The organism is Oceanicoccus sp., assembly GCF_029238675.1.
In the GTDB taxonomy this organism is placed as follows: domain Bacteria; phylum Pseudomonadota; class Gammaproteobacteria; order Pseudomonadales; family Dasaniaceae; genus Oceanicoccus.
In genome coordinates, this window is record NZ_JAQWFR010000028.1 from 1 (window position 1) to 57,671 (window position 57,671).

General features: G+C 46.7%; 54 protein-coding genes and 2 tRNA genes (1 of these 56 running past the window's edge). 37 read left to right on the forward strand and 19 right to left on the reverse strand.

Going from position 1 to position 57,671, the window contains the following annotated elements; all coding sequences use genetic code 11:
• The first annotated feature begins 284 nt into the window (after positions 1 to 284).
• Genes P8H32_RS09515 through P8H32_RS09530 form a run of 4 tightly spaced genes read left to right on the forward strand, consistent with a single transcriptional unit; the run spans position 285 to position 3,392 of the window.
• Positions 285 to 782: a gamma-glutamylcyclotransferase family protein gene (locus P8H32_RS09515; protein WP_301089272.1), complete on the forward strand. Its 498-nt coding sequence runs from the start codon at positions 285 to 287 to the stop codon at positions 780 to 782.
• Positions 775 to 1,341: an elongation factor P hydroxylase gene (locus P8H32_RS09520; protein WP_301089273.1), complete on the forward strand. Its 567-nt coding sequence runs from the start codon at positions 775 to 777 to the stop codon at positions 1,339 to 1,341. The genes P8H32_RS09515 and P8H32_RS09520 overlap by 8 nt, the downstream gene beginning before the upstream one ends.
• A gap of 3 nt (positions 1,342 to 1,344) precedes the next feature.
• Positions 1,345 to 2,241 carry a 5'-3' exonuclease H3TH domain-containing protein gene (locus P8H32_RS09525; protein WP_297290731.1) on the forward strand — a complete coding sequence of 299 codons (897 nt, stop codon included), beginning with the start codon at positions 1,345 to 1,347 and terminating at the stop codon, positions 2,239 to 2,241.
• A 2-nt stretch (positions 2,242 to 2,243) separates the two neighbouring features.
• Positions 2,244 to 3,392 carry a 4-phosphoerythronate dehydrogenase gene (locus tag P8H32_RS09530; RefSeq protein ID WP_301089274.1) on the forward strand — a complete coding sequence of 383 codons (1,149 nt, stop codon included), beginning with the start codon at positions 2,244 to 2,246 and terminating at the stop codon, positions 3,390 to 3,392.
• Here the strand turns inward: P8H32_RS09530 and P8H32_RS09535 are convergent.
• Positions 3,379 to 3,588 (reverse strand): PA1571 family protein, encoded by a 210-nt coding sequence (locus tag P8H32_RS09535; protein WP_297290729.1) that lies wholly within the window; start codon positions 3,586 to 3,588, stop codon positions 3,379 to 3,381. The two genes, P8H32_RS09530 and P8H32_RS09535, sit on opposite strands and share 14 nt — an antisense overlap.
• Before the next feature lie 250 nt (positions 3,589 to 3,838).
• On the opposite strand from P8H32_RS09535, the gene P8H32_RS09540 reads away from it, so the two are divergent.
• Both P8H32_RS09540 and P8H32_RS09545 read left to right on the forward strand, forming a co-directional pair.
• The gene (locus P8H32_RS09540) at positions 3,839 to 4,969 is read left to right on the forward strand and encodes an ATP-NAD kinase family protein (RefSeq protein WP_297290728.1); all 1,131 of its coding nucleotides are present in this window, start codon (positions 3,839 to 3,841) and stop codon (positions 4,967 to 4,969) included.
• A 371-nt stretch (positions 4,970 to 5,340) separates the two neighbouring features.
• Positions 5,341 to 6,021, forward strand: a complete 681-nt coding sequence (locus P8H32_RS09545) for a cistern family PEP-CTERM protein (protein WP_301089275.1) — start codon at positions 5,341 to 5,343, stop codon at positions 6,019 to 6,021.
• Between the two features lie 44 nt (positions 6,022 to 6,065).
• Here the strand turns inward: P8H32_RS09545 and P8H32_RS09550 are convergent, their stop codons facing one another.
• Positions 6,066 to 7,280 (reverse strand): pyridoxal phosphate-dependent aminotransferase, encoded by a 1,215-nt coding sequence (locus P8H32_RS09550; protein ID WP_297290726.1) that lies wholly within the window; start codon positions 7,278 to 7,280, stop codon positions 6,066 to 6,068.
• 174 nt (positions 7,281 to 7,454) lie between these two features.
• Here P8H32_RS09550 and msrB point away from each other — a divergent pair, with 174 nt between their 5' ends.
• Both msrB and P8H32_RS09560 read left to right on the forward strand, forming a co-directional pair.
• The gene (msrB, locus tag P8H32_RS09555; RefSeq protein WP_297290725.1) at positions 7,455 to 7,853 is read left to right on the forward strand and encodes a peptide-methionine (R)-S-oxide reductase MsrB; all 399 of its coding nucleotides are present in this window, start codon (positions 7,455 to 7,457) and stop codon (positions 7,851 to 7,853) included.
• A complete protein-coding gene (locus P8H32_RS09560) occupies positions 7,850 to 8,521 on the forward strand; it encodes a DNA-3-methyladenine glycosylase I (RefSeq protein WP_301089276.1) in 672 nt (223 codons plus the stop codon). Before msrB ends, P8H32_RS09560 begins: the two co-directional genes overlap by 4 nt.
• A 35-nt stretch (positions 8,522 to 8,556) precedes the next feature.
• On the opposite strand, the gene P8H32_RS09565 is transcribed toward P8H32_RS09560, so the two are convergent.
• Positions 8,557 to 8,631, reverse strand: a tRNA-Gly gene (locus P8H32_RS09565).
• Positions 8,632 to 8,733: 102 nt separating this feature from the next.
• Positions 8,734 to 8,809, reverse strand: a tRNA-Glu gene (locus P8H32_RS09570).
• Between the two features lie 224 nt (positions 8,810 to 9,033).
• On the opposite strand from P8H32_RS09570, the gene P8H32_RS09575 reads away from it, so the two are divergent.
• Complete coding sequence (locus P8H32_RS09575; protein ID WP_297290723.1) at positions 9,034 to 9,804, forward strand: hypothetical protein; 771 nt, start codon at positions 9,034 to 9,036, stop codon at positions 9,802 to 9,804.
• Between the two features lie 52 nt (positions 9,805 to 9,856).
• Here the strand turns inward: P8H32_RS09575 and P8H32_RS09580 are convergent, their stop codons facing one another.
• The 3 genes from P8H32_RS09580 to P8H32_RS09590 form a co-directional block, all read right to left on the reverse strand.
• Entirely contained in the window at positions 9,857 to 10,315 is a 459-nt protein-coding gene (locus P8H32_RS09580; RefSeq protein WP_301089277.1) for a type II toxin-antitoxin system YhaV family toxin, read from the reverse strand.
• Between the two features lie 2 nt (positions 10,316 to 10,317).
• Positions 10,318 to 10,647, reverse strand: coding sequence for a type II toxin-antitoxin system PrlF family antitoxin (locus P8H32_RS09585; RefSeq protein ID WP_297290721.1), 330 nt, complete (start codon positions 10,645 to 10,647; stop codon positions 10,318 to 10,320).
• Between the two features lie 174 nt (positions 10,648 to 10,821).
• Positions 10,822 to 11,214: a PA2817 family protein gene (locus tag P8H32_RS09590; RefSeq protein WP_297291866.1), complete on the reverse strand. Its 393-nt coding sequence runs from the start codon at positions 11,212 to 11,214 to the stop codon at positions 10,822 to 10,824.
• A gap of 133 nt (positions 11,215 to 11,347) precedes the next feature.
• Between P8H32_RS09590 and P8H32_RS09595 the strand changes: the two genes are divergently transcribed.
• The 14 genes from P8H32_RS09595 to P8H32_RS09660 all read left to right on the forward strand — a co-directional run bounded on the left by P8H32_RS09595 (position 11,348) and on the right by P8H32_RS09660 (position 24,846).
• A complete protein-coding gene (locus P8H32_RS09595; protein ID WP_297291865.1) occupies positions 11,348 to 12,268 on the forward strand; it encodes an ABC transporter ATP-binding protein in 921 nt (306 codons plus the stop codon).
• Between the two features lie 28 nt (positions 12,269 to 12,296).
• Positions 12,297 to 13,070 (forward strand): ABC transporter permease, encoded by a 774-nt coding sequence (locus P8H32_RS09600; protein ID WP_301089278.1) that lies wholly within the window; start codon positions 12,297 to 12,299, stop codon positions 13,068 to 13,070.
• A gap of 12 nt (positions 13,071 to 13,082) precedes the next feature.
• Positions 13,083 to 13,889 (forward strand): NADPH-dependent 7-cyano-7-deazaguanine reductase QueF, encoded by an 807-nt coding sequence (gene queF / locus P8H32_RS09605; RefSeq protein WP_301089279.1) that lies wholly within the window; start codon positions 13,083 to 13,085, stop codon positions 13,887 to 13,889.
• Between the two features lie 193 nt (positions 13,890 to 14,082).
• A complete protein-coding gene (locus P8H32_RS09610) occupies positions 14,083 to 15,417 on the forward strand; it encodes a hypothetical protein (protein ID WP_297291862.1) in 1,335 nt (444 codons plus the stop codon).
• An 88-nt stretch (positions 15,418 to 15,505) separates the two neighbouring features.
• Positions 15,506 to 17,173 (forward strand): DNA polymerase III subunit gamma/tau, encoded by a 1,668-nt coding sequence (gene dnaX / locus P8H32_RS09615; protein WP_297291861.1) that lies wholly within the window; start codon positions 15,506 to 15,508, stop codon positions 17,171 to 17,173.
• A complete protein-coding gene (locus P8H32_RS09620) occupies positions 17,170 to 17,484 on the forward strand; it encodes a YbaB/EbfC family nucleoid-associated protein (protein WP_297291860.1) in 315 nt (104 codons plus the stop codon). Before dnaX ends, P8H32_RS09620 begins: the two co-directional genes overlap by 4 nt.
• A 1-nt stretch (position 17,485) precedes the next feature.
• Positions 17,486 to 18,085: a recombination mediator RecR gene (recR, locus tag P8H32_RS09625; protein ID WP_297291859.1), complete on the forward strand. Its 600-nt coding sequence runs from the start codon at positions 17,486 to 17,488 to the stop codon at positions 18,083 to 18,085.
• 15 nt (positions 18,086 to 18,100) lie between these two features.
• Positions 18,101 to 19,243, forward strand: coding sequence for a ribonuclease D (gene rnd / locus P8H32_RS09630; protein WP_301089280.1), 1,143 nt, complete (start codon positions 18,101 to 18,103; stop codon positions 19,241 to 19,243).
• 11 nt (positions 19,244 to 19,254) lie between these two features.
• The gene (locus P8H32_RS09635) at positions 19,255 to 19,536 is read left to right on the forward strand and encodes a YcgL domain-containing protein (protein WP_297291857.1); all 282 of its coding nucleotides are present in this window, start codon (positions 19,255 to 19,257) and stop codon (positions 19,534 to 19,536) included.
• Between the two features lie 2 nt (positions 19,537 to 19,538).
• Entirely contained in the window at positions 19,539 to 19,985 is a 447-nt protein-coding gene (locus P8H32_RS09640) for a YcgN family cysteine cluster protein (RefSeq protein WP_297291856.1), read from the forward strand.
• 102 nt (positions 19,986 to 20,087) lie between these two features.
• A complete protein-coding gene (locus P8H32_RS09645; protein ID WP_297291855.1) occupies positions 20,088 to 20,459 on the forward strand; it encodes a hypothetical protein in 372 nt (123 codons plus the stop codon).
• A 105-nt stretch (positions 20,460 to 20,564) separates the two neighbouring features.
• The gene (locus tag P8H32_RS09650; protein ID WP_301089281.1) at positions 20,565 to 22,667 is read left to right on the forward strand and encodes a vWA domain-containing protein; all 2,103 of its coding nucleotides are present in this window, start codon (positions 20,565 to 20,567) and stop codon (positions 22,665 to 22,667) included.
• A 133-nt stretch (positions 22,668 to 22,800) separates the two neighbouring features.
• Entirely contained in the window at positions 22,801 to 23,652 is an 852-nt protein-coding gene (locus P8H32_RS09655) for a MoxR family ATPase (protein ID WP_297292145.1), read from the forward strand.
• Between the two features lie 18 nt (positions 23,653 to 23,670).
• Positions 23,671 to 24,846, forward strand: a complete 1,176-nt coding sequence (locus P8H32_RS09660; RefSeq protein ID WP_301089282.1) for a VWA domain-containing protein — start codon at positions 23,671 to 23,673, stop codon at positions 24,844 to 24,846.
• Positions 24,847 to 24,854: 8 nt separating this feature from the next.
• Here the strand turns inward: P8H32_RS09660 and P8H32_RS09665 are convergent, their stop codons facing one another.
• Positions 24,855 to 25,937 (reverse strand): 3-deoxy-7-phosphoheptulonate synthase, encoded by a 1,083-nt coding sequence (locus tag P8H32_RS09665; RefSeq protein ID WP_297292143.1) that lies wholly within the window; start codon positions 25,935 to 25,937, stop codon positions 24,855 to 24,857.
• A gap of 171 nt (positions 25,938 to 26,108) precedes the next feature.
• On the opposite strand from P8H32_RS09665, the gene P8H32_RS09670 reads away from it, so the two are divergent.
• The 4 genes from P8H32_RS09670 to P8H32_RS09685 all read left to right on the forward strand — a co-directional run bounded on the left by P8H32_RS09670 (position 26,109) and on the right by P8H32_RS09685 (position 33,480).
• Entirely contained in the window at positions 26,109 to 28,883 is a 2,775-nt protein-coding gene (locus P8H32_RS09670) for a PD-(D/E)XK nuclease family protein (RefSeq protein ID WP_301089283.1), read from the forward strand.
• Complete coding sequence (locus tag P8H32_RS09675) at positions 28,883 to 32,329, forward strand: exodeoxyribonuclease V subunit beta (protein WP_301089284.1); 3,447 nt, start codon at positions 28,883 to 28,885, stop codon at positions 32,327 to 32,329. The genes P8H32_RS09670 and P8H32_RS09675 overlap by 1 nt, the downstream gene beginning before the upstream one ends.
• Positions 32,330 to 32,407: 78 nt before the next feature.
• Complete coding sequence (locus P8H32_RS09680) at positions 32,408 to 32,965, forward strand: hypothetical protein (RefSeq protein ID WP_297292139.1); 558 nt, start codon at positions 32,408 to 32,410, stop codon at positions 32,963 to 32,965.
• Positions 32,965 to 33,480 carry a hypothetical protein gene (locus P8H32_RS09685; RefSeq protein ID WP_301089285.1) on the forward strand — a complete coding sequence of 172 codons (516 nt, stop codon included), beginning with the start codon at positions 32,965 to 32,967 and terminating at the stop codon, positions 33,478 to 33,480. Before P8H32_RS09680 ends, P8H32_RS09685 begins: the two co-directional genes overlap by 1 nt.
• A gap of 141 nt (positions 33,481 to 33,621) precedes the next feature.
• On the opposite strand, the gene P8H32_RS09690 is transcribed toward P8H32_RS09685, so the two are convergent.
• From P8H32_RS09690 to gloB, 7 genes are all read right to left on the reverse strand, one after another.
• Positions 33,622 to 34,782 (reverse strand): methyltransferase, encoded by a 1,161-nt coding sequence (locus P8H32_RS09690; RefSeq protein WP_297292877.1) that lies wholly within the window; start codon positions 34,780 to 34,782, stop codon positions 33,622 to 33,624.
• 33 nt (positions 34,783 to 34,815) lie between these two features.
• On the reverse strand, positions 34,816 to 36,423 hold the full coding sequence (locus P8H32_RS09695; RefSeq protein WP_301089286.1) for an ABC transporter ATP-binding protein: 1,608 nt from the start codon (positions 36,421 to 36,423) through the stop codon (positions 34,816 to 34,818).
• The gene (locus tag P8H32_RS09700; protein WP_297292879.1) at positions 36,420 to 37,457 is read right to left on the reverse strand and encodes an ABC transporter permease; all 1,038 of its coding nucleotides are present in this window, start codon (positions 37,455 to 37,457) and stop codon (positions 36,420 to 36,422) included. The genes P8H32_RS09695 and P8H32_RS09700 overlap by 4 nt, the downstream gene beginning before the upstream one ends.
• 2 nt (positions 37,458 to 37,459) lie before the next feature.
• Positions 37,460 to 38,539 (reverse strand): microcin C ABC transporter permease YejB, encoded by a 1,080-nt coding sequence (locus P8H32_RS09705; RefSeq protein ID WP_297292880.1) that lies wholly within the window; start codon positions 38,537 to 38,539, stop codon positions 37,460 to 37,462.
• 8 nt (positions 38,540 to 38,547) lie between these two features.
• The gene (locus P8H32_RS09710; RefSeq protein WP_301089287.1) at positions 38,548 to 40,395 is read right to left on the reverse strand and encodes an extracellular solute-binding protein; all 1,848 of its coding nucleotides are present in this window, start codon (positions 40,393 to 40,395) and stop codon (positions 38,548 to 38,550) included.
• 163 nt (positions 40,396 to 40,558) lie between these two features.
• A complete protein-coding gene (locus P8H32_RS09715; RefSeq protein WP_301089288.1) occupies positions 40,559 to 42,235 on the reverse strand; it encodes a LysM peptidoglycan-binding domain-containing protein in 1,677 nt (558 codons plus the stop codon).
• 84 nt (positions 42,236 to 42,319) lie between these two features.
• On the reverse strand, positions 42,320 to 43,228 hold the full coding sequence (gene gloB / locus P8H32_RS09720) for a hydroxyacylglutathione hydrolase (RefSeq protein WP_367279190.1): 909 nt from the start codon (positions 43,226 to 43,228) through the stop codon (positions 42,320 to 42,322).
• A 193-nt stretch (positions 43,229 to 43,421) separates the two neighbouring features.
• Here gloB and P8H32_RS09725 point away from each other — a divergent pair, with 193 nt between their 5' ends.
• From P8H32_RS09725 to dnaQ, 3 genes are all read left to right on the forward strand, one after another.
• Positions 43,422 to 44,225 (forward strand): methyltransferase domain-containing protein, encoded by an 804-nt coding sequence (locus P8H32_RS09725; protein WP_301089289.1) that lies wholly within the window; start codon positions 43,422 to 43,424, stop codon positions 44,223 to 44,225.
• Complete coding sequence (rnhA, locus tag P8H32_RS09730; protein ID WP_297293298.1) at positions 44,222 to 44,662, forward strand: ribonuclease HI; 441 nt, start codon at positions 44,222 to 44,224, stop codon at positions 44,660 to 44,662. Before P8H32_RS09725 ends, rnhA begins: the two co-directional genes overlap by 4 nt.
• A 100-nt stretch (positions 44,663 to 44,762) precedes the next feature.
• Entirely contained in the window at positions 44,763 to 45,470 is a 708-nt protein-coding gene (gene dnaQ / locus P8H32_RS09735; RefSeq protein WP_297293299.1) for a DNA polymerase III subunit epsilon, read from the forward strand.
• A gap of 176 nt (positions 45,471 to 45,646) precedes the next feature.
• Here the strand turns inward: dnaQ and nhaB are convergent, their stop codons facing one another.
• Positions 45,647 to 47,149: a sodium/proton antiporter NhaB gene (gene nhaB / locus P8H32_RS09740; protein ID WP_297293300.1), complete on the reverse strand. Its 1,503-nt coding sequence runs from the start codon at positions 47,147 to 47,149 to the stop codon at positions 45,647 to 45,649.
• 326 nt (positions 47,150 to 47,475) lie between these two features.
• Between nhaB and P8H32_RS09745 the strand changes: the two genes are divergently transcribed.
• From P8H32_RS09745 to sohB, 3 genes are all read left to right on the forward strand, one after another.
• Positions 47,476 to 49,200 (forward strand): hypothetical protein, encoded by a 1,725-nt coding sequence (locus tag P8H32_RS09745; protein WP_297293301.1) that lies wholly within the window; start codon positions 47,476 to 47,478, stop codon positions 49,198 to 49,200.
• 18 nt (positions 49,201 to 49,218) lie between these two features.
• Complete coding sequence (locus P8H32_RS09750) at positions 49,219 to 49,872, forward strand: cation/multidrug efflux pump (RefSeq protein ID WP_297293302.1); 654 nt, start codon at positions 49,219 to 49,221, stop codon at positions 49,870 to 49,872.
• Positions 49,873 to 49,964: 92 nt separating this feature from the next.
• Positions 49,965 to 51,005 carry a protease SohB gene (sohB, locus tag P8H32_RS09755; protein WP_297293303.1) on the forward strand — a complete coding sequence of 347 codons (1,041 nt, stop codon included), beginning with the start codon at positions 49,965 to 49,967 and terminating at the stop codon, positions 51,003 to 51,005.
• A 135-nt stretch (positions 51,006 to 51,140) separates the two neighbouring features.
• On the opposite strand, the gene P8H32_RS09760 is transcribed toward sohB, so the two are convergent.
• Both P8H32_RS09760 and P8H32_RS09765 read right to left on the reverse strand, forming a co-directional pair.
• Positions 51,141 to 52,190: a 3-deoxy-7-phosphoheptulonate synthase gene (locus P8H32_RS09760; protein WP_301089290.1), complete on the reverse strand. Its 1,050-nt coding sequence runs from the start codon at positions 52,188 to 52,190 to the stop codon at positions 51,141 to 51,143.
• Positions 52,180 to 52,773, reverse strand: coding sequence for a PilZ domain-containing protein (locus P8H32_RS09765; RefSeq protein WP_297293305.1), 594 nt, complete (start codon positions 52,771 to 52,773; stop codon positions 52,180 to 52,182). The genes P8H32_RS09760 and P8H32_RS09765 overlap by 11 nt, the downstream gene beginning before the upstream one ends.
• Before the next feature lie 133 nt (positions 52,774 to 52,906).
• On the opposite strand from P8H32_RS09765, the gene P8H32_RS09770 reads away from it, so the two are divergent.
• Genes P8H32_RS09770 through P8H32_RS09780 form a run of 3 tightly spaced genes read left to right on the forward strand, consistent with a single transcriptional unit; the run spans position 52,907 to position 56,124 of the window.
• Positions 52,907 to 54,151 carry a lipoprotein-releasing ABC transporter permease subunit gene (locus tag P8H32_RS09770; RefSeq protein ID WP_301089291.1) on the forward strand — a complete coding sequence of 415 codons (1,245 nt, stop codon included), beginning with the start codon at positions 52,907 to 52,909 and terminating at the stop codon, positions 54,149 to 54,151.
• Positions 54,144 to 54,860 (forward strand): lipoprotein-releasing ABC transporter ATP-binding protein LolD, encoded by a 717-nt coding sequence (gene lolD, locus P8H32_RS09775; protein ID WP_297293307.1) that lies wholly within the window; start codon positions 54,144 to 54,146, stop codon positions 54,858 to 54,860. The genes P8H32_RS09770 and lolD overlap by 8 nt, the downstream gene beginning before the upstream one ends.
• Positions 54,861 to 54,864: 4 nt before the next feature.
• On the forward strand, positions 54,865 to 56,124 hold the full coding sequence (locus tag P8H32_RS09780) for a lipoprotein-releasing ABC transporter permease subunit (protein ID WP_297293308.1): 1,260 nt from the start codon (positions 54,865 to 54,867) through the stop codon (positions 56,122 to 56,124).
• On the opposite strand, the gene P8H32_RS09785 is transcribed toward P8H32_RS09780, so the two are convergent.
• Positions 56,125 to 56,652 carry a DUF2062 domain-containing protein gene (locus P8H32_RS09785; protein WP_297293309.1) on the reverse strand — a complete coding sequence of 176 codons (528 nt, stop codon included), beginning with the start codon at positions 56,650 to 56,652 and terminating at the stop codon, positions 56,125 to 56,127.
• Between the two features lie 361 nt (positions 56,653 to 57,013).
• Here P8H32_RS09785 and P8H32_RS09790 point away from each other — a divergent pair, with 361 nt between their 5' ends.
• Positions 57,014 to 57,671, forward strand: partial view of a DNA internalization-related competence protein ComEC/Rec2 gene (locus P8H32_RS09790; RefSeq protein WP_301089292.1) — the start only. The gene runs 1,634 nt beyond the window's last position; only the first 658 of its 2,292 coding nucleotides appear in the window; the start codon lies at positions 57,014 to 57,016; its stop codon lies off the right edge, out of view.

Consider the following 57,671-nt stretch of genomic DNA (forward strand, 5'->3'; position numbering starts at 1 on the left):
TGCCGCCATCGAAGAAGCCTCCGCCTGAAAAGTAGCTATTAACTTCGATCACAGGCAGCCCTCCATTGAGTAATGAAGGGGGGGCGAGAGCAGGCAAAACCCCTTCCGTAAAAAAGCACGTAAGGCGTTGATAGTGGGTAATGAGGCAGGGTGCTCTAACGTCGATCTAACACTGGAAAAATGGCGCGCTAAGCCATTGATTTCTATAGTTTCAGAAGTTACCGAAAGTACTGTATACTTATCCGCTTCTTTTTCCCGAATAGCTAACAAAATCAGGTGCTTACGTGATAAGTCACTACTTTGCCTACGGTAGCAATATGAATCCCGCCCGAATGGGAGCTAGAGGCCTGTCTACCATTAATGCGCTAGCGGGAACCTTAGAGGGTTTTAGTTTGCGCTTTGATAAGCGTGCTACTGGAAAAACCGGCGTCGCCTATGCCAATGTGGGCTATCAGCGTGATGGCCGTGTAGAGGGCGTTTTATACCAATTAGAACGGCCTGAAGATATTGTTATTATGGATCCCTTTGAAGGCAACCCGGTACGCTACGGTCGTGAAGCCTTTTGTGTTAATACCGCTGAAGGTGTTGTTCATGCTTGGGTTTATGTGGCCAATAAAGCCATGTTGGCAAAGGGTTTGTTACCAGAGCGTGCTTACTTAAATCATTTATTAGCTGGCAAGCAGTGGCACTCTAACACTTATCATCAGTGGCTTAGTGAACATATTTGTATTGAATCCGATAATGCTGATTCAGAACTCGACGGACTGATTTATAATGTCTAGCCCTGCAATGCAGCCTGCTTTAATTACTCACAATGCCGAAGATTTAATAATCTTATTCGATGAGCTTTTTTCGGACGCTGAAAATACTCGCCTGATTAAAGGTGAGCAGGAGCCTATCTATATTCCCGCCAATGATAAGCAGGCTTTTCATCAAGTGATTTTTGCCCATGGTTTTTTCTCCAGCGCCTTGCATGAAATCGCTCACTGGTGTGTTGCCGGTGAATTGCGACGTCAGCAATTAGATTATGGTTATTGGTACGCACCTGATGGTCGTAACCAACAGCAACAAGCTGAGTTTGAAAAAGTTGAAGTTAAACCCCAGGCTCTGGAATGGATTTTTTCCAAGGCTTGTCAGAAACAATTTCGTATCAGTGTTGATAATTTGAGTGGTGAAGCGACAGATGCTGGCCCGTTCAAAGCGGCCGTTTATCGGCAGACTTTATTTTTTTGTGAGCAGGGCTTGCCCGCAAGAGCCAAACACCTGGTGGACGCCTTGGCTGACTTTTACCAAAGGCCCATTCCCACGGCCGCTCATTTTCAATTAGCAGAGCTGGGTTGAAGTATGCCATCACAACCGGTTTATCTGATTGACGCTTCGATCTATATTTTTCGCGCTTATTTTTCTATGCCCGATGAATGGTTTAGTCCAGAAGGTTATTCCGTTAATGCCCTAAATGGCTATACCCAATTTTTACTAAAATTTCTCCAGCAAGTTAAACCCCAACAAATCGCCATTGCCTACGATGAGAGCTTGGGCACTTGTTTTCGTAATGATATTTACCCAGGGTATAAAGCCAGTAGGATGCTGCCCGATGAGGAGCTGGCTTTTCAGTTAGAGGCTTGCAAGGCCCTAACAGAAATTATGGGCATACCGACCTTTGCCAGCGACCGTTACGAAGCCGATGATATTATTGCTACCCTTGCCCATTCAGCACAACAGCGCGGCGATGATGTAACCATCGTTTCACGGGATAAAGACCTTGGACAAATTCTAAAACAAACCAACGATATATTGTGGGATTATGCCGCTGACAAACGTATCGCTACGGGTGATTTTATTGATCATTATGCTGTGGAGTCACAGCAAATGACTGACTTTTTGGCTTTGGTGGGGGATACCATTGATGATATTCCCGGCGTACCCGGTATTGGTAAAAAAACCGCCGCTGCTTTATTGAGGCAGTTTGGTAGCCTGGATAATATGCATAAGGATTTAAGCGCTGTAGCGGCTTCAGGGCTGCGAGGTGCTAAAGCTATTGCAGATAAGTTGCTGGACTATCGCTCGCAAATAAAAATGGCTCAAGCTTTGGTCCGCTTGGAATATAATGTGCCGGCGCTGGCCGATGCCTCTTTAAATTGGCAGCCGGCCTCAAAAGATACCGTAGCCTTTTTTCTCGATGAATATGCTTTAGGGCAACGATTCCAGCGTCAGCTGGATAATGGCTACTGCTGGAAATAACCATGACACGTTTTACCATTATTGCCGATGAGAATATCCCCAATGTAGCGCAGCGTTTTGCAGGACTGGGTGATGTAACTACAGTTAATGGTCGCAAGCTGAGTTCACAACAATTGCAGCAAGCCGATATTTTATTAGTTCGCTCAGTAACTCAGGTTGATCAGCATTTACTAGCCGGAACACCGGTAAGTTTTGTAGCCACGGCCACCATCGGTACTGACCATTTGGATATCGATTATTTAGAGGCCAATAATATAGGCTGGGCCAGCGCCCCCGGTTGCAATGCCAATTCAGTAGTCGACTATGTACTTAGCGCCTTTTGTCGGCTGCAAGGCTTGCTGGAATTGCTGCTCGCCGACGGTACCGTGGGTATTGTAGGTATGGGCAATGTAGGTCATCGTCTCTATCAACGCTTAAGTAATCTGGGTATTCGTTGCATCGCCTATGATCCCTTAATCGACCCAAAACGCTATCCCATTCTGGGTGACCTTGATGCGGTACTGAAGGCTGATGTCATATGTCTTCACGCTCCACTCACCAGCACTGGTGCTCACCCCAGCTTTCACCTGTTAGATGCCGAACGCCTGGCGGATATTAACCCTGGCACCGTTATCATTAATGCCGGCAGAGGTGCTGTTATAGATAACAAGGCTTTAAAAGAACTATTGAGCCAGCGTGATGACCTTTGCTCTGTGTTGGATGTTTGGGAAGGCGAGCCAAACCCTGATATGGAATTACTCAAAAGCGTAGATTTGGCTAGCCCTCATATCGCAGGTTATAGCCATGATGGAAAGCTGGCCGGCACAGAGATGATTTATCAAGCCAGTTGTGATTTTTTCTCGCAACGGCCCGATACTATAGCGCCGTTAGAAACAAATGATCATTTAAGTTTAGAGCTGACTGAGCACTACAATGTTATCGCTGCAATGAGAGAGGCGGTATTGTCTTGTTATGATATTGCACAGGATGACCAGCGCTTTAGGGGCAGCTTGCTGCATTGCGAGCCGCAGCAACGAGCTGTTGAATTTGATCGTTTACGCAAAAACTATCCTGTGCGTAGAGAGTTATCCCGATACCGCATTGCCAACCTCAACGAGTTGGATGCTGCGGTGATAACAGGTCTTAAGGCGCTAGGTTTTATTTGCCGCTAAAGTTGGGTCCATAGATAGAGGTGATTTCTTGTTCCAGTGCTGCGCAGGCATCAAGAATCATCTTTTCAGTAATAGGATGTTCGTTACCCTCTGGATCTATGATGGCACCATGGTAACCATCGTCAATAAATGGTTCGTCACATAGCGGTGAGTCTAGTTCTAAGTATTCATCGATATTAACATACAGTTCAGCCATAATTCTTTTCCTATAAAGTCCGGGTTTTATCGCTTCTGACAACATGTCGTTTTTTATAGTTATACTGTTAAACTTTAATGACAGATTGCTTGTTCTTTATTGATTTTATAGTTGTTATTAATTTTATTAGTGACAAAGCCGTCTGCTTGATATTCAGTATAGGTGCGTTGTTTGACACTACAACTGGCGTTTTTCACATTAATTAATGGGCTTATTTACAATTCAAGGCACACAATTCAAGGTTTTTTAGATGTTTAAGTTAGGGTTGATTATTAATCCTCTGGCAGGTATCGGTGGCCCGCTGGCCCTGAAGGGCAGTGATGGCAAAGCAATAGTTGCTGAGGCCCTAAGTCGTGGTGCTAAACCCCGCTCACCGGGGCGTGCGATAGAGGCATTAAAGGCCATAGGTTCTCAAGTTAAAGTTCTTGGCTTGTCCGGTGCCATGGGGGGCGATATAGCTCAAGCCGTGGGTTTACCTTTCGAGGCTATCGGTGAGTCATCATCACCCTCAAGTGCAGAGGATACCAAAGCCGCAGCTATAAGCCTGAAAGAGCAGGGTGTAGACCTGATTCTGTTTGCTGGTGGTGACGGCACGGCCAGGGATATCTTGGAGGCGGTAGGCTCTGATTACCCCGTTTTGGGCATTCCAGCTGGTGTAAAAATGCACTCCGGCGTTTATGCGGTATCCCCGCAAGCTGCCGGTGAAATCGTTAAGCTACTGATCGGCGGTCAATTAGTCGATATCGGTTTAGCTGAAGTGCGAGATATTGATGAAGAAAGGTTTCGGCAGGGTATTGTCACCTCGTATTTTTATGGTGAGTTATTAGTGCCCAGGGAAGGACGTTTTCTTCAGCAGGTCAAATCCTCAGGCCGAGAAGTAGAAGCAATTGTCTTGCAGGATATTGCGGCGGATATTGTCGAGTCGATGGAGGATGACCTTCTTTATATTATCGGCCCCGGCACTACTCCAAGAGCAGTAATGGAAGAGTTGGGTCTAGAAAACACCTTGTTGGGCTTCGATGCTCTTTTAAACAGCAAGTCAGTGGGTACAGATTTAGATGAGCAGGCTTTATTTAAGCTGGTTCAGCAACACCAGTTAGCCGTTAAAATTATTATTACTGCCATTGGCGGTCAGGGGCATATTATTGGCCGGGGAAACCAGCAATTAAGCCCTCGTACTATCCGTGCCGCTGGTTTAGATAACGTCATTATCTTAGCCACAAAAACCAAAATTACCGAATTGCAGGGGCGCCCATTACAGGTGGATAGTAATGACCCGGCGTTAGATCAAGAGCTTGCTGGTTATCGCAAGGTGATCACTGGTTATCATGATGCGATTATGTACCCTGTTGGCTTATCCGTTGAAAAACATAGTGAATGAAAGAGTAATATAAGCTATTTAGCAGGGCCTTGCTGAAAGTAACCTTAATGCCGGCCGTTTTTTCTATGGGTCCGGTCAATGTTATGAGGGCTTAGGTATTATCAGTGTAGATTGGTTTTTGCCCGTATTATTGATCACCCCTTTAGAGGGTTTCTGGTTGCTATTAGTAAGACGCCAAAAGTCAGGCTATTTGTATGATGCAAATCATCCCAATTTAGCAAGTGCGTGTCGAAATAGTTTACATTTTTAGACGATGCTTTCCGAGTAACAAATCATAACTAGTTAAGAAACAAAGGTTATTTAAAAGTGGTATAAACTATGCGTATAACCAGGTTACTAAATCATATTTCTTATCAGGGCAGGGATATACCATGGAAAAGAATAACCTTTGGGTCGTTAGGGCCAGTCTAGCCATCGCATTTGTTTTTTCGAGTTACGTTCAGGGAGTTATTATTGATGATGTCAGTGATGACTTTTCAGCTGCCTGGGCCTACAGTGTTCCCGCATCTACGGGCACGGTTAGTGCTACAGCGACTTTCGATATTACCAGTATTTCTATATCACAACTCGTGATGGCTATTACGATCGAGAATACAACTACGCTGGGCGACTTAGGCAACGCAGGTCTGGCGTCTTTTGGTTTCAATATTAATGCGGATGCAACTGGGGCTAGCATTGCAGGTGGTTCGATATTTGACAGTACCGGGGTTCAGCAAAATCTACCGTCAATTGATAATAATATTGATGTTTGTATATGGGCTGCCAATAACTGTCAGGGAGGCGCACAAGGTAATTTATTGGCGGCAGGCGACTCTGACTCTTTCACATTGACCCTTGATTTTGCTAATAATTATCTAGCCAGTTTTGATCTGGATACCTTTGGCGTAAAATTTCAAACAGGCAAAGGCAGTTTTGAATTGGAAGGTTGTGTAAGCACTGATCCCAACTGCAACACTACAGTCCCGGAACCTGGTGCACTAGCGCTATTAGGTCTGGGTATTACCGGACTTGGTCTGGCTCGCCGAAGATATCGCCTAGTAAGTCATTATTAATCGAAAACGGCGCAAGTTGCGCCGTTTTTTTCGCTTTAATAAAGCTAGTAGCGGGATAGGAAGGCTGAAAAGCGCTCCAGTGCATGGGTGAGGTCATCTTTGCGTGGCAGGAATACCACGCGCAAATGATCAGTGGAGGGCCAGTTAAAGGCAGAACCCTGCACCAACAGAATTTTCTCCTGTTGCAAGAAATCCAGTACCAGCTTTTCATCGTTATCAATTTTAAACTTTTTGGCATCCAGTTTAGGGAACATATAAATTGCCCCTTTGGGTTTGGTGCAGCTAACCCCGGGAATTTGATTTAATAATTTATAGGCCAGGTCTCTTTGCTCAAGCAGGCGGCCACCGGGTAATACCAGATCATTAATACTTTGATAGCCACCCAAACACGTTTGTATGGCATGCTGGGCAGGAACGTTAGCGCATAGGCGCATAGAGGCGAGGATATCCAGGCCTTCGATATAATCTTGAGCGCGATGCTTGGCGCCACTTAGCATCATCCAGCCACTGCGAAAGCCCGCTAACCGATAAGCTTTTGAGAGGCCGTTAAAGGTTACACAAAGTGCATCGTTAGTTAACGTGCCTAAAGGAATATGTTGGGCCTCATCGTATAAAATCTTATCGTAAATCTCATCGGCCAAAATAATCAGATTGTGTTGCTCGGCCAAATCGACAATTTGCTGCAATAGCTCTTTAGAATAAACTGCACCCGTTGGGTTATTCGGGTTAATCACCACAATCGCCTTAGTCTTATCAGTGATCTTGGCTTTGATATCGTCGATATCCGGAAACCAGTCCGCCTGCTCGTCACAGATATAGTGAACCGGTGTGCCGCCAGCCAGTGAAGCCGATGCCGTCCATAATGGGTAGTCAGGAGCCGGGATTAGCACCTCGTCGCCATTATTCAACAAGGCTTGCAAGGCCATAGTGATCAGTTCGCTCACACCATTGCCCAGATAAATATCATCAATATCGACATTGAGCATGCCGCGCTGCTGATAGTGCTGCATAACCGCTTTGCGGGCTGAGTAAAGTCCCTTGGATTCACAATATCCCTGGCTGGTGGGTAAAAGTCGAATAACATCCTGGATAATTTCATCAGGGGCATCAAAGCCGAACGGGGCAGGGTTGCCAACATTCAATTTAAGTATGCGGTGACCTTCTTCCTCAAGCCGATTAGCTTCAACCAGCACGGGTCCACGGATGTCATAGCAGACATTAGCCAGTTTGGTGGACTTTTGAAAATGTGGTTTGCTCAACGGTGCTCGCCTTACAGTTAGAGTTATTCTTTAAGTTAGGTAAACCAGTGTAGGCCGGTTTTCGTAATAATTTTGTATTTTAAGAAAAAATAACGGCTGATGCTATGAGGTTTTCCCGTTATGGCGGTCAGATAGCGCATAATTAACAGATTAATCAGCGATTAGGAGAAAAGTATGGCCGATATCGAGAAAACCGAACAAGAGTGGCGCCAACAGTTAACAGAAGAAGAATTTTATATCTGCCGCCAAAAGGGCACAGAGAGAGCTTTTACAGGCAAGTACAATGACGAAAAGGCCAAGGGGCAATTTAACTGCACCTGCTGTGGTGAGCCCTTATTTGATTCAGAAGCCAAATATGATTCTGGCTCAGGTTGGCCTAGCTTCTATCAGCCTTTAGCGGATGAGGTGATTTTAGAAGACCGCGATGTTAGCCACGGTATGGTACGTGTTGAGGTAATGTGCAAGCGCTGTGGCTCACATTTGGGTCATGTCTTTAATGATGGCCCCCAACCAACCGGTATGCGTTATTGCATAAACTCCGCCTCACTCAAGTTGAATAAGACCGGCGAATGAAAGAATTTGATTGGATTTACCAGCATGTAGTGGAGCGCCTGGGCAGTGCCCGTGAATTAGAAAGCTATATGCCCAAGCCAGCCACCACCAGGCAGTTGCGAGCTAAAGACGATGCCTTCTATTTATCAACCATGTGCCGCAGGGTGTTTAGAGCCGGTTTAAAACACTCCGTAGTGGATAACAAATGGCCCGGCTTTGAAAAGGCGTTCTTTGGCTTTAACCCTCGCCGCGTTGCGATGATGAGCGATGAGGAGATGGATAGCCTAATGGGCAATACCGATATCATCCGTCATTGGAATAAAATCAAGTCAGTGCGTTATAACGCCAGTTTGATGCTTGAAATGATGGGTGAGCACGGCAGCATCGGTAATTGGTTGGCGCAATGGCCTGCTGATGATGTAGTTGGTTTATGGGCCTTATTAAAAAAAGAGGGCGCTCAACTGGGTGGTAACTCAGGCCCTTATTTTCTCAGAATGGTGGGCAAAGATACCTTTGTACTAACTGAAGATGTAGTCGTAGCCCTAAAGGCTCAGGGTGTTGTCGATAAAAAACCAACCAGCCAAAAGGACCTGAAGCTAGTTCAGTCAGCATTTAATCAATGGGCAGAGCAGAGCGGAAGGCCCTTATGCCAAATCAGTCGATTGCTGGCAATGACGGTTAATTACTAGTTTTTTTTGGGGGGGGTAAAGATAAAGAGAAAGAATGGAGCGGGAAAGGAGATTCGAACTCCCGACCACCTCGTTGGCAACGAGGAGCTCTACCACTGAGCTATTCCCGCCCATAGATTTACCCGACTTGAATAACCGGATCTGAACAGCAGATCTTGGTAGAAGTTACAAAGCTACTAACAAAGGACAAAAGCTGTTAGCAAGGTAAAAAATGGCGTCCCCTAGGGGGTTCGAACCCCTGTTACCGCCGTGAAAGGGCGGTGTCCTAGGCCTCTAGACGAAGGGGACGCTGGGTTACTTCGACGGTGTCCGTTGAAGTGGCGCGCATAATAAGAACCTTCGTTGCAAACGTCAACCCCAAAATTCAATTTTTACCTTAAGTTGCTGTTTTTTATGACGGATTTGCTTAAAAACTCAGCAAAACCAGCTAGACTAGGCAATGAGAATGCAGCAATTGCTATAAATACTGTTTCTCGCGATAATTCCCGTACTTAATGATATAGAGCAAGATTATGTCCGCTACCGCTGTTGTCGTCGCTATTGGGGTTGGATTATTTATCCTTGTGGCCGTGGCCATTACCATCCAGACCATTGATAGGAACAACAAAGAAAAGCGCCGTCTGGAAATTGCGCTTAATACCCGTTCCCGCAATTTCGGCTATATGCTGGATGGTTTTCCCGAAGGCTTCCTAAGCCGGGACCTGCAAGTATTGGTTTGCACCTGCCTTGTGGAAGTATTCTCCCAATTGGTACAAATAAACCCCACTGAAGACTACAAGAGCAAGTTGGCCAGTGCCCGGGAGCGCCTGGCGCAGTGCAGGGGTAAAACGGCCGCTAATGCCACTATCACCCTAACTGACGTTGCACAGATTCAAGAAATCCAGAAAATGCTCAAGGGGCTTTATAACTTTATCTCCAAGCTTGCCGCCAGCCAGCGCATCAGCGGCAAAGAAGCGATGATATACGGCAAGCAGGTACGCAGGCTAATGGTCCAGACTTCTACCGATGCATTGGCAGGGCCCATTCAGGAAGCCATTCATCAGGATAAACCCCGCTTGGCTATCCATTACCTGCATATGACCAATGAAAAAATGAAAAATGAAAACGACGATGGTTTCTACAGTGACCGCATCGCCATACATGATGCCCGCATCAGTGAACTGGAACAGCAGGCCTCTAGTCTGGAGACCTCTGCTAAAGAGAGTAAAAAGGAAGCTGCAGCGGCGTGGGATGAATTAGATAAACCGGATGATTCCTGGAAGAAAAAGGCCATTTACGATTAGCCCCCGCCACTTCGTCATTCCCGCAAACCATTTGTCATCCCCGAATGACTACTCAAAAAGAATCTGACTCTTCCAGCAACTTCTCCCAACTGTCTGGCGGCTTGCCATTCTCTAACATCTTCTCAAACATCGAATAAGCATCAGTCCTGCTGCCATAGGCTCGCTTGGTTTTATCATCATTTACCCACACATAAATAATCACTTTTGATTCACTATGAAAGCGAAAAAACAGCCGGTACTGCTGATAAAATTTTGCACGAAACCAGTGCTTCCGACTATCACCCAGCGTATCGCCTTGGCGGTATTCTGGTAGTGTGGGGTCTTGGGGAATTTTTTCCAGCGCGAGCTTATTAATAGCCGCTAATCGCTTAGTGGCATTCTTCTTTTTGAAATTTGCAGGATCTTTTTTCTTTAGCTTTTCAACTTGATCAGTTAATACCTCTAACTGGTCAAGAAAGAGGGGATGCGCAAAGATAGTCCATCCATTGATTACCCATTGCTTGTTAGTCAATACTATTCATCCTCCTCTGATAGGGGGCTATCCAGATCGATTTCAACATCGGCAACAAGTGATTGAATGCGGTTAGCCAGACTTTCACCCACCACGCTAATACGAGATGGATTATTAGCAATATCTAATGCAATAAAATCTAAAAAACAGCTCATAACAGGGTCCTCCTCATGGCTCTCGGCACGGGATAACACGACATCACCGTTAGCCTGAACGGTGTAACGGATTTTCTCGCGCTTTTTAAGGCCAAGCGCCTTTCTAATTGGGTCTGGTACCGTTGTTTGATATCTCTCAGTAAGAGTAGATTCGGTAACCAGAATTGGGGGGGGCATGCTTGCCTCCATGGTTAATAAATAGTTAAAGCATAGCCATAGTTAAGTCATGGTTAAGACATGGTTAAGACATAGTTAAGACATAGTTAAGACATAGTTAAGACATAGTTTTAAGCTTGCTTAAACTGGAGGGTAATGCAATTGCATTACCCTGTCAATCCTTATGTAGCGAGCTTAGTGTAACTGGAAAATACTCGCCTTCACCGCGGTATAATCCAGACTTTCTTCAGGGTTCTCATGAAGCTTTTCATCTAGCTGCTGATAAAGCGCCAGCTCCTCATCAGCCATATAATGCAGGCATTCACCGCCAAAAAACCAAAACAGATCACGGTTAACCGTGGGGGTAATATGCTGATAATGCGTCACAATACGGCAGACAATCGACTGCCCCTGTTCCACAAAGGTTTCGCTGGAGTCGGTAGCTTCACTTAGAGCCTTTAAAGTCTCCATAAACTCAAGGTCAACTTCGGTGGCGCGCCCATCACAGAAGGGCAGTTGCTTCTCGCAGTGCTGATATAGGGCTTGCAACAGATTGTGGTGATGATTGAAGTAACTGGAATCGCTCATTGGCTGTTTGCTCGGGGTAGTAGGGGGTTGGATTGCGGCGTAGTTTATCAGAGCGATCTAATTAAGCCAGCAGACCGTTCTCCGTGTTATTATCTCCCTTTTACCCTTAACCTCTGTTGAGTGATCGCCAACAATGACCACCGCTTTATCCATCAAACAATTAAGCAAAGCTTATAACAATGGTTTTCAGGCCCTAAAAGGGATTGACCTGCAGGTTGAAGAGGGCGACTTCTTTGCTTTGTTAGGTCCTAACGGTGCCGGTAAGTCGACAACCATCGGTATTATTTGCTCACTGATTAGAAAATCTGCTGGCAAGGTGAGAGTGTTTGACTACGATATCGATAGCCACTTTTCACAAGCCAAAAAGCAGATTGGTATTGTGCCGCAGGAATTTAATTTCCCTAACTTTGAAAAAGTATTTGATATTTTGGTAAATCAGGCTGGTTATTATGGCTTGCCTAAAAAGCTGGCGGTACAGCGTACAGAAAAGTATTTAAAAGCCCTGGGGCTATGGGACAGACGCTTTGATGCCCCCCGCAGCCTATCTGGTGGCATGAAGCGCCGATTAATGATTGCCAGGGCGCTGGTACATGAGCCCCGCTTATTAATTCTCGATGAGCCTTCCGCCGGCGTCGATATAGAAATGCGCCGCTCTATGTGGGTATTTCTAAAAGAGCTTAATGAGCAGGGCACCACCATTATTTTAACCACCCATTATTTGGAAGAAGCGGAAAGCTTGTGTCGCAATATTGCTATTATTAATCACGGTGAAATTGTAGAGCATGGTAGTATGAAAAACTTGTTATCCCAACTTCACAAAGAGGTAGTTATTCTCGATACCAAAGCCCCATTGGCCTCGGCACCTGAGTTAACAGGTTTTACTGCCATCCTGGTGGATGATCACACACTTGAAGTAGATATTGAAAAAGGCCAAACGGTCAATGCACTATTTACCGAGTTGACTGCGGCCGGCATAGAAATCAACAGTATGCGTAATAAGGCCAATCGTCTGGAAGAGTTGTTTGTTAATTTAGTCAACAGCGGCGCAGCTTGATTACTGTGTTAGCTACGGAATAGAAGTAATGAGTTTTCAAGAACAGTTAATTGCCTTTTTGACCATCGTTCGCAAAGAAGTTAAACGCTTTATGCGGATATGGACACAAACCCTGGTGCCACCGGTAATCACCATCACTTTATATTTTATTATTTTTGGCACTTTAATCGGCGAGCGTATTGGGCCTATGGCTGGTGTCGATTATATGGAGTTTGTCGTGCCCGGTTTAATTATGATGTCGGTGATTACCAGCTCCTATACCAATGTCGTGTCATCATTCTTTGGTGCTAAATTCCAGCGTTTTATAGAAGAGATGCTGGTATCGCCAACACCCAACTATATTATTTTGTTAGGCTTTGTGATGGGTGGTGTGACCCGTGGCCTGGGGGTTGGTTTTATTGTTACCCTGGTTGCCTTATATTTTACCGACCTACAGATTCATAGCTACCCAATCACCATTTCTATTGTGGTCGTTACGTCGGTATTCTTTTCCATGGCCGGTTTTATTAATGCCGTTTTTGCCAATACCTTTGATGATATTTCGATTATCCCCACTTTTTTATTAACGCCATTAATCTATTTGGGCGGAGTCTTTTATTCAACCGCTTTATTGCCAGAATTCTGGGCCGCTGTATCAAAGGCCAATCCCATTCTTTATATCGTCAACGCTTTTCGTTACGGCGTCTTGGGTATTAGTGATATCAATGTAAACTCGGCCTTTATTATGATTGCTGTGTTTACAATAGTCGCTTGGTTTTATAGTTTATGGTTGCTCAATTCCGGCAAAAGTTTAAGGCAATAACAGGTTGAAACTATGGTAAAGATCCCACTAGGCAGAGAAGTAGGCTACGTTGATACTTACAGCCCGAAACTATTATTTCCCATTGCCAGGGAGCAATCGCGTAATGATTTAGGTGTTGCTTTGGGGCAACTGCCTTTTACCGGTGTTGATATTTGGAATGCCTATGAACTATCGTGGCTGAACACCAAGGGTAAGCCACAGGTGGCCTGTGCGGAGTTTCGTTTTCCCTGCGAGTCAGTTTCTATTGTTGAGTCAAAGTCTTTTAAGTTGTATTTAAACTCCCTAAACCAAACTGTTTTTACTGATCAGCAAGCATTACAGCAGCAAATGGCCGAAGACCTGTCAGCCTGTGTGGGTGCCACAGTCGAAGTTTTTATAAGGGATGTTGCTAGCGGTAACGCAATTAGCCAATTAGAGGGTATTTGTCTGGACAATCTTGATATCAGTATGACCAGCTATGCACCAGAGCCAGCATTACTGACCACAGGTGAACACAATACAGGGGAAAGTTTATATAGCCACTTATTACGTTCTTTATGTCCAGTAACTGCCCAACCTGATTGGGCGAGCGTAGAGATTTGTTATACCGGCCCTCAAATTAATCATGAAGGCCTACTTAAATACCTCATCGGCTACCGCCAGCACCAGGAGTTTCACGAGCAGTGTGTGGAGCGTATCTTTACCGATATCAGTGTTCGTTGCCAGCCGAAACAGTTATCCGTGAAGGCACTGTATACTCGTCGCGGCGGTATGGATATCAACCCCTTCCGTTCTAATAAACCTATCGTTCCAGATAATATTCGTCTGAATCGGCAGTAATCACTGAAATAAAGCCCATATCTCCTTATTTTGGCCGGTATTTGCTTAAATACTTCCCTTGGATTCATGGCTAAATCCCGTTAGCTGTACCATAATTCTACGTTAATAAATATCCATACTTTCATAGGTTTAGCTAATATTTTTATCGCAGTCGTTGAATACCTGCCAAAAGTGACGCTAGCGGAATCTTTTTATGCCAGAATCGAGTCTTCTTTTTTATATCACTGCTGAATTGGCGGTATTGCTGCTGATTGTCTGCATCTTCCTAATGATGCATCTTGGCAAGATGAAAAAACTGATAGCTAAGCTGGAAGACAAGATTGTCAGCCTGCGAAAGTCTATTGGCAAATCCCGCAATGAAACCAAAAAAGCTTTAAAACAACTTGCAGAAAAGGAAACCATTCCCTCCCTGTCTTTTCTCGACTACCTCGATACTGAAATTGATAGCACTCGCGATCATCACCAATCTCTGGACCCCGGCCGGGATATTGTTCTGGATATTGCACCGGATGCTCCCATAGAGCGCCAGGTTTCGGCACTGCGCCATGCTTTTTTAATTGCGGAAAAAGAAGCTCGCTACGCGGGCGATGAAGATAGCTCAAGCTGGGATGTACTGCAGGCAAAATTACAGCCGATTATCCAGTTTTATGAAAGCGCCAACCCGCCAACAGCAGAGCAAGAGCCAGCGGATGACACTGCTTTAACTGAAGAAATAACCAACTATAAAAGCCGCATACAAAATCTGGAGCGCTTTAAAAAATTGTTCTTTGATATGGAGAGCAAATGGGAACACAGCAAAGCCCAGGCCGATGACTATCATCAACAGCTGATAGCAATGGGCAAGTCCTTGGGGGGCGGTGAAAAATTCGATAGCCTGCTGGAGAAGTATGCCAATGCCTATAATGATATTGGCGACTTAATACAGTCTGAGGGCTCAGATGAGGCTGGTGCTGAGATAAACCTTGAATATAGTGGTGCTGGCAAAACTATTATTGCCAATCAGGAAGAGATTCTCCGGCTTAAAAACATGGCTGTTGACCAACATAAGGTCATTACTGAGCTCAAGAAAAAACTTCTATCATCCAGCTCTCCGGAAGACCAGCAACGAATCGTTACCGACTTAAGCGATCAGTTAGGCCAGCAGCAGCGTTTTATGCAGGAAGCAGAAACTTGCATTCAGCTGGTTGAAAATGAGTTGACTCGTGCCATCGACGAAAATGAAAACCTGCGCGCCCAATTAAAAAGCGCGGGAAGTGTTGATAGTGCAGTGACAGGTGAAGAGGTCGAACGTATTGAAGCCATGGTTAAAGATCTTACCAGCGAAAGCAAAGATATGCTTGGCACCATTGCTGCTTTAGAAGAAGAAAATAGCGACCTCAAACAGCAGCTGGAATCCGGTGGTAGTGGCGATACTGAAAATGTCGAAACTCTGAAGTCCAGGCTTGGAGAAATGCAACAAGAGCTGCTTAGCCTCCAAACCCAGCACATCGAGCTGGAAGAGCGCTATCTGGAATTGAAAATGAAGTAATCTTCTCCTAATAACCCGCTACTATGGTTTATGTCATCATTGACCTAGTGTATCCTACCTCCCTGATTTAACAGGGGATAATCCTTCGATGAGCTATCAGGTACTGGCCCGTAAATGGCGGCCGAAAACCTTCCGTGAAATGGTAGGGCAGGAGCATGTATTAAAGGCGCTGATTAATGCGCTGGACCATAATCGTCTGCACCATGCCTATTTGTTTACAGGCACGCGAGGCGTTGGTAAAACCACGATTGCTCGTATTTTAGCTAAATGCCTTAATTGTGAAGCTGGTGTGAGTTCCGAGCCCTGTGGGCAATGTAGCGCCTGCGTATCCATCAACGACGGCCGCTTTGTAGACCTGATAGAAGTGGATGCAGCATCGCGGACCAAAGTTGAAGATACCCGCGAGTTATTAGAAAACGTGCAATATGCCCCTACCGTTGGCCGTTACAAAGTGTACCTGATCGATGAGGTGCATATGCTTTCTACCCATAGTTTTAACGCGCTGTTAAAAACCCTGGAAGAACCGCCACCTCACGTAAAATTCCTGTTAGCAACTACCGACCCCCAAAAACTGCCTGCAACCGTCCTGTCACGCTGCTTGCAGTTTAATTTAAAGAATATGAGTCCCGAGCGTATCGTTGACCATTTAAAGTATGTGTTAGAGCAGGAGATGGTTGGCTTTGACGAGGCTGCTTTGTGGCTATTAGGCCGCTCAGCGGATGGCAGTATGCGTGATGCCATGAGTTTGGCAGACCAAGGGGTTTCTTTCGGCTCAGGTAAATTGTTAGAGCCAGATGTACGCAATATGCTGGGCACCATCGACCAGACAGCGGTGTATGACATTATTGAAGCGCTGGCGGCAGCAGACGGTGCGCAAGTGTTAGCGGCGGTTGATCAGCTATCGGAGCATGCCCCGGATTATGTGGCGGCGCTTGAGGAATTGTTAACCTTATTACATCGTATTGCGATTACTCAGGCGGTGCCTGAAGCTACGGATAATAGCTTTGGAGATAAAGAGCGGGTTACCGACCTGGCGGGTCGTTTGGCGGCAGAGAATGTGCAGTTGTTTTATCAGATGGGCTTAAATGGTCGTCGTGACTTGCCCTTGGCACCTGACCCTCGTAGTGGCTTTGAAATGGTTTTGCTGCGGATGTTGGCGTTTATGCCGGCGGGTATTGCCCAGCTACCGCAAGGTAGTGTGCAAAATTCTGCTCCGGTAGCTAATAACACAGCGGCATCTGCGGAGGCGCCCGAACCTGTAAAAAAGCCTGAACCGGTCCCTCAGCCCTCTGCGGTAGCTGAAGAGCCGGAATCCAAACTACCCCCTGCAGCTACCCCCATTAGCCTTGATCAGCTAAACCCCACTAACTGGAATCAGTTATTTGATCGTTTAGGCTTTGGCGGTGTGGTGGGGAATATTGCTTCCCACTGCGTCTTGCAACAAATTGAGGGCGATACAATTACTCTGGGTCTGGATGAAAATAACGCCACTTTATTTAGCGATAGCTATACTGCCCGTATTCAGCAGCATTTATCCGTCACCTTAAATGCCCCGATTAAACTCAAGATTAATGTTACGCCCGTACAGGTAGAAACCCCTTCGGGCAGAAAGCAGCGACTCATCAAAGAGCGCAGGCAGCAAGCTTTTGTTGATCTACAAAACGATCCCAACGTACAAACCTTAATTAACGACTTTTCTGCCGTATTGGTGGAGGAGAGTGTAGAGCCGGTATTACATGGTGCGAGGAAGCAATGAAAATTAACGATATTATGAAACAGGCCCAGCAAATGCAGGAGCAAATGCAAAAAGCACAGGAAGACATGGCCAATAAAGAAGTTGACGGCGAGTCCGGTGCAGGGATGGTTAAAGTAGTAATGACAGGGCGTCATGATGTGCGTCGTGTGACCATTGACCAGAGCTTGATGAGCGAAGATAAAGAGGTGCTGGAAGATTTATTAGCCGCTGCGGTTAACGATGCAGTGCGCAAAGTGGAAGAAACCAGCCGTAATGCGATGTCGGGTTTAGCGGGTGGCGTTGACCTTTCCAACTTTAAGATGCCGTTCTAAAATGGCTTTTAGTCCTTTAATTGATCAGCTTGTAGAAGCTTTACGGTGCTTGCCTGGTGTAGGTCCTAAGTCTGCCCAGCGCATGGCGTTTCATTTATTGGAGCGTGATCGTGAGGGCGGGTTTAAACTGGCCGAGCAATTGGAAAAAGCGATGTCCGGTGTTTCCCGTTGCAGTAGTTGCCGTACATTGACTGAACAAAGTCTATGTTCCATTTGTGCCAATGATAAGCGTGATAGATCCATTATCTGCGTAGTAGAAACCCCCGCCGATGTCTTTGCCTTTGAGCAGTCCGGTATCTATCGCGGTTTATATTTTGTATTGATGGGGCACCTTTCTCCCATTGATGGTATTGGTCCTGCTGAAATTGGTGTCAGTGATTTACTCCAGCGTTTGCAGGATGAAGAGATTAAAGAAGTTATCCTCGCTACCAACCCAACAGTAGAAGGCGAGGCCACGGCTTTTTATATTACCGATCAAGTGAAAGCTTTAGGTATAGAGGTTTCAAGAATTGCCCATGGTGTTCCCTTGGGTGGTGAGTTGGAATATGTTGATGCGGGTACTTTAGCTCATGCCCTTAACGGTCGTCGTACTGTTGATTAATTCAAGTAGGTTTTAATGCTCACACGTCAAATTGATCATCCTGTTTATATTGAAACCAACGAAGAGTTGGCGCGTTTTTGTGAACAGTGGGCCAAGGCTAGTGTATTAGCCCTAGATACTGAGTTTATTCGTACTGATACCTTTTACCCCATTGGTGCTTTAATTCAGGTATCTGACAGCACCGGTTGTTTTCTGATTGACCCTTTACCGATTGATGATTTTACGGCCTTTAAGGGCTTAATGACCAATCCGGATATTACCAAGGTGCTGCACTCTTGTAGTGAAGATTTAGAAGTATTTGATCGCTTATTGGGTGTTTTACCAGCGCCCTTAATCGATACCCAAATTGCAGCGGGCATGAATGGTTTGGGTTTTAGTTTGGGTTATCAGGCCATGACTGAAGCGCTGCTGCAAATTCACGTAGCCAAAGGTGAAACCCGTTCTAATTGGTTGCAGCGTCCCTTAACCGACTCCCAAATACATTACGCCGCTTTAGATGTCGCCTATCTTCCAGAAATGTACACTATGCTTACCGATTCATTAATAGAAAATGATCGCTTGCCTTGGTTGCAAGAAGAGTGCGATAAGCTGATTAATAACTATGGCGGCCCCAATGCGATTCGACAGCATTATCTAAAAGTTAAATCCGCTTGGAAGTTATCCCAAGCTCAACTGGGTGTTTTACAGTTAGTGATTGAGTGGCGAGAAAATAAAGCCCGCGAGCGTGACCGCCCCCGTGGTCGGGTGTTAAAAGATAGAAGTTGTTTTGAAATAGCCCGTTTGCAGCCAAATAGTATTAAAGCCTTATCCGGTATTGATGAAATTGGCTATAAAACTGTGCGTAATAATGGTGATGATTTATTGGTATTAATTAAGCAAGGGCAGGAACTGGATCAATCAGAATTACCACCTGCGTTGCCCAAACCTTTGCCGCCCGCCAACGGCACCATTATGAAACGTTTAAAAGCCCATGTGGCCAAACGCGCTGAGCAATTAAACATGGCACCAGAATTACTGGCCAAGAAAAAAGATTACGAGTCGCTGCTGCGTTCGGGTTTTCATGGCAGTGAATACCAACTGCCAGAAACCTTATCCGGTTGGCGTAAAAAGGTTATCGGTGATGACTTGTTAGCCCTATTAGCGAAAGAGGGCGTGTAACCGCCAAGCTTATGAAAAAAATCTGTACTATTTATCGAAGCCCAAAGCAGGAAGGGATGTATCTTTATGTGGATAAACAGGAAGATCTAGAGCGTATTCCCGCTGCGTTGTTAAAACGTTTTGGTAAGCCTGAGCAGGCGATGACTTTGGTATTGACCCCTGAGCGGGAATTGGCACGGGTGGATATTGCTAAAGTGTTAGCGAGTTTGGAAGAACAGGGTTTTTTCCTACAAATGCCACCGCAGCCCGATAAAGTTATGCAAAAGCTGCACGAAAAAAACAGCAAGATGTAACCATGAGCGATTCGCAGCCCCGATTTTGGGAAACTAAAACATTGGATGAAATGTCTACAGGTGAATGGGAATCTCTCTGTGATGGTTGCGCTAAATGCTGCCTGCATAAGTTAGAAGATGCAGATAACGGGGATGTGTATTACACCAAGGTGGTTTGCCGGTATATGGATGATAATTGCCGTTGTACTGAGTATCAGCAGCGTAATGAGCTAGTGCCCAATTGTGTTTGGTTACGGCCTGAAGATGTTGAAGAGTTTTTTTGGTTGCCTGCGACCTGTGCTTATCGCTTAGTAGCTGAGGGTAAACCGTTGGAAGATTGGCACCCGTTGATCTCTGGTAGTGCCGATAGCGTGCATAAGGCTGGGGTGTCTATTCAGGGTCGGGCATTAAGTGAAGAGTACGTGCATCCTGATGGGATGGAAGAGCATATTATCAGTTGGGTTGAATAGACTTCTGTCATTCCCGTCTGGTTGTATGCTGTCATTCCCGCGAAGGCGGGAATCTACAGTACGGGGTTCCCGCCTTCGCGGGAATGACGTTCCTTCGCGGGAATGACGTTAAACTTAAAAGGTAAAGCAGCGATGGAAACCGCTAGTGACTATTACATCTCTTGGAGTGTCTACTTGGTAGCCGTTTTGGTAGCCCAGTTATTGCTTTGGCGTGTACTAAGGATTATTAAAACCCAGGACATCAAATTCCTGGTTTCCATTTTGTTTTTCGCACTATTAATTACCCCAGTCCCCCTTGAGACCGGCCAATCCTATTGGGTGCCAGCCTTTATGGCGGCGATTATGGAGGGCCTAAATCATGGGTTTGAAGCTGCGCAACCAAGGTTATGGCCTATCTTTATGACCATGTTGATCTTTGTCTGTCTATCAGTTGCCTGGCGGCTATATCGCCTGCGCCGTCAATCTTCTCAATAGGGTTTTTTTTTACACCCCTTCAGCTTGTTGTGAATGTTGAAATACCTGCTATAAATAATTGTTAATACGGAAAATTATATAGTTAATACTGGAATTTCAACTTGTATGAACACCACGCGCCTTGTCCTGTTAGTTGTTACGTTTTTTTGTAGCAGCTTTGCTGTTGCCCAAGACACCAATAATCTCGCTATCACCGATACTGAATTAACCCCTGATGTCAGAGTGATTATTGATATCTCCGGTAGTATGAAGAAAAACGACCCCCTGAACTTACGTCGCCCGGCGCTTGAGCTATTGGTGCAGCTTTTCCCTGAGGGTTCAAAAGCGGGTGTCTGGACCTTTGGTCAGTGGGTTAATAATCTGGTGCCCAGTAAAAATGTGGATGATGCCTGGCGTACCGGTGCTTTCTCCCAAGCTTCAAAAATCAATTCCGTAGCCTTGCGTACCAATATTCCCGCCGCACTGGAAAAGGCGATGGACGATATTGATAAGCTGGACCCGCGCTACAAGGTCCACCTGATTTTATTAACCGATGGTATGGTGGATGTCTCCAAATCCAGCGAGGAAAACAGACAAGCCAGGCAGCGTATTATCGATGTAATCCTGCCCAGACTACGTGATGCCGGTGTCACGATCCATACCGTGGCACTCTCGCAAAATGCTGACCAGGAGCTAATGCAAAGATTGGCGGTAGAAACTGACGGCCTGGCTGCAGTAGCCGAAACTGCAGAAGATCTAACCAATATCTTTGTACAAGCTTTTGATGCTGCCGCTCCGGTTGAGCAACTTCCGCTGGATGATAACGGCTTTACCGTGGATTCAAGCATTGATGAGTTTACCGCCTTAATTTTTCGCAAGCAGGGGACTGGTGCGGCGACGTTGATCTCGCCCGATAATCAACGCTATACCGTGGATGAATACGGCAGTGATATCACCTGGTTTCGCCAACAGAACTATGACTTGATCACGGTTAGAAATCCCCGGGCGGGCGACTGGGCGATCGAGGCACAGCTTGAGCCTAATAGCCGTATTACTATCGTCAGTGATTTAAGTCTAAAAGTTAGCCCGCTGGCAAAAAGCAATTTTGTTGGTGATAGCGCAGAGATGGCAGCAGCCCTGACGGAACAAGCTGTAGTGATCGACCGCCCTGAATTCCTTAACCTGGTCGATATGAGTTATACAGTTACCCGCAGGGATGATGGCCAGCAATGGCAATTCTCCCTGTCGGAACTTGATCCTATTCCGCTAGATGGAACCTTTCGCTCAAGTCTGGAAGTATTACAGCAAGTCGGTATTTATGATGTCGTAGTACAAGCCAGCGGTAAAACCTTCCAGCGCCAGAAAAAACAAACCATGGCAGTGCGTGAAGCCTTTGATATTCGCTATCGCAGTACAAAATCCAATCCACCCAGTCATAAAGTTTCACTGTTTGCCCGCAATCATCATATTGATGGAGATAACACCACGGCCATAGCCAGTGTCACCTTGCCCGACGGCAGCCAGGAGAATATTGAAGCAATTGCCGTGGGCGATAGACGCTGGCAGCTTAATCTTGAAGGGATTAATACAGCGGGTTATTACGCCGTCAATTTTATAGTGAGCGGCCAGCTAAGCAATGGTGATTCTGTTACTGCTCAAACCCATACGCTGCAAATAGAGCACCCCGTAGTCGGCCAAACCATAGCTCCGGTGACACAGCCAGAATCTAAGCCAGAACCTGTTGCCGAGCCAGAGCCCATTGAAGAGCCTGTGCCAGAACCCACCCCAGAACCAGAAGCGTCTGTAGAAGAGGGTACTGATTGGGCGCAGATGGGCTTATACGGCGCTATTGTTGTAGGTAACCTACTGGTTGTGCTGCTGGGCTTCTTTGCTTATAAAATGATTAAAGGCAGCAATACCCAATCCGAGATTCTCGAGGGCGATGACGATGTCGAAGTGGATCAGGACGAAGAGATAGGGGATAAAGAAGATACTAAGCCTGAGGTAACTGTGGCAACAGAGTCTGGGTCAGAATCCGGGGTGAAAGAAAGTGACAACTTCGATATTGAAATTGAAGATGACGACACCGAAGTTGAGGTTGAAGTTGAAGCTGAAAAAGAAAACCTGGATTCCCAATTGCCCGGTGAAGAAGAGGATGTCAAAGAAGTAGATGTCGACCTGCCTGCCGATGCGATTGATATTGACCCCGGTAGCGAAGATGATAAGTAAATCACGCTACCATCGTCCCAGCGAATAGCCATCATTGCCGCTATTAATACCGAAAGACATAATATGACCTTGTCAATAAATCTTTAAATCGTTAATCTGTCCGGCCATTTTTAATGATCCGCATGGTTTGATTATGAAGTTTCAAGGCACCGATACCTACGTAGCAACAGATGATTTACAGCTAGCCGTTAATGCAGCAGTGACCCTGCAGCGCCCTTTATTAATTAAGGGTGAGCCTGGCACCGGTAAAACACTCCTGGCTGAAGAAGTGGCTGCTTCATTGGGTATGCCATTAATTCAGTGGCATATCAAATCCACCACCAAAGCCCAACAGGGGTTGTATGAGTACGATGCCGTATCTCGTCTGCGTGACTCCCAACTGGGTGATGACAGAGTTCACGACATCGCCAACTACATCAAAAAGGGCAAAATGTGGGAAGCCTTTGCGGCAGATGAGCAAGTTGTACTACTAATCGATGAGGTGGATAAGGCAGATATTGAATTCCCTAACGACCTGTTAGTAGAGCTGGATAAAATGGAATTCTTTGTTTACGAAACTGGCGAAACTATCAAAGCCAAACACCGTCCGATTATTATTATTACCAGTAATAACGAAAAAGAACTTCCCGATGCTTTCCTGCGTCGCTGCTTCTTTCATTTCATTAACTTCCCCGATCACGACACCATGCGTCGTATCGTCGATGTGCACTATCCTGATATTCAAAAACAGCTGGTTAACGATGCGCTGGAATTATTCTTTGAAGTGCGGTCAATCCCCGGCTTAAAGAAAAAGCCTTCAACCTCCGAATTAATCGATTGGCTTAAATTATTAATGGCTGATGATATTCCTGCTGAAATCCTAAAAGAGCAGGATAATAGCAATGCGATACCGCCCCTATATGGTGCCTTGCTGAAAAACGAACAGGATGTACATATGCTGGAACGTTTGGCCTTTATGCATCGTCGTCAGCAGCGTAACCAATAATTAGTAGAGCACACTAATATGCTAATTAGTTTTTTCCAGCTACTTAAAAGAGCCGGTATTCCTGTTTCCATCAAGGAATTACTGGACCTTATCCTGGCGTTAAAAAACCATCTTGCCTTTGCCGATGTGGAAGAGTTCTATTACCTCGGTCGCACTTTGCTGGTTAAAGACGAAAAATACTTCGACCGATATGACCGTTGCTTCAGTGCCTATTTCCGCGATATGGAAAGTCTTGAAGATATACTGGAAGCACTAATACCCGATGAATGGTTACGCCAGGAGTTTAGCAAGCAGCTAACCCAGGAAGAAAAAGACAAAATCGAATCTCTGGGTGGACTTGATAAACTTATCGAAGAGTTTAATAAGCGCCTGGAAGAACAAAAAGGCAAGCACCAGGGCGGTAATAAATGGATCGGAACGGGTGGCACTAGCCCGTTTGGGCATGGAGGTTACAACCCAGAAGGAATGCGCATAGGTGGTGAAGGCAAAAACAAAAAAGCCGTCAAAGTCTGGGAAAAACGCGAATTTAAAAACCTTGATGACAGTGTTGAGTTAGGCACCCGAAATATCAAAGTGGCTCTGCGTCGTTTAAGAAAGTTTGCTCGTACCGGCGCTGAAGATGAACTGGATCTGGATGATACCATTCACTCTACGGCGAATAACGCTGGCCTATTGGATATTAAAATGGTTCCCGAGCGCCATAACGCCGTTAAGGTGTTGTTATTTTTTGATGTGGGCGGTTCCATGGACCCCTTTGTCAAAATCTGTGAAGAGATGTTCTCGGCAGCACGCTCCGAATTTAAGCATATGGAATACTTTTATTTCCATAATTTTATCTATGAGTCAGTCTGGGATAATAATATTCGTCGTCACACCGAGCGCTTAGATATGCTCGATATCCTGCACAAATATACCAGTGACTACAAGGTGGTGTTTATAGGTGATGCCTCCATGTCACCCTACGAAATTCTTCAGTCCGGCGGTAGTGTTGAGCACTGGAATGAAGAGGCGGGTGATGTTTGGATGCGCCGTTTAAAAGAGACCTTTGAAAAAGTGATATGGATAAATCCAGTGCCTGAACAACAGTGGAATTATACCCACTCGATCGATTTAACCAGCCAGTTAGTAGAAGGGCATATGTACCCCCTGACCGTTAAAGGTTTGGAAGAGGGTATGTCTTATCTTTCAAAATAACCGGGGAATTAACGTCTACCTGGCAATATCGCTTTAATCCTGTCTCGCATACCACGAATAGCCGTGGCCGTGGTATCCCAGTCAATACAGCCATCCGTTACCGAAACGCCATACTGCAACTGAGATAAATCGTCAGGAATAGACTGGTTACCTTCATTGATATTGGATTCAATCATCAGGCCAACAATGGATTGATTGCCACCAATAATCTGATTACTAACATCATCCATCACCGCAGGTTGTAACTCCGGTTTTTTACTGGAGTTGGCGTGGGAACAATCCACCATAATATTCTTGGCAACTCCGGCTTTATCCAAAGCTTGCTCAGTCAGCTCAATATGTACCGAGTCATAGTTAGGGCCTTTAGAACCGCCTCGCAAAACCACATGTGCGTAAGGGTTGCCTTTGGTGTGAATGATTGCCACCTGGCCTTCGCCATTAATCCCCAAAAAACGATGGGGCTTGCTGGCGGACTGAATCGCATTCATAGCAACCGATAGACCACCATCAGTACCATTCTTAAAACCTACCGCTGAAGATAGGCCGCTGGCCATTTCACGGTGAGTTTGTGATTCCGTAGTGCGGGCACCAATCGCTGACCAGGCAATACAGTCCTGCATATACTGGGGCGAAATTGGGTCCAGCGCTTCAGTGGAAGTCGGCAGGCCCATTTCAGCCACATCCAGTAATAGCTTGCGGCCAATATGCAGACCTTGCTGAATTTTAAAAGTGTCATTGAGGTGTGGGTCGTTGATCAAACCTTTCCAGCCCACCGTGGTGCGAGGCTTTTCAAAATAGACGCGCATAACAATATACAGGGTATCTTCAACTTCTGCGGCCAACTCTTTTAAGCGAGCGGCGTAATCCAGTGCAGCATCAACATCGTGAATCGAGCAGGGGCCAACCACAACAAATAAGCGGTGATCTTTGCCGTCGAGAATATTGCGAATCACTTCCCGGCTATCGGCAATGCTGCTGGCTGCGGTGGCAGACATGGGCAGGTCTTGCTTTAACTGCTCAGGGGTAATCAAAATCTCTTGCGATTCCACATTTAAATTATCTACTTGTGTATTGATGGTACTGTCGCTCATGGTGTTTTATCCTGATATTCTTTTACTGCCTTCGCTTATTTGCTGGTTAGTGGCCAAGCTAGCCGCTTATTGTAGCTGATATCAGCTGCGGATGTGGAGTCGATATATTAAAACCTATGTATTTAAGCCGGCTGAGGTTACAATTTAGCGACATAAGCGATAAAAATTACCATGCCCCAAGCACTCTCATTTTTTGATGTAAAGCCTATATGGCAGTCACTGGTCTCAGGTCAATTAATCCTGACCCCGAACCAGCGTCTGGCCAGCCGTATACGCAGTGCCTATGCCATCGCCTGTGCTGAAATAAATACGCCGGTGGTGGAAGCCCCCGAGGTTTATTCCATCAGCCAGTGGCTGGATCGTTGCTGGCAACAACTGCTTATCAATGCGGACCCTTTGGCGCTAGCGGTCAAACCCCTTAGTCCAACCCAGGAACAGGCACTATGGGAACAGGTAGTGACTACCTCAGACCTTGGCGCTGCCTTATTGCGACCCTCGGCAACAGCCCAACAGGCGGCTAGTGCCTACCGTACATTGATTGATTGGCGCCAATCCTTAAGTGAGCAGTCATTAAGAGATCAGTTTCTGGCTGATGAAGATTCATCGGTATTGTTGGGCTGGATTGATCAATTTGAGCAGTGCTGTGACAACAATCACTGGCTACCCTCGGCCAAAATAACCGAGCGTGTGATTACTGCGTTCCAGCAGGGTAATCTAAGCCCCCCGCAAACTATTCTCGCCGTTGGCTTTGAAGATATAACACCGCTTAACCAGCAGCTATTAACCTGCGCCGGTGGTTATTCACACTATCAGCCTGAAGCTTGCACCGACTCTGTTAACGTCGTTGAGTGTGATAATAGCCAGCAAGAATTACTGGCTGCAGCAGTCTGGGCAAAGCAGACCTTAAAAAACCAGCCCGATGCCCGTGTCGCTATCGTCATTCCGGATTTAGCACAGCAACGGCAGGGTGTTCATCGCTTATTACTAGAGGTGTTTGCCCCAGACTATAACCAGCCGTTAGATAAGCAAGGTGATACGGCCCTGCGGCGCAATATACCCTTTAACTTTTCCGCCGGTTACCCCTTAATCGAGGCGCCTATTATCAATGCCGCGATTAATGCCTTATCACTGGCGTTTAAAACCCTTGATGTTGATACAGTAGAAAACATTTGCCAATCGCCTTTTTATGCACTGCAAGATGAAGATGGTGAGTTGATCAGTCGGCTAATCGTGGCTGTTAGGAAAGAGAAGTTGTTCGAATTATCCACGGCCAGATTCAGGCATCTGGCTGAAAAAGCATCGGACAAATACCAAAACGCGGAGCTTAACCTTGACGGGCAAACATGGCACTTTGCACAAACGCTACAGGCCATTGGCAACATTACCCGCAGCCACCAGTTGGACGGCACTCGCTCCGCGCTGCAATGGCGTGAGCTCTTTGAACAAATTTTAGAGCTGATAAATTGGCCCGGCAAACGTCGCCTCGACAGTATCGAATACCAACAAGTCAGCCAGTGGCAACAAATCCTTAATGAGTTTTGCTCGTTAAATGTTGTGTCCGGGGCAATGACCTATAGCGACGCATTAACCGCATTGCGCAGTATTCTTTCCAGACATATATTCCAGCCGCAAAGTGCAGATTCAAGCCTGCAAATATTAGGCACCCTGGAAGCGGCGGGGTTGCAGTTTTCCCATTTGTGGTTGCAGTCCATGTCAGAAAAAGCATGGCCACCGGCTCCCAGCCCAAATCCATTGCTGCCTTTCTCACTACAGCGGGAGCAGGGCATGCCCCATGCCACTGCGGAACGTGAGCTGCTTTATGCCAGCAATCTAAGCCAGCGTTTTATTAGCAGTGCTGAACATATAGTGGTTAGCTCACCTGCAGTTATTGATGATAACCCGGCGATGGTTAGCGGTTTATTTGCAGCTTACCCCCGTACCACCCTCGATAAACTGCTGGGTCGTTCACTGGATGCTTTGGTGCCTTTAAAAGAAATTCGTCGCCGTCATTTTGAATCGCAAACTCTTGAAGCCTTTGATGCCGGTTTTGCCCCAAGCATGGCGACGGATGAAAAAATACGCGGCGGTAGCAGCTTGTTTGCCAGTCAGTCAGCCTGTCCTTTTAGAGCCTTCGCCACTCATCGCCTGGGCTTGCGCGCATTGCCCCAGCCAGAGTTAGGCTTGAATGCGGCTGATAGGGGCACCATATTACACCGCGCATTGGAATTGATTTGGCAAAAACTGAAAAACCAGCAATCACTGCTGGCTCTGCCAGAGGATCCATTAAAACAACTATGTGAAGAAACCAGCTACCACAGCATCAACGAATTTTGCCAGCGCCCGCCGCAGCGCCTGGGTGAGCGTTACAAAATGCTGGAACAGCAACGTCTACAGTCTTTATTACTGGCCTGGCTGGCAGTGGAAAAACAGCGGGCTAACTTTACCGTGACCGGTACCGAAACCAAAAAAGCTTTTCATGTTAAAGAACTGATCCTGCAAACCCGTATTGATCGCGTCGACACCCTGGATGATGGCAGTATAGTAATTGTTGATTATAAGACCGGCAGTACCTCTATTAACCGTTGGTGGGGTGATCGCCCCGATGAACCACAATTACCGCTATATAGCATGCTCACTGAAAATGGCGGTGATACGGTGGGTGCTATTGCCTATGCCCAGGTTCGCACAGATGGTTGTGCCCTTAAGGGCGTAGGTGCCGAACAAATACCCGACAAAAGCCTGCAGTGGAAAGACAAATACAAAAACGATGCCGGTGTAATGGATTGGCCACAACTTAAACAGCACTGGGAAAAAGTCTTAACCGCACTGGCCGTTGATTTTATGGCTGGCAAGGCTGCCGTTGATCCCAAGCAACCTGCGCAAACCTGTCAATACTGTGACCTAAGTAGTACCTGCCGTATTAACCATAAGCAGGTAGAAGTCTGATGAATTTACCGGTCGATAATGAGCAGCGTTTAGCAGCACTTAACCCGTTGAAGTCTGTCTGTGTTACCGCACCAGCAGGTTCCGGTAAAACCGAACTGCTCAGCCAGCGGGTGCTAAAGCTATTGGCCACCGCTGACCAACCCGAAGAAATTCTTGCCATTACCTTTACCCGCAAAGCAGCGGCTGAAATGCATCATCGTATTATTGATGCTTTACGTTTTGCCGCCAATAACCCCGAACCGGAACAGGCCCATAAACAACTAACCTGGCAATTAGCCAAAGCCGCTTTAGCCCGTGATGAGCAACACCAATGGCAACTGTTGAAAAACACCGGGCGCTTAAAAGTGCAAACCATAGATAGCCTCTGTGCCAGTCTAACTCGGCAGATGCCAATACTGTCTAACTTCGGCGCCCAGCCGCAGATTAGTGACAGCTCCCAGCAACTCTATCAATTGGCGGTGCATAACTTTTTGCAGCAATTGGAGCAAGAGAATCATTTTGCCGAAGATCTAATGGTATTAATGGCGCATGTCGATAACGATATGGCTAAGGCAGAGCGTTTACTGATTGGCCTGCTGGAGCGTCGTGACCAATGGTTATTACATATTGGTAGTGCCAGTGATCCGGAGGCAGCCAGGGAAAAGCTGGAGCACACACTACAGCTGTTAGTGGCTGATATTTTACAGCAGCTCTATAGCGAATTACTGCCTGTGGCACCGGAGCTATTGCCGTTATTCGATTATGCCGGTTGCAATATGCAATGGCAGCAAAGCGATTCACCGATCACACAATTGGCAGGTATTATTGAGCTACCGGCAACCGATCCATCCGCCTTAGCTGCATGGCGCGCCATTGCCGATATGTTACTGACCCAGTTCAGTGATTGGCGTAAAACCGTGGATAAGCGCGCAGGCTTTCCTACCGAAACCCAGGATGGTGACAAGGCTTTAGCAAAAACCTTAAAAGCTAATTACGTCGAATTACTCAAGGCCTTTCATGGTAATGATGCCTTGCTGGCACTGTTGGTAGAATTGCGTCACTTACCGGAGCCTGAGTTTGATCAGCAGCAGTGGCAGGTATTAGCGTCACTGGCACGTCTATTACCCCTGTTGGTAGCGCAGCTGACTGTTGTGTTTCAACAGCAGGGGGAAGTGGACTATAGCGCAATTTCCATAGCGGCTATTGATGCCCTGGGCGATGGTCTGAGCCCAACCGAATTGGCGATGAAACTGGATCACCAGCTCTGCCATATTCTAGTGGATGAATTCCAGGATACCGCCAGCCCCCAGTTTCGTTTATTGCATCGCCTGCTTGAAGGTTGGTCAGAATATAATAGCGTCAACCCGGAAAAGCCTAACACTTTATTTATTGTCGGTGATGGCATGCAGTCCATCTATGGTTTTAGGGAAGCCAATGTAGGGCTATTTTTAGAAGCGAGAGCACAGGGTATTAATGGTGTACAGCTGGAGGATTTGCCATTAACCGTTAACTTCCGCTCTGATCCCGCCGTGGTTGATTGGGTCAATACCACTTTTAGCCAGGCTTTCCCCCTGGTAGAAAACTTATCTCGCGGCGCTGTACCGTTTGAACATGCCGCTGCCTTTAATGCCAATGATGTCAGCAGTGAAGTTACTATAGAAGGTTTTGTTGGCGAAGAGGCGCGCTTGAAAGAGGCGCAGAGAACCGTTGAGCTTGTGCAGCAGAGCCAGGCGGAAAACCCGCAGGGCAGTATCGCTATCCTGGTCCGTAACCGCGGCCACCTAAAGGATATCATTCCGGCCTTAAGCCGGGCAGGGCTAAGCTGGAATGCTATGGATATTGACCCCCTGGCCAGCTATAGCCCCATTATAGATTTACTAAGTCTGACCAAGGCTCTGTTTAATACTGCTGATCGAATTAGTTGGTCTGCTTTATTAAGAACACCCTGGCTGGGTTTGGATAATGCCGATTTACACCGTCTATTAGCTAATACCAACAAGCACTCCATCTGGTCTGTTATCCAAGATAGTACAGCGCTGGCTGGTTTAAGTAGTCATGGCCGCAAACGTTTATCAGTAGTCATTCAGGTACTGAGCGCCGCCTTTGAACAGCGCTGCCGGCAACCAGCCCGCAGCTGGATTGAAGGCGTGTGGTTGGCGCTGGGTGGCGCAGCCGCAGTCAATAGCCGTTACGAATTTGATTTTATCGACGACTATTTTGATCTGTTAGAAAGGTATCAGCAGGGCGAACTATTGCCCTCCATTAAACAATTTGAGCAGGCGGTGCAGCGCTTATATGCCGCCCCGCAAGCAACGGACAGTCAGTTGCATGTGATGACCATTCATAAGGCCAAAGGGTTGGAGTTTGACCGGGTTATTTTACCGGGCATGGCAAGACAGCCTCGCAGCGATGATAAAACACTATTAATGTGGCGAGAATATTTATCTGCCGATGGCCATAGCTCTGGCCTGATTATGAGCCCTTTAGGCGCAACCGGTGATGAAGAAGATTCCATCTATCGCTATCTGCGTTTCGAACAAAAACAAAGCACACATTTAGAGTGCACCCGTTTATTCTATGTGGCGGCCACCAGAGCGGTTAAGCAATTACATATCCTGTTAACAACGGGAAAAGATGCCAAAACCGAATTACCCAAAGCACCGCCAAAAAACAGTTTGATTAGCAGTGCCTGGCCCGCATTGGAACAACAAGTGCAGTGGACTGATGTTGTGGTGGCGAGCAATGCTGAACAGTTTGGTTTGGATTTTAACCCTTCATCCACTGCCCCTTTACAGCGCTTATCGGCTGCATGGCAGCCTCCCGAGTGGAGCTTTCCCAACCCACTGAAAGATTATTATCTGGATAATAAGGCCGAAGCGCAGGATGCTAACGCGCTTAATATCCCTGTTGCCAGCAATGACCCGGTGCCCCAGTGTGCCGGCAGCGTTACCCATTGGATTTTTGAGGTGATGGCCAAGCAGGGGGTTGATTGTTGGTTGCAAAAAAATCAGCAACAGCAACAACAGTGGTTGCAGGCTTTATTGCATTACCACAAGCTGCCTGAATTACTATGGCCGCAAGCGATAGAAAAAATATCGCAAGCGGTTAACAATACTTTGGCGGATACTAAGGGGCGCTGGTTGTTTTCTCCCCGGCATCAGCAATCATTTGCTGAATTAGCGTTAATGTCGAATAGCGATGGCATAGTACGCAATCATTTTATTGACCGCTGTTTTGTTGATGAGGCTGGGGTGTTTTGGATTGTTGATTACAAAACATCTACACCCCTGGACAATGAAAGCCGCAGGGATTTTATTGCCCGAGAAGTAGCGGAGTATCAATCACAACTAGCCAGATATAAAGCATTATTGTCTAGTCGACTGCAGCCCCCTGGATCGACTGAACAGCCGCTGATAAAGACCGCGCTTTATTTTACCCATTACCCTTATTGGTGCGAGCTAGAATAGTGAGGGAGTAACTTGTGGGTGGTGAAATACTAAATTTGGCTTACTATATATAAAGTAAACAAAGCAAAGGAGCAGGAAATGCTAGATGACGATAGGGAAGAAGGTGAAACCGAGGTTAACCCGGTTGATTTATTAAAAAAGGTTGAAAAACAGGCAGTGGCGAATAAAGTCTTAATGTTCACTGCTATGGCTATCTCGGGCATTATTATCACTGTGATGGCCACGGGGATGACTGTGATGTTCTTAAGAATTTCCGCTTTGACGGAAGCCTCTCAGGTCGAGAGGGAAGGTCCCCTTGAAGAGCAGTTTATTGCTCTGGAGCAACAACTGATGCTACTGGCGGACTTTCGTAAAAGTGAGCTTAAGAAAGTCGTCGCCTATACCAAGCAGTTAGAAAAGGTAGCCAGCGACTGTAGCGTGGAAAAGGCCGCCCCCTACCAACAGTTTTTAGTCACCCGTGAGCAGGATTTCCAACAACTGGTCACCACGATCAAGTCCGGCACCACCGATCTTGCCGGCATGAATAAAGGCTCTAAAAAGTGGCTGGATATTCATAATAAGACCCTGGATGATTTAAAGGACTTAAGTATTGAGCGTAAAACCAAATTAGAAAAACTGACCGAGGGTACAAAATAGTGGCTGACGATACAGTAACTGGCGAAGTCACTCTCGAAGATAAAATAGAGCGGGTACGCAAGCAATCTTTTGGCCAGCTCTGGATAGGGATAGGCTTTCTTCCCGTGTTATTACTAGTATTTGTCACGGGTTTGGTGCTTTTGGCCAATGCCCATAAAACAACGATTAATATGACAGCAGAAAAACCGGAAAATCGCGTCGAGGTATTTCGCAGCAAGGTTGATGGGGTAAAAACTCAGGCCGAAAAACAATACGCCAAATACCTCAGCAAAATGGATGATAAAAGTATATTTACCGTCAACGAGAAGTTTGAAATTATCTATGACTTGTCGACGGAAAGTGAAGAACAATACACTGGGTTGTTAAAGACCTATCAGGTCATGGTATACGAAACTGCCAGCAGGGTGCGAGGTTCGGGTGAATGGTACTATTACTACCGGCAAAAAATTGACCGCTTAGTTAATACCGCCAAAAACCGCGAGCAGGAACTCAAGCAGTATTTTAGCCAAGACTAATCTCCCTATACGTCATTCCCGCGAAGGCGGGAATCCAGCCTGCATACTTATGCTGTTATTTCCGCTAAAGCGGAAATCTACAGCACTGGATTCCCGCCTTCGCGGGAATGACGGTCTTTCGCGGGAATGACGTTGCCTTACTTAAGAGTCATGAATGGCTTCAAGAATGACAAACTTCTTATTGCTGGCAATGGTTCGGCAGTTACCAAACAGGCGCTTAAGTTTAACGTGGTAACTCAGGTGCCGGTTGCCAACAATCCATAGCTTACCCCCTTGTTTTAAAGCTTTATGGCTTTGTTTAAACATTTGCCAGGCAATTTGGTCACCGACGGTATTGCTTTGGTGAAAGGGTGGGTTGCATAGGATAAGGTCAATATCAGCAAGGGTGGTTTGCTGTAGGCAGTTGCTAGGCAAAAAGTTGTCTTTATCTTGCTCTTGTTGTGAATCGAGATTTACAGGATTAAAGTAATTGTCTTTGGCGGAGTCCACCGCCATAAACGATTCGTCAACAAAATAAACCTGGCACTCAGGTTGCTGCCGCTTGACCATAATGCCGAGAATGCCATTACCGCAACCCAGGTCAACCAGTTGATTAGCCTTCGGCAGCTTGTCGTATTGTTGCAGCATAAAGCGAGTACCAATATCCAGCTTGTCTTTAGCAAACACATTGGCATGTTGGCTGATCTGCAAATCAATTTCCTGATAATCATTTTGTAATGGGTAGGGTGATGGCATGGCTTGGTCTTTTTTCTCCGTGCCTGAAAAAATCAGCCGGGCCTTTTTGACTGCCAGAGAGGTGGTGGTAGTGCCAAGGTATTGTTCAAATAACTGTTGATAGGACTTTTGTAAATACTTAACCATGCCGCCCGCGATAACCACCGTGTTATCGCTGATATGGTCTTTGAGGGTAATCAGTTGATGTTCCAGTAGGGCCAGAGTTTTGGGTACTTTGATCAATACCAGATCGTATATGCCGCTGGGGTTTGAGGTGCTTTTTAGCAGATTAATATCCGCTGTCAATTGGTTGCTCTTAATATTTTCCTTGCAGGCAAGTTGGCTAATCAGCGAATCGCTCCAGTGAGTGATGCTGAAGTTTGATAGGCTGCAACTTAGCGCGCCAAAGCTATCGTTAATAATCAACAGTCGGTTACCGTCTTGGGGAAGCTGTTGCTCTGCCAAATGCTGAAGGATTAATTCATCCGCTGCGTCCCAGGCTCTAAGGTTATTGCCCTGGCCTCTGGGTATGCGGTGTAACTTTAGCTCTGCAAAGGGTGACTGTAGAAGAGTGTTAGTGGTGTCCATGGTTTATAGGGTAATGGTTTATAGGGTAATAGTTTATAAGGAGGAGGACAGTGCTGCGGCTAATAAATTTTTGGTATAGCTTTGCCGGGGTCGATTAAATATTGCTTCACTAGTGCCGCTTTCAATAATTTCTCCAGCTTTCATAACGATGGTGTGATGGCTGATAGAGCGCACCACCTGTAAATCATGGCTGATAAAAATATAGCTTAGCTGGTGTTTGCGCTGCAGGTTTTTAAGCAGTTCCAATACCTGTACCTGAATCGAGCGATCCAGCGCTGAGGTGGGTTCATCAAGAATAATCAGTTTAGGCTCAAGAATAACGGCTCTGGCAATCGCAATACGCTGGCGTTGCCCGCCGGAAAATTCATGGGGATAGCGGTGGCGAATAGCGGGATCAAGATCTACTTCCTGCAAAATATCGATAACCTTTTGCTCCCGTTGTTCCGGGCTAAGGTCATGATGGACTTTTAAACCTTCGCTAATAATATCGGCAATACACAGCCGTGGGCTTAAGCTGCCAAAGGGATCTTGAAAAACCACCTGAATATCTTTGCGCAGTGGCCGCATGGTATTTTGGTCGTACTGGTTAATCGCCTGGTCGAGAAAGTGAATATCACCCTCTGAATCGACCATCCGTAATAGGGCCATCGCCAAGGTGCTTTTCCCTGAGCCACTTTCTCCGACTACGCCCAGTGTTTCACCGGGGAGAATACTAATATCGGCATTTTTTACGGCATTAAATAACCTGAGTTTCTGGAAGAACCAGCGTTTACCAACTTCAAAGTTAACGCTAAGCCCTTTGCTGGCTAGTATAGGTTTTTGCCCGTTATTCAAATCCAGGTGGACGGGGTCGCCACTGGGTTCTGCGTCCAGCAATGACTTGGTGTAGTCTTGCTGTGGTTGTGTAAACAGGGTTTGCGTATCGGCTTGTTCAACCTGTTTACCATGCTGCATAACCAGCACGCGATCAGCCACTTTTTTAACCACGGATAAATCATGGGTGATTAACAGTATCGCCATCCCCATACGTTGTTGAATGTTTTTAAGCAGCTTTAAAATCTGTGCCTGTACCGTCACATCCAGTGCCGTGGTAGGTTCATCAGCTATCAGTAAGTCAGGTTCATTGGCGATGGCCATCGCAATCATAATACGCTGTCGCTGGCCGCCAGAGAGTTCGTGGGGGTAGGCGTTTGCCTTATCAGTTGGGATGTCCACCTGATCCAGTAGTTCGATAATTCGCTGCTTTAAGGCTTCACCCCGTAACTGTTTATGCAGGCTAATGACTTCGCCAATTTGGTCGCCGACTTTATGTAATGGGTTTAAGGCGGTTAGCGGTTCCTGGAAAATCATACTGATATTATTGCCGCGGATACTGCGCAACTTATTGGGGTTGATATTCAGCAGTTCTTTACCCTTAAAAAATATCTTGCCACTGGGGTGATGGGCAACGGGGTAGGGTAGCAGGCGTAAAATTGAGTGTGCTGTTACTGATTTTCCTGAGCCGCTTTCACCCACAATGGCTAGAGTCTCACCTGGCTGAATCTCAAAGCTTAAATCAATAACGGCCCTAGTGCGGCTTGCCCCCTGAATAAAATCGGTAGAAAGGCGATTGACGGCTAATAACGGAGTCTGTTTATTCATTGGGCTAGCCTCGGGTCAAGCGCGTCGCGTACGGCTTCACCCACAAACACTAATAGCGTTAGCATAATTGAGAGAATGGCAAAGGCACTAATACCCAGCCAGCCGGCATGTAAATTACCTTTGCCCTGTGCCACCAGTTCGCCGAGGGATGCTGAACCTGGCGGCAAACCAAAACCCAGAAAATCTAACGATGTCAGTGTGGTTATGGCGCCGGTTAAAATAAACGGCATATAGGTCAGGGTGGCCACAATAGCGTTGGGCAAAATATGCCGAAACATAATAACGCTGTTGCTAACACCCATGGCTCTGGCTGCTTTAACATATTCTAGATTGCGACCCCGCAGAAATTCTGCCCTCACTACGTCAACTAATTGAGTCCAGCTAAATACCAGCATAATTGCCAGTAGCCACCAGATGCTCGGTGTAATAATGCTGGAGAGAATAATCAGTAAAAATAGTACGGGTAGTCCGCTCCAGATTTCTATAAAGCGTTGGCCGAGTAGGTCAATAGTGCCGCCGTAGTAACCTTGAATAGCGCCTGCCGCTACGCCGATTACCGAGCTGCCCAACGTTAATGCCAGGGCAAACAGCACTGAAACTCTAAAGCCATAAATCACCCGGGCAAAAACATCCCGGGCCTGGTCATCGGTGCCCAGCCAGTTTTGCCGGCTGGGTGGTGAAGGTGCGGGTGAGGGCAGGTCGGCAATATGAGTGTCGTAGCTATAAGGAACAACCGGCCAGAGTAGCCAGCCTTTTTCATTAATTAAGTCCACCACAAAAGGGTCAGAGTATTCCGCTTCTGTTTCAAAATCACCGCCAAAAGTGGTTTCCGGGTAGGAGAAAAAGGTGGGCGAATAATAACTGCCTTCGTAGCTCACCAGTATCGGTTTGTCATTGGCTATAAATTCAGAAAATAGACTCAGCACAAATAACAGTAAAAATAGCCAGGTACTATAGTAGCCCCTTTTATTAGATTTAAAGGTGAGCCAGCGGCGCTGGTTGATGGCACTGAAGTTGTCGCTATTAAATAACATTGCTAACCGCCCCTCGATTCAAAATCAATACGGGGGTCGATCCACACATAAGTTAGATCGCTGATCAGTTTTAGTAGTAAGCCCATCAGGGTGAAAATAAATAAGGTGCCAAATATCACCGGATAATCGCGATTGATAACGGACTCATAACCCAGTAGGCCTAAGCCATCTAAGGAAAAAATCACTTCTATTAACATCGAGCCGGTAAAGAACATAGTAAGAAAGGCGGCGGGAAAGCCAGCAATAATAATTAGCATGCCGTTTCTAAATACATGGTGGTACAGCACTTTGTTTTCTTCCAGGCCTTTGGCTCTGGCGGTGATAACATACTGTTTATTGATTTCATCGAGAAAGGAGTTTTTAGTCAGCATGGTTAAAGTGGCAAAGCCGCCAATGGTGTAGGCGGTTAATGGCAATGCCAAATGCCAAAAGTAATCTTTGATTTTGCCAAAGGTGCTGAGTTCGTCAAAGTTATCGGAGCTTAAACCTCGCAGCGGAAACCAGTCCAGATAACTGCCGCCAGCAAAAATAACAATTAACATAATGGCAAATAAAAAGCCGGGAATGGCATAGCTAACGGTAATAAGGGTGCTGCTCCATACATCAAAGCGGTTGCCATGATGGATGGCTTTATGAATGCCCAGTGGAATCGAGATCAAGTAAACCAGCAGGGTGCTCCATAGTCCCAGCGAGATAGAGACGGGCAGTTTTTCAATCATTAGATCAATGACAGAGGTGTTGCGGAAAAAACTGTCACCAAAGTCTAATTGGCTATAGTTAACTACCATTTCCCAAAAGCGCTCTGACATGGGTTTATCAAAGCCGTACATTTTTTCTATAGCGGCAACCACTTCAGGGTCAAGGCCCTGTTGTTGCTCCCTGCCTGAAGAAGTTTGGCCGCTGTCGCCGGAGGAGGAGCCACTGATACGTGAGGTAGCACTCATGTCGTGCCCTTGAATCTGGGCAATCATTTGTTCAACCGGACCACCGGGGGCGGATTGAACAATCAGGAAGTTAATCACCATAATGCCAAACAGTGTTGGCAGAATTAGCAATAATCTTCGCAGTATATAGTTGGCCATAAAGGGAGTTAGTTGCTGCTATTATTTTTATTCAATGCTTGTTCTTTGACGGGATCAACCCACCAGGTCATCAAGCCCAGTTCATAATTAGGGTCATATTTGGGAGCAAGCTCGGGTTTGCCGAATTTATCCCAGTAGGCAATACGGTGTGCATCGCTGTGAAATTGCGGCACCACAATATAATTATGTAATAACACTCTATCTAAGGCGCGAGTTCTAAGGATAAGCTCTTCGCGGTCCGGTGCTGCAATAATTGATTTAACCAGACTGTCGATGGCCTCATCTTTAAGGCCTAAATAATTACGGCTACCTTCGCGGTCTGCTGAGTTTGAATGCCAATATTCCATTTGTTCATTGCCCGGTGACAGGGATTGCCCAAAGCCACCGGTCACCATTTCATAGTCAAAGCTACGCATACGGTTGATGTACTGGGATATTTCTACCGTCTTAACGGTCATGGTGATCCCTAAGCGCTTCAGTGCTTTGGCATAAGGGTTTACGATACGCTCAGAGGCTGGGGAGTAGATAATCATTTCTATAGTAAACACTTCGCCACTTTTGGGATTAACCAGCTGATTGTTTTTTACCACCCAGCCAGCTTGTTTTAATAGCCTGGCTGCTTTACGCAGGTTATTGCGATTATTGCCGCTGCCATCGCTGGTGGGATTGGTGTATGGAGTAGTAAAAACCGCATCAGGAATTTTACCCCGTAGAGGCTCCAGTAATTCCAGTTCTCTACCTTCAGGCAGGCCTGAGGAGGCTAACTCAGAGTTGGCAAAGAAGCTGTTGTTACGCTCGTATAGACTATAAAACAGGTTCTTGTTTGACCATTCAAAGTCGAAGGCATAGTTAAGTGCCTGCCGAACTCTTGGGTCTTGAAACTTGCTGAGCCTTTGGTTAATCAGATAGCACTGCATACCGGTAGGATTGTTATGCTTGATCATTTCTTTTTTCAGCAGGCCCTGGGAAACGGCGGGGCTGTCATAGCCAGTTGCCCATTGCTTGGAGATATTTTCCCAGCGAAAGTCATAGCGGTTGGCTTTTAAGGCTTCCAGTATCACCACGCCATCTTTGTAATAATCTAATTGAATGTTGTCAAAATTATTGATGCCTCGATTTACTGGCAGGTCCTTAGCCCAATAATCTTTCACTCGTTCAAAAACAAGGGTTCTTCCGGCATCGGCGGATTTGATTTTGTAGGGGCCGCTACCCAGGGGGAATTCAAGAGAGGAGGCGCTAAAGTCTCGGGTGCTCCAGTAGTGTTCAGGGAGAATAGCTAACTCGCCAACAATTAAGGCAAGTTCCTGGTTAACGCCTTCTTTAAAGGTGAACTTCACCTTATGTTGGGATAGTGCTTCTACTTTTTCGACATCGGCATAATAGGAGCGATAAAAGGGCGTGCCTTTTTCTACCAGCAGGTTAAAGGTAAATACTACGTCACTGGCTTTAACCGGTTCACCATCATGGAAGCTGGCGCTTTTGCGCAAATGGTAAATGACCCAGCTACGGTCATCGGGCATTTCTATCTTTTCAGCTAATAAGCCGTATTGACTAAAGGCTTCGTCACCTGAACGCGTGGTGAGGCTGTCGTAAATAAGCCCCAGCTGATCCCCCGGCGTACCTTTGCTGATAAATGGGTTAAGGCTGTCAAAGGTACCCTGCAAGCCTCTGCGCAGGGTGCCGCCCTTGATGGCTTGATCCGAGGTATAGTCAAAGCCTTTAAAGTCAGCGGGGTATTTAACCGTCCCATGCATGGCGACACCGTGGCTAATAATGGTCTGCCGGGACTCGGCAAAGGAGGGTGCAGCGCCAAGGCAGTAAACCGCCAGGGATAACAGCAGGTGTCTTATCATCATATGTCTGTAGTCTATGTTGTTGAACATCGATTTAATCTTAAGTTACAGTTCTAACTATTTGTTTTAGCTGCGTATTTTGTATCCCACGTTGCCAAGAAGTTTTATTGGGTGGAGGCGTAGCGTTTATACTGTTGCCAGGAAACAACATTAGCATTATTTAACCTTAGAGGTTGGCGGTATTTGTAATATCTACATACAGTGTCAGCCTTTGACCTGGTTGCAGATATTTTTTCGGGTTAATGGCATTCCATTTAACAATATCGTTGATTTTGACATTAAACTTATTGGCAATGCGTGCCAGGGAGTCGCCGTTGCGCACCCTATAGCCAACCTTCCTTACCACCGCGTCACGCTGTGATGCCGCTTGAATTTTTACCGGGTTTTTAATCCACACGCTGAGTTTTTGCCCGGGTTTCAGCATATCTTTGGGAGCGATGCCATTCCAGTGAGCCAGTTTTTTAACCGTGACATTATAGCGTTTAGCAATGGTCCATAAACTGTCACCGCTGCTAACGGCATGAAATATTTGCTGGCTATTACTGCCGCCTTTACGCTTCTTATGGATGGTGGCAAGGCGCTGCTCAGCACTAAGGGAGTAATGCTGGCCTTCCTTAGAAGCGGTAGGAATCATTAATGATTGGCCGGTGCGAATCATATTACTGTTCAGGTTATTAATGGACTTAATCGTATCCACCCCTGTGTTAAAGCGGTTGGCCAGTAATAACAATGACTCACCACTTTTAACGGTATAACGCTGCCAGTGTAAACGTTGCTCCGGTGGCAGCTTGGCTACCTCCTGCTGAAACTGCACGGCATTTTCAATCGGTACCAATAAACGGTGTGGACCTTGAGGGGAGGTAGCCCAGCGATTAAAACCGGGGTTCAGTCGATACAGTTCATCGATTTTAATATCGGCCATGGTGGCGGCCTGTGCCAGGTCAATTTGTGAGTGAGTGTCGACTTGAGCAAAGTAAGGGCTATTGGCCACAGGGTATAACACGCAGCCATAGCGGCGGGGGTTATCAATCAATTTGGCTAATGCCAATAATTTTGGCACATAGCTGCGAGTTTCGCGGGGTAAATCCAGGGACCAGAAGTCAGTGGCTTTGCCGCGCTTTTTATTTTTACGAATCGCCTTATTCACATTGCCCTGACCGGAGTTGTAAGCGGCCAAAGCTAATAACCAGTCGCCGTTATAATATTTATTCAGTTTATCCAGATATTTGATGGCGGCTTCTGTTGAATCAATAATGTCCCTGCGGCCGTCATACCACCAGGTTTGTTCCAGTTTATACATACGACCTGTTCCGGGAATAAACTGCCACATGCCCGAAGCTCTGCCATGGGAATAGGCAAAGGGGTCGTAGGCACTTTCAACAATAGGTAACAGGGCAAGCTCAAGGGGCAGGCCCTCTTGCTCAAGTCTTTCAGTAACATGGTAAATATAACGCCTGGACCTTTCGCTTACCCTTGCCATATAGCCGGGATTTCTTTGATACCAGTTAAACTCAGCATCCAGTCTTTTTTGTTTGATCTGGTAATCCATTTCAAAGCCGAGCCTAATCCGCTGCCAGACAGTCGTTGGCGTGGCCCAAACAGGCTCGTTGCTTTTGGGTTCGGTTTCGCTATGGAGGCAGTAATAAGGGGAGCTGTAGTCAGTGAAAAACTCCCAGGGATTATTGTCCACCAGCTCGCTGGCTGTTTCGTGACTGATCACCACAGGCTCAGGTGGCGGTGGAGGGGTTGGTTCTGGTTGTGTGGCTTGGCAGGAGGCGAGAAGTAGCAATATAGATATTACTTTAAAGTCTGAGTATAACTTATTGATATTTGAATGTTTCATTAATTATTTTTTGTTCTGTTATGACTGCGACGCGCTATTTTATTGAGGCTTGGCTACAGGGTCAATATCCGAGCTGTAGCATCGTCAAAAATTATCCTTCCAGCCTCGAATAGCAGCAAAGACGGCAGTGCTATCGTCACAGGGTTGCTGGCTTTGCTCTCTGGCACTACTGACCACTTCAGCTTGCTCACAACGCAGAAAAGGGTTTGTTGCCAATTCTGTTGCCATCGTGGTGGGCAGGGTAGGTATGCCTTGATCCCTTAAACCGCTATCGTGGGCGATACGCTGTTGCAGGGCTTGGTTATTAGGTTCTACCGCGTTGGCAAAAGCCAGATTGGCCAGAGTGTATTCATGGGCACAGTAGACACGCGTGTTGGCAGATAGTTCTGCCAGCTTACTTAAGGACTCAAGCATCATCCTCGGGTTGCCTTCAAAAACTCGACCGCAACCTCCTGCAAACAGCGTATCACCGCAAAATAAAATGGGGCCTCCTTCGGCCTGTTCGCAATACAGGGCAATATGGTCAAGGGTATGGCCTGGGATTTCCAATGTTATAAAGTCCAGCCCGATTATGGATAGCGTATCTGCCTCTGCCAAAGGGTGAGTAATCTGGCTGATATTGTCACTATGAGGCCCGTAAACAGGTACATCATAGTTAGCCAGTAGCTGATCAATGCCGCCGGTATGGTCAAAGTGATGATGGGTGATCAATATCGCCGCCAAATTAAGCTGCATCTCTTCCAGTGCGGCAATCACAACCCTGGCATCGCCGGGGTCAACTACGACGGCCTGCTGGCTAATATCGTCATACAGGCACCAGATATAATTATCGCTAAAGGCTGAAATGGGTTTTACGTGGACCATTTTTGTATTCTCTAAATGACTACCATCATTCCCGCCCTCGACAAATACACTCGAGGGCAGGCTTCGACGCAAATGACTACCGTCATTCCCGCCCTCGACAAATACACTTGAGGGCAGGCTTCGACGCAAATGACTACCGTCATTCCCGCGAAGGCGGGAATCCAGCCTGCATGCTTATACTTTTATTTCCGCTGAAGCGGAAATCTAAAGCGCTGGATTCCCGCCTTCGCGGGAATGACGTGTACTATGAGGAGAGTGTGCACTAAGTATAGAAAAATAACTATTATCGGTTATGATTATTGGCCAATCTTGAGGGTATAGCGTGAAAGATATTCTTAGCCGATTTAAAAGACAGCCAGATACAGAAGTTTTACTACCCTTGCTGGAGCAATGGTTTGAAGGTGAGGCTGGCCAGTTAATGCTCAGGCGTCAGCAGGCTTTGGTGAGCCAAGCGATTACTGAAAGCTTTGGCTATCACCTGTTGCAGCTTAGTGTTGACTCTCGCTTGCATTTATTTGATGAAAGCCGCGTGCAAAATAACTATCACTGTCACCCGTTGGCATCCAATGGTAATGCCCGCTGCGAATTTGACCAGCTGCCTTTTGCCAGCGAAAGCCTTGATGTGGTGCTGCTGCATCATGTGCAGGAATATGTCAGCAACCCCCACACCTTGTTGCGTGAAGTGCAGCGGGTAGTTATACCCCATGGTCGCCTGGTTATTGTTGGTTTTAATCCTTGGTCAATACTGGGCCTATATGGACAGATTGCTCGCTTTTTTCCGCGCTCCATTTGGCAAAATCATAGTATTAGCCCTCGCCGCATAAAAGATTGGCTAAGCTTGCTGGGTTTTGAAACACAACGTTGCCATTTCGGTTATCATAGCCCCGCATTGATGGAGCGCAGTGACAAGCCCCTGTTAAAGCGGTTATTAAAACAATGGCCGCTGGGTGGTTTTTATATGATTTCAGCGATAAAAAAAGAAGCTGGAATGATGCCGATCAAGCCGAGTTGGAAAACTGCCCACAAGCCTTTTGTGGGTTTGACGCCGGTTAAGCCGCGAGCAACTCATCATGCACCGATTAAAAAAACACTAATAACACCACTGCGTGAAGAGGATGTTGCTTGAAACAGATTGAACTATTTACCGATGGAGCCTGCCGCGGTAACCCGGGGCCCGGAGGTTGGGGTGCTTTAATTCGCTTAAAGGGCCAGCCCTCCACTGAAAAAAGTCTTTGTGGTGGTGCGGAAAATACCACCAATAATAAGATGGAGTTGCAGGCGGCGATTGAAGGTTTAAAAGCGTTAAAAGAGCCCTGTGAGGTGATGCTGTATACCGACTCCAAATACGTTATGCAGGGAATGACCGAGTGGTTACAGGGCTGGAAAGCCAAGGGCTGGAAAACCGCTGCAAAAAAGCCGGTTAAAAATGTTGAGTTCTGGCAGGCGCTGGATGAGCAGGTTGCTCGTCACAAGGTTGCCTGGCAGTGGGTTAAAGGCCATAGTGGCCACCGTGAAAATGAAATTGCCGACCAGTTAGCCAATCAAGGCTGCGATCAATTATAGCCAGTGTCATTCCCGCGAAGGCGGGAAACTAGGTTCCCGCCTTCGCGGGAATGACGTTCCTTCGCGGGAATGACAGCATAAATAATTTCAGGAGCTAGTAGTGAGACAAGTCGTACTCGATACCGAAACCACCGGCCTGGAACCCTCCCAGGGTCACCGGATTATTGAGATAGGCTGCGTGGAATTAGTCGACCGTAAATTAACCGGTCGCCATTACCATCAGTATATTAATCCCGAACGCGAAGTCGATGCCGGAGCGATGGAAGTCCACGGTATTACCAATGAATATCTGGCCGACAAACCTCTGTTTCACCAAATTTCCCAGGAGTTTCTTGAATTTATTGATGGCGCAGAATTAGTCATTCATAACGCGCCGTTTGATGTGGGTTTTATTAATCATGAATTTAAGCTGCTGGGCGCAAAAAGTCCGGGCAAGGTAGTTGATTACTGCTCAGTGGTAGACTCTCTGGTGATGGCGCGACAAAAGCATCCCGGTCAACGTAATAGCCTGGATGCCCTTTGCTCCCGCTACGAAGTTGATAACTCGGCCCGTGATTTACACGGCGCTTTATTAGATGCCGAGATTCTAGCTGACGTTTATTTATTTATGACCGGTGGGCAAACCAATTTATTGCTAGCCGGTGAAGACTCTCAGGAAGGGGGTAGTATGGATGCTTCAATCAGGCGTTTAGCGACAAGTCGACCAGCCTTAAAAGTGGTTGTTGCTGATGGTGAAGAATTGGCGGCACATGAAGAGAGGCTGCAAGAGATAGATAAAGCCAGCGATGGAAATAATCACTGGCGTTAAAAAAACTCTGTCATTCCCGCGAAGGCGGGAATCCAGCGCTGTCAATTTCTGCTTTAGCAGAAATAACAGCATAAACATGCAGGCTGGATTCCCGCCTTCGCGGGAATGACGGTAGTCATTTGCGTCGAAGCCTGCCCTCGAGTGTATTTGTCGAGGGCGGGAATGACGATGTATTATTAAAGCACCATATAAACCGCAACCAAGCCAACACCACCCATAATAATGGTATAAGGAAAAGCCATAACCACCATCTTACCGTAAGACAATCTGATCAGCGGCGCTAAAGCAGAGGTTAATAAAAACAGGAAAGCGGCCTGGCCGTTTGGCGTTGCAACACTGGGGATATTAGTACCGGTGTTAATGGCAATAGCCATCGTGTCAAACTCGGCGCGGGTAATAGTGCCGGCATCAAAAGCTGCTCGGGCTTCATTGATATAAACCGTTGCCACAAACACATTATCACTAATCATTGATAAAAGACCGTTGGCAACAAAGAACATCGTGGGTCGGACATCGTTATCCATTTCCAGCACGGCATTGATAATAGGACTAAACAAGTGCTGTTGTTCAATCACCGCAACAATCGCAAAAAACACTACTAACAGTGCAGTAAAGGGGAGGGCCTCTTCAAAAGCGTGACCTAGCTGGTGCTCTTCAATAATACCGTTAAAGGCTGTTAATAAAACGATAATGCTCAAGCCAACAATACCTACTGCCGCGACATGCGTAGCCAGTGCAGCCACCAGGAATAAGGCAACCAGCGCCTGGACAACTAATGCAGCATTGTCACGGGTAGTGCGCTTGGCATCTTCCTGTCTGGCAAATTCTTCTAACACATCCCTTACCGATTTAGGCAGCTCTGCACCGTAACCAAAGCTCTTGGTGATTTCCAGCATCAGGCAGGTAAATAAACCAGCCACTAAAACCGGCATAGTGATAGGGGCCATTCTCAAGAAAAACTCAAGAAAGTCCCAGCCAGCTTTTTCGGCAATCAATAGATTTTGTGGTTCACCAACCAGCGTACAAACACCACCTAGCGCAGTACCCACAGCGCCGTGCATTAGCAGGCTGCGTAAAAAGCTTCTGAACTGCTCAAGGTCGGCACGATGGAACTCAACCACGCCACCGTCATCACTGTGATCGTGGGGGTTATCGAGTTTTTTGCCGGAGGCCACTTTATGGTACACCGCATAAAAGCCGGTACCGACGCTGATTAAAACCGCTGTAACGGTTAGGGCGTCCAGGAAAGCACTAAGTACCGCGGCAACTAAAGAGAATAGCAAGGAGAGAAGCTTTTTGGATTTAACGCCTAGCAGTATTTTAGTAAATACAAATAACAGCAGGTTTTTCATAAAGTAGATGCCTGCCACCATAAAGATCAATAGCAAGAGAACTTCAAAGTTATTATGGGCCTCATGGTAAACAGCCTCGGGGGGCGCCATACCAATGGCAATGGCTTCGATCGCTAACAGGCCGCCCGGTTGCAGGGGGTAGCACTTAAGGGCGAGAGCCAGGGTAAAGATAAATTCCAGGATTAATAGCCAGCCGGTAATAAAGGGGCCAACGGTATAAAGCAAGATGGGGTTCAATATTAAAAAGGCTATTATTGTCTTTTTATACCATTGAGGGGCCTGACCGAGAAAATTCGCGACGAGGGCCTGGGGCATGGTTTGCGCCATTGGGGTACTCCTTAAAGTAGACTTGGGACCATCAATTAAAATTCATTACCCGTTGAATATAATAGGTTTTTTCCAATTTTGCAGAGAAATTATGCGAATTCAGGGCTTTATTGCTTAATTTCCTCTTTTGTCCGGCCGATAAGCTTGGGTATGGGGGGGATTTCCCTTTAATTATGTGATGCAAGTACCTGTTAATGTTATTAAAAGAGCGGGTTAACCGGGCAAATCAGACTATACTGAGCAATACTTCCGTCAGCTTTCAACAAGACTGTCACTAACATTACCAATGGCACTATTTAGTAAGTGGTCAATAAAAAGGAGCTTCTGTGTCTTTAGACGTTAGCATCAACCTGCATTCCCTGCAGGTGATTCAAGAGGAGTTGAGTAATACTCTCAATCAGGCCGCCACTGAGTTTGAGGCCTATACGGTTGATCAAAGCAGTACCGGCCATATCAAGGCTTGCCATGAGTGTCTGGTGCAGGTGGGCGGCACATTCCGTTTATTGCAGTACCCGGGTGCTGCTTTGCTGGCCGATGAGATGGCTTCGTTAGTTGCGGTGATTGCCGATGAAGAGCTTAAAACAACTAACACAATGACTGAGGCGCTGACCCATGCCCTGTTTGTGTTGCCCCGTTATATTGAATTTATCTCCATTAGGCAGTCTGAACTGTCGATTCTGGTTATCCCCTATATTAATGAATTGCGAGTGAGCCGCCGTGAGTCCTTGCTGGCGGAATCTTATTTTTACCAAGGTGATATTCCGATGGTGGGGGCGTTGGCTGCTGAAGCCGCAGCTCCAGACCTGTGTTTACTGATGGCAACCGCTTCGCGCTTACGCCATATGTACCAAACCGGTTTAGTGGGCGTTATCAAAGAGCCTGAAAGTAGCCCTCATTATTTATTGATGTCACGAGCCGTTGCTCGCTTTGTATCGCTGTTAGGCAATCATCCCCAGGCAGAAATTTGGCAGTTGGCGGGTGTGGTATTAGGCGCTTTTGCTGCCGGTAAACTGGAGATGACCCTGAATCGTAAGCGCAATCTGGCCGAGATTGAGAAGATGATGCGCTTGATTGTCAGCAAGGGTGAAGAGGCTTTTGATGACCCGGCCCCTGAAGCACTGAAAAAAGACTTGTTGTTTATGCTAATGCTTAGCAGCTTTAACAGTGCTGAAATAACCGCCCTTCGCGAATCCTATTCGCTGCCCAATTTGGAGATGTCTGATGATGATATTGCCAGTCAGCGCGCGTCAATGCATGGCCCTAGTCACGATACCATTGAATCGGTTATCAAAGTACTGTCTGAAGAGTTACGTAACGCTAAAGATGTATTGGAGATTGGTTCACAAAATAACGGGATTGATGGTGACGACCTGTCTTTGCTCATTGATACGGTATCCCGTGTGGCGGATACTCTCAGTGTGTTGAATTTACAGGGGCCAAAAGACACCTTAATTGAACAGTTAGAAAAAGTGCGCGGCTGGCAGGGGGTTGGTAGTGATGTCGGCAGTGCTGAGTTTGTTGAGGTGGCTGACACTTTACTCTATATCGAAAGCGCCTTATCGGGTCTTGATCGGCGTGAGTTGACTGTTGAAGATCTTAATGAGGCCACCGCGATAACCCGTAAGAAGATTGTTGCCAATAGTCAGTTGGCACAAGCTGAACAGCTGGTAATAGAAGAGGCGCAATCTGGTATTGCTTTGGCCAAGCGGGCGATTACCTCTTATGTTGATTCTAATTTTGATGTGGCCCATATCTCTAACGTAACGACTACATTGAATACGGTTAGGGGTGGCTTGCATCTGCTCAATTACAGTCGTGCAGCTGCGGTATTAAAAAGCTGTCACGATTTTGTCTCGCATCATATTGACGAACGCAACCCGAGTGAGCAGCGTCACCAATTGTTGGAGACCTTCGCGGATGCGTTGATCAGCTTGGAGTATTATTTAACCGAGCTTCATTCCAGTCGCAGGGTTAATGAAGATATTTTATTGGTGGCTGAAGAAAGTTTGGCAGCGCTTGGCTTTACAGTGGAGTCCTGTGCTGCTGAATAATTATTAAGGATAAAGAGTATGGCCTATACCTTATTGGCTGGCGTTATCATTGTTGTTGCCCTGTTTGTGGTGTTAATGGCAGGGCGTTTATTATTTAAACGCAATTGGCTGTTAGGCTGGCTTCGCGGTACCTTCGGCTTTTTATTATTGTTGGCCTCGGTGATGCTGGCCCTGGCCGCTTTTGATTTTTACAGTTATAAGCAACTGAGCAAAGAGCAAACGATAGCCACCATTAGTTTTACCCAGCTTGAGCAACAGCGTTTTCAGGTATCCCTTGTCGATAGTGAAGGTTCGGAGCAAATCTATGAGCTTAACGGTGATCTATGGCAGTTGGATGCCCGCATTATTAAGTGGAATAAAGCGTTTGCAGGTATAGGCCTAAAGCCCGGTTATCGCCTCGATCGTCTTAGCGGTCGGTATTATTCCCTGGAAAAAGAGCATAGCGCCGAGCGTACGGTCTATCAGTTGGGTGTGAGTAAAAGCGTATTGGATGTCTGGGCCTGGCTGCATGATCATGGTCAAAATTTATCCATTATCGATGCCACCTACGGCAGTGCAACTTATCTACCTATGGATGATGGTGCTTTGTTCTCGGTAAACCTGTCTAGTACCGGCTTGTTAAGCCGCCCCCTCAATGACCGTGCCATACAGGCTGTAGAAGGCTGGCAATAATACGGTCTTGCCCCTGCTTATCTTGACTTAATCTTGCTATGCCTCCAAGATTGCCCGCCTGCATTTAAAATAAAGATGATCGGGGTAACACATTGGAATTTCTGAGTAATTATGGCCTGTTTCTGGCCAAATCTATCACTATTGTTGCGGCTATTTTGTTTGTTGTTATCGGCATTATTGCTGCCAGTAGTCGTGGTAAAAAAGAGCAGGACGGTCAAATAGAAGTCACGCTGGTTAATGACAGCTACGACGAGCATGAGCAGGCAATTAAGGCTGTTGTGTTAAATGACGAACAGTTAAAACAAGCAGCTAAAGATTTAAAGAAAAAGCAAAAGGACGATAAGAAAAAGAACAAGTCAGGGGATAATGAAGATAACAAAAAGCGCATTTATGTGCTGGATTTTGATGGCGATGTAAAAGCTTCTGCCGTTGAGAGTTTGCGCGAAGAGATTACCGCTGTATTAACTATGGCAACGCCGGATGATGAGGTGGTGTTACGGTTGGAGAGTCCAGGCGGCATGGTGCACACTTATGGCTTGGCGGCTTCCCAGTTAACCCGCATCACCCAGAAGGAGATCCCCCTAACGATTGTGGTTGATGCTGTGGCTGCCAGTGGTGGCTATATGATGGCTTGTATTGGTACTAAAATTTTGGCTGCACCGTTTGCCATTATCGGTTCGATTGGTGTTGTGGCCCAGTTGCCGAATTTTCATCGTCTATTGAAAAAGAATGATGTGGATTTTGAGATGTTTACCGCCGGTGAGTATAAGCGTACGGTCACTATGTTTGGTGAGAATACGGAGAAGGGTAAGACTAAGTTTGTAGAAGAGCTTGAAGATACCCATGAGTTATTTAAAAGTTTTGTTACTGAGCATCGTCCACAAGTGAATATTGCTGAAGTGGCTACTGGTGAAATCTGGTACGGCAAGCGCGCTCTGGAAAATAATCTTATCGATGATATTCAAACCAGTGATGAGTATCTGATGTCTCGCCGTGAGGATAGTAATATTTATTCGGTGAGTTTTGAGGCGAAGAAAACTTTACAGGAAAAGCTTGGGTTGGCGGCGTCTTATGCTACGGATGGCGTTATTGATAAGCTGATCCAGCGATTTAGTAGTAATAGACAGTATTAACCCCGCCCCGTCATTCCCGCGAAGGCGGGAATCCAGCCTGCATGATCATGCTGTTATTTCCGCCTGGGCGGAAATCTACAGCACTGGATCCCCGCCTTCGCGGGGATGACGGTGTGGGTTAGGCGGTGTAGGTTATTAAGTTCGTCGGGCTCTTATTGACTTGGCTAATTCTTCTAAAACCGACTCTGTAGTGTTCCATGAAATACAAGCATCCGTAATACTCACCCCATAAGTCTCAGGTTTTTTCTGGTTGCCTTCAAATAAATGACTCTCAATCATAACGCCGGCAATGGCTTTGGAACCCCTGGCAATCTGTTCACCTATATCAGCGGCTACGATAGGTTGTCTGGAAAAGTCTTTATTACTATTGCCGTGGCTGCAATCAACCATTAGTTGAATATCCAGCTTGTGTTTTTCAAGTAGGGCAGTAGCTTCAGTCACCGCTGTATTATCGTAATTGGGGCCTTTGTTAGAGCCGCGCAAAATAATATGGCAGTCTTTATTGCCCTTGGTAGTAACAATGGCTGAAATACCTTGTTTGGTTACCGATAAGAAGTGATGCGGGTGTGAGGCTGCACCAATGGCGTCAATGGCAATTTGTGTGCTGCCATCAGTACCATTCTTAAAGCCGATGGGCATGGATAGGCCGGAGGCGAGTTCACGGTGAATTTGGCTTTCGGTGGTGCGTGCACCTATCGCGCCCCAGGAAACAAGGTCTGCAAAAAACTGGGGGGAAATGGTGTCGAGAAATTCACAGCCTGTAGGCAGCCCGATTTCAGCAACATCAATCAGCAGCTTTCTGGCGATACGAAGGCCCTGGTTAATATTAAAACTGCCGTCCAGATACGGGTCGTTGATTAGGCCTTTCCAGCCAACGGTGGTTCTGGGTTTTTCAAAATAAACCCGCATCACAATCAATAATTCATCTTTATGCTGGTCTACTACAGCCTTTAGGCGTTTGGCGTATTCAAGGGCGGCTTCGGTATCGTGGATAGAGCAGGGGCCAACCACCACCAGTAGTCGATCATCGCTGCCGTTAAAGATATTGGCAATATCATCCCTGGCCTGACTGATCATTGCGGCGGTACTATCGCTTACGGGTAGCTCCTCCATCAAAATGGTCGGGGGTAGCAGTGGGCGTAACTCGTCAATATGGACGTCGTCGGTTTTGGTGTTATTGCTCATGTTGTTTTCTTCGTTCGGCGAGTTGTAGCTGCATAATATGTTTGGCAATCAATTGGCGGTCGCTATCTTTTAAATGGGTAAAGCTAAGCGCCACATTATAACCGCCTTGCTGGTGTTCGGAGCAATTGATCACTTTGGCAAAAACCACCAGGGTGTGGTGGTTGGGTAGCAGGGTGATTTGCAAGGCTAAAAAACCATCGTTAGCCAGTTCGGTATCGGTGTGAATAGCGAGACCGCCTTCACTAATGGAGATCTGCTGCTTTTTCTGCCCCGGAGCTTGCTCTTCATGTTCGGCCACTTTGGCGGCTATCAGCTCCAGCTTTTTGTTTTGGCCTTTAAGATAAGCTTCAAGATCGCGATTGTCTTCGCCAATAGCTCTCAGGAATTTGGCATTATCCTGGTCGATAGACTGTAGCTCGCGCATTAGTGAGTAGCTGGGATCTTCTTTAAACGCTGTGGGAATAATGTTGGCCAGCGCGCAATTCTTATCTACTGGCTGATAGCGCAGCAGCACCTTGTCAACGACACGAAAGTAATTACGTCGCTCATTGATTGTGGATTGGGAGGGGTTGTCATTGTTCAAGTGGAGCTGCTCCGTATTATTCTGTACTATTCTGTACTGTGGCTGCCAGATATGAGTTAACAGCTTGATTAGATCATACTTTAGTACAGCTTCACTGAAATATCACTACAACCCACTCACCGACGCCTGATTAATGTATCAACCTCTATCTCTGTTTATTGGCCTGCGATACACCCGAGCTAAGCGGCGCAATCAGTTTATTTCCTTTGTGTCGTTGATTTCACTATTGGGTATGATTCTAGGAGTAACAGCCCTGGTGGTGGTGATGTCAGTGATGAATGGTTTTGAGACCGAACTCCGTGGGCGTATTTTGTCGGTGGTGCCCCATGGCTATATCGATGGCCCGGAGCAGCGTTTGCCAGAATGGTATAAATGGCAGCAACAGCTTGTCGAGTCTGATGCGGTAGTGGCCGCAGCTCCCTATATTGATGGCACGGTGATGCTTAGTCGTCCCGGTATGGTCCGTGGTGCGGTGTTGCATGCTATAGAACCAGAGGCAGAATCCAAAGTCTCAACCATTAATGCCAGTATGGTTGACGGTCAGTTAAAGGATTTACAGGGGGGCCAATATAATATTCTGCTGGGTGAAATTCTTGCGCGCTATCTCGGGGTTTATATTGGTGATGAGGTCAGTGTTATCTTGCCCCGTGTGACCGTAACACCGGTAGGTGTATTTCCTCGCGTTAAACGTTTTACGGTAGTGGGTATTTTTCAGGTGGGTGCTGAACTGGACAGCACCACCGTATTTATTCATTTGGCGGATGGGCAAAAATTATTTCAACTAGGGCAGGATGTTAAAGGGCTGCGTTTACAGTTGACCGATTTATTTTTAGCGCCATCTTATTTGCCCGAATTACTTAACAAAATGCCTGCGGGTAGCAAGGCCAAAAGCTGGTCTGAAACTCAAGGCAGTTTATTTAGCGCAGTGGCGATGGAAAAAACCATGATCTCGCTATTGTTAATGATTATTGTTTTGATAGCAGCGTTAAATATCGTCTCGATTGTGACTATGATGGTCTCAGACAAACGCTCAGATATTGCTGTGCTGCGTACCATGGGTGCATCCCCGCAAGCTATTTTGCGCTTGTTTATGATTCAGGGTGTCGCGGTGGGTTTTGCCGGTATCGTAGTGGGTATCGCTATTGGTATTCCGGTGGCATTAAACGTGGGTGATATAGTCGTTGCCTTAGAGGGAATGTTAGGAACACAAGTTTTTAACCCGGAAGTTTATTTTATTAGTCGCATACCATCAGTATTGCAGTGGGGTGATGTGTTTTGGATAGCGGTCTGTGGCTTGTTGCTAAGTGTGCTTGCAACCATTTACCCTTCCATACGTGCCTCGCAAATACAGCCCGCCGAAGCATTGCGTTATGAATAGATTGATTGAAGGAGTGGATAATTTCTTGGAACAGCAGATAGTTTTACAGTGTCAGGCACTATATAAAAGTTATCAGGAAGGCCCGCAGCCTCTGGTGGTATTGGACGGTGTAGATTTTTCTATTCGCAGAGGTGAGCGGGTGGCCATCGTTGGCGCTTCTGGTGCGGGTAAGTCTACCTTATTAAATATGTTAGGCGGGCTGGATATTCCAAGCTCCGGCGAGGTGGTTATTGCTGGCCAGGCCATTGCCAGCATGAGCGAAAAACAGCGGGGGCAGTTGCGTAATCAATATTTAGGTTTTGTTTACCAGTTTCACCATTTGCTGGGTGAGTTTACCGCATTGGAAAATGTTGCCATGCCCTTATTAATTCGTGGCGATAGTCCGGCAGCTATTACGCCCGTTGCAACGGATATATTAAGCAAGGTGGGACTGGCTGAACGTTTACACCATAAACCTTCAGAGCTATCCGGTGGTGAACGCCAGCGCGTTGCCATAGCCAGAGCTTTAGTGACCAAACCTCAGTGTGTATTGCTGGATGAACCAACGGGCAATCTGGACCAGCATACCGCCGAGTCCATACATACCTTAATGAAAACCCTGAATGAAGAACTGGGCACCTGTTTTATTATTGTGACCCATGACTTGTCATTGGCTGACCAAATGGACCGCAAATTATCGCTAGTCGATGGCCGGCTAAAGGAAGGTTAAGCCATTGTTTAAGCCTTATCCGCTTTTTATTGGCCTGCGCTATGCCGGAGCTAAACGTCGTAGCCAATTAGTTTCGTTTATTTCTTTGGTCTCCATGGCGGGCATGGCGGTGGGTGTTGCGCTCCTAATTTTAGTGCTCTCTGTGATGAATGGTTTTGATCGTGAAATGCGTACGCGCATTCTGGGCCTGGTGCCACATATCAATGTGATTGCTTATGGACAGCCCGCCAATGCCGAGCAGGATTGGCAGCACATTCGTGAAAAAGTTTTACACCACCCCGATGTAAAAGCGGTTGCGCCCTTTGCCCAATTGAATGCCATGTTATTAAAAGGCAACAAAGTTGAAGGTGTACTGATTTATGGTATAGACCCGCAACAAGAAAAACATGTTTCGATTATTTCCGATTATGTCAGTGCAGAGGCACTAAGTGGACTTGAGTCTAACGATGCCAATAGTCGGCAAATATTATTAGGCTCAGCACTGGCCACACGTTTAGGTGTAAAACCGGGCGGTGTGCTCAATGTGATGGTGCCGCAGGAAAATACCCAGGGGCGTATTGCGCCGCGCTTTATGCAGTTAGTCGTTGCAGATATATTTGATACCGGTACTGAGCTGGACCAGTCAGTGGCATTAATTGCTATCAATACCGCCTTATCACTAATGCCTCCTGAACAAAGGCGTCAGGGTATGCGCATCACCGTTAAAGATACCTTTGAAGCGCCCCGGGTTGCCTGGGAGTTGGCGCAAAATATTCCCTACGGTTACACCACACGTGATTGGACACGTACCCATGGCAACTTATATTCCGCCATTCAGTTATCGAAACAATTAGTTGGCCTGATGCTGCTAACGATTATTGCCGTAGCCGCTTTTAATGTGGTGTCTGCATTAGTCATGGTGGTGACGGATAAGCGAGGTGATATTGCTATCCTGCGCACAGCGGGCGCCAGCCCTTCAGGGATAATGGCGGTATTTATGGTGCAGGGCACGGTGATTGCCTTAATTGGAACGGCGGTAGGTACTGTATTGGGTGTGGTGCTATCGTTGACTATTACCGATATCGTGGCGGCCATGGAAAGCCTGTTCCATATCCAGTTTTTAAATTCTGATGTTTACCCCGTGGACTATCTGCCTTCAGATTTACGACTACCCGATGTGCTGATGATTTGCGCTACGGCCTTTATAATGAGCCTATTGGCGACAATCTATCCCGCGTGGCGGGCATCCCGGGTACTGCCAGCAGAAGCCTTGCGATATGAATAGCTACTGCTGAGCCTCGCGCTTGCGCTGGCGTTTTTTCCAGCGGCTAATAGCGTGCTGCCGCCAGGCCAGCCTGACCAGGGTAGAAGCTAGCAACCCGGTAAATAACCCACATAGCAGGCAGCCCAGCAGGAAAGGTTGCCAGTTGTTTTGCAGCCCATTCTGTAACCACTCCCAGGACAGTTCAAAGCTGCCCAGATCGGTAGCTTCGGTACCTATGACCACTGAGCCCAACTTATAGGCGAGATAAAACATCGGGCCCATGGTAAAGGGGTTGGAAATCCAGACCAGCACTACAGATATGGCTAAATTGGCTCGCACCATTATGGCCAATAGGGCGGCAATAATCATTTGGGTTGGCAACGGGATAAACGCGACAAACAGACCAATAAAGGTGGCCGCCGCCACAGAGTGGCGATTTAAATGCCATAGATTGGGGTCGTGAAGCCACTTATCCAGCAATTTAAGCGACTTTTGCTCTTTCACCCAGTCGGGGTCAGGCAGAAAGCGTTTGATGATCTTGCGGGCCATATAGGCGAAGATTCCCGAAATAGAGTTAATTATTATAGTCTGCCATTATAACTGGCTTTGAGCTATATGTTGCTCGCCTATCATTCAAATTCCGTTTTTAAACCCTGCCACAACCCCGTCATTCCCGCGAAGGCGGGAACCCAGCGCTGTAGATTTCCGCCTTGGCGGAAATAACAGCATAAGCATGCAGGCTGGATTCCCGCCTTCGCGGGAATGACGTTGCTTTGCGACGTTGCCTTGCAGCCTTCCGTTGCTGCAACAATAAAGCGGCTTGCGTATCTGTAAGCGCGGCGTATTATGCATGGAATTAACCGGCTTCTCTAGCCGGGTTTTACCGATTCGTGACTTAAGGATAAGTCTTATGATGTTAAGGATGACCTCAATGGCTGTGGGCATTGCCCTGATTAGCCTGTTTTCCCAGTTGCCCCCCTTAGCTCTTGTGCTTCCGATATTACTATTGGCCGTATGCCTCTGGCTATGGCGCTGCTATTGGCTGGCCTGCTTTTTAGCTGGTGCCTGTTGGGGCCTGGTTTATGGCCACCAGATTGTTAATTCGCAGCTGCCGGTGCAGTGGCAGCAAGAGCTGCTCTGGGTAGAGGGTGAGGTTGTGGGGTTACCTGAACTTAGTGTCAGCCGAGGCCAGCCTGTAAGCCGTTTTAAACTGGCGCTTAGTCAAGCTGTTTGCCACCGAGGGGCGGAGTGCCACGATGGTCTTAAGTTGCTCAGGCTGAACTGGTATCAGGGGCTCGCTATCGTCCCCGGCCAGCGTTGGCGATTACAGGTCACATTAAAACGCCCCTATGGTATGGCCAACCCTGGTGGTTTTGATTATCAAAGCTGGTTAATACAGCAAGGCATTGGTGGTGTTGGGCGTGTTGTTGAGCATCCGCTCAATCAGCAGACAGGGCACAACACTGGCTCGGTAGATTACTGGCGCTGGCAAATGGCGAAAAAAATTGACCTTGTCCGCCCTGCGTTGCAGCACAAACACTTAATCAAGGCTTTGCTTATCGGTGATA

Bases quoted from the DNA above. Each gene is read 5' to 3' on its own strand.
- P8H32_RS09520 (WP_301089273.1), top strand. From the start codon at position 775: ATGTCTAGCCCTGCAATGCAGCCTGCTTTAATTACTCACAATGCCGAA.
- P8H32_RS09525 (WP_297290731.1), top strand. From the start codon at position 1,345: ATGCCATCACAACCGGTTTATCTGATTGACGCTTCGATCTATATTTTT.
- P8H32_RS09530 (WP_301089274.1), top strand. From the start codon at position 2,244: ATGACACGTTTTACCATTATTGCCGATGAGAATATCCCCAATGTAGCG.
- P8H32_RS09535 (WP_297290729.1), bottom strand. From the start codon at position 3,588: ATGGCTGAACTGTATGTTAATATCGATGAATACTTAGAACTAGACTCA.
- P8H32_RS09540 (WP_297290728.1), top strand. From the start codon at position 3,839: ATGTTTAAGTTAGGGTTGATTATTAATCCTCTGGCAGGTATCGGTGGC.
- P8H32_RS09545 (WP_301089275.1), top strand. From the start codon at position 5,341: ATGGAAAAGAATAACCTTTGGGTCGTTAGGGCCAGTCTAGCCATCGCA.
- msrB (WP_297290725.1), top strand. From the start codon at position 7,455: ATGGCCGATATCGAGAAAACCGAACAAGAGTGGCGCCAACAGTTAACA.
- P8H32_RS09560 (WP_301089276.1), top strand. From the start codon at position 7,850: ATGAAAGAATTTGATTGGATTTACCAGCATGTAGTGGAGCGCCTGGGC.
- P8H32_RS09575 (WP_297290723.1), top strand. From the start codon at position 9,034: ATGTCCGCTACCGCTGTTGTCGTCGCTATTGGGGTTGGATTATTTATC.
- P8H32_RS09585 (WP_297290721.1), bottom strand. From the start codon at position 10,647: ATGCCCCCCCCAATTCTGGTTACCGAATCTACTCTTACTGAGAGATAT.
- P8H32_RS09590 (WP_297291866.1), bottom strand. From the start codon at position 11,214: ATGAGCGATTCCAGTTACTTCAATCATCACCACAATCTGTTGCAAGCC.
- P8H32_RS09595 (WP_297291865.1), top strand. From the start codon at position 11,348: ATGACCACCGCTTTATCCATCAAACAATTAAGCAAAGCTTATAACAAT.
- P8H32_RS09600 (WP_301089278.1), top strand. From the start codon at position 12,297: ATGAGTTTTCAAGAACAGTTAATTGCCTTTTTGACCATCGTTCGCAAA.
- queF (WP_301089279.1), top strand. From the start codon at position 13,083: ATGGTAAAGATCCCACTAGGCAGAGAAGTAGGCTACGTTGATACTTAC.
- P8H32_RS09610 (WP_297291862.1), top strand. From the start codon at position 14,083: ATGCCAGAATCGAGTCTTCTTTTTTATATCACTGCTGAATTGGCGGTA.
- dnaX (WP_297291861.1), top strand. From the start codon at position 15,506: ATGAGCTATCAGGTACTGGCCCGTAAATGGCGGCCGAAAACCTTCCGT.
- P8H32_RS09620 (WP_297291860.1), top strand. From the start codon at position 17,170: ATGAAAATTAACGATATTATGAAACAGGCCCAGCAAATGCAGGAGCAA.
- recR (WP_297291859.1), top strand. From the start codon at position 17,486: ATGGCTTTTAGTCCTTTAATTGATCAGCTTGTAGAAGCTTTACGGTGC.
- rnd (WP_301089280.1), top strand. From the start codon at position 18,101: ATGCTCACACGTCAAATTGATCATCCTGTTTATATTGAAACCAACGAA.
- P8H32_RS09635 (WP_297291857.1), top strand. From the start codon at position 19,255: ATGAAAAAAATCTGTACTATTTATCGAAGCCCAAAGCAGGAAGGGATG.
- P8H32_RS09640 (WP_297291856.1), top strand. From the start codon at position 19,539: ATGAGCGATTCGCAGCCCCGATTTTGGGAAACTAAAACATTGGATGAA.
- P8H32_RS09645 (WP_297291855.1), top strand. From the start codon at position 20,088: ATGACGTTAAACTTAAAAGGTAAAGCAGCGATGGAAACCGCTAGTGAC.
- P8H32_RS09650 (WP_301089281.1), top strand. From the start codon at position 20,565: ATGAACACCACGCGCCTTGTCCTGTTAGTTGTTACGTTTTTTTGTAGC.
- P8H32_RS09655 (WP_297292145.1), top strand. From the start codon at position 22,801: ATGAAGTTTCAAGGCACCGATACCTACGTAGCAACAGATGATTTACAG.
- P8H32_RS09660 (WP_301089282.1), top strand. From the start codon at position 23,671: ATGCTAATTAGTTTTTTCCAGCTACTTAAAAGAGCCGGTATTCCTGTT.
- P8H32_RS09665 (WP_297292143.1), bottom strand. From the start codon at position 25,937: ATGAGCGACAGTACCATCAATACACAAGTAGATAATTTAAATGTGGAA.
- P8H32_RS09670 (WP_301089283.1), top strand. From the start codon at position 26,109: ATGCCCCAAGCACTCTCATTTTTTGATGTAAAGCCTATATGGCAGTCA.
- P8H32_RS09675 (WP_301089284.1), top strand. From the start codon at position 28,883: ATGAATTTACCGGTCGATAATGAGCAGCGTTTAGCAGCACTTAACCCG.
- P8H32_RS09680 (WP_297292139.1), top strand. From the start codon at position 32,408: ATGCTAGATGACGATAGGGAAGAAGGTGAAACCGAGGTTAACCCGGTT.
- P8H32_RS09690 (WP_297292877.1), bottom strand. From the start codon at position 34,782: ATGGACACCACTAACACTCTTCTACAGTCACCCTTTGCAGAGCTAAAG.
- P8H32_RS09695 (WP_301089286.1), bottom strand. From the start codon at position 36,423: ATGAATAAACAGACTCCGTTATTAGCCGTCAATCGCCTTTCTACCGAT.
- P8H32_RS09700 (WP_297292879.1), bottom strand. From the start codon at position 37,457: ATGTTATTTAATAGCGACAACTTCAGTGCCATCAACCAGCGCCGCTGG.
- P8H32_RS09705 (WP_297292880.1), bottom strand. From the start codon at position 38,539: ATGGCCAACTATATACTGCGAAGATTATTGCTAATTCTGCCAACACTG.
- P8H32_RS09710 (WP_301089287.1), bottom strand. From the start codon at position 40,395: ATGATGATAAGACACCTGCTGTTATCCCTGGCGGTTTACTGCCTTGGC.
- P8H32_RS09715 (WP_301089288.1), bottom strand. From the start codon at position 42,235: ATGAAACATTCAAATATCAATAAGTTATACTCAGACTTTAAAGTAATA.
- nhaB (WP_297293300.1), bottom strand. From the start codon at position 47,149: ATGGCGCAAACCATGCCCCAGGCCCTCGTCGCGAATTTTCTCGGTCAG.
- P8H32_RS09750 (WP_297293302.1), top strand. From the start codon at position 49,219: ATGGCCTATACCTTATTGGCTGGCGTTATCATTGTTGTTGCCCTGTTT.
- P8H32_RS09760 (WP_301089290.1), bottom strand. From the start codon at position 52,190: ATGAGCAATAACACCAAAACCGACGACGTCCATATTGACGAGTTACGC.
- P8H32_RS09770 (WP_301089291.1), top strand. From the start codon at position 52,907: ATGTATCAACCTCTATCTCTGTTTATTGGCCTGCGATACACCCGAGCT.
- lolD (WP_297293307.1), top strand. From the start codon at position 54,144: ATGAATAGATTGATTGAAGGAGTGGATAATTTCTTGGAACAGCAGATA.
- P8H32_RS09785 (WP_297293309.1), bottom strand. From the start codon at position 56,652: ATGGCCCGCAAGATCATCAAACGCTTTCTGCCTGACCCCGACTGGGTG.